Annotated in this window: 36 protein-coding genes; 10 read left to right on the top strand and 26 right to left on the bottom strand. The window is 31.5% G+C overall.

Annotation, left to right across the window (positions count from 1 at the left end; all coding sequences use genetic code 11):
- Positions 1-1,118: 1,118 nt before the first annotated feature.
- The 5 genes from B3R94_RS08695 to B3R94_RS08675 form a co-directional block, all read right to left on the bottom strand.
- Positions 1,119-1,280 (bottom strand): hypothetical protein, encoded by a 162-nt coding sequence (locus B3R94_RS08695; protein ID WP_291100140.1) that lies wholly within the window; start codon positions 1,278-1,280, stop codon positions 1,119-1,121.
- A gap of 152 nt (positions 1,281-1,432) precedes the next feature.
- Positions 1,433-1,681, bottom strand: coding sequence for a hypothetical protein (locus tag B3R94_RS08690; protein WP_038335651.1), 249 nt, complete (start codon positions 1,679-1,681; stop codon positions 1,433-1,435).
- On the bottom strand, positions 1,668-1,934 hold the full coding sequence (locus B3R94_RS08685) for a hypothetical protein (RefSeq protein WP_068599396.1): 267 nt from the start codon (positions 1,932-1,934) through the stop codon (positions 1,668-1,670). Before B3R94_RS08685 ends, B3R94_RS08690 begins: the two co-directional genes overlap by 14 nt.
- Before the next feature lie 11 nt (positions 1,935-1,945).
- Complete coding sequence (locus B3R94_RS08680; protein WP_291100137.1) at positions 1,946-2,398, bottom strand: DUF5675 family protein; 453 nt, start codon at positions 2,396-2,398, stop codon at positions 1,946-1,948.
- A gap of 71 nt (positions 2,399-2,469) precedes the next feature.
- Positions 2,470-3,273, bottom strand: coding sequence for a hypothetical protein (locus B3R94_RS08675; RefSeq protein ID WP_291100134.1), 804 nt, complete (start codon positions 3,271-3,273; stop codon positions 2,470-2,472).
- Positions 3,274-3,398: 125 nt separating this feature from the next.
- On the opposite strand from B3R94_RS08675, the gene B3R94_RS08670 reads away from it, so the two are divergent.
- Positions 3,399-3,590, top strand: coding sequence for a hypothetical protein (locus tag B3R94_RS08670; protein ID WP_291100131.1), 192 nt, complete (start codon positions 3,399-3,401; stop codon positions 3,588-3,590).
- A gap of 613 nt (positions 3,591-4,203) precedes the next feature.
- A complete protein-coding gene (locus B3R94_RS08665; RefSeq protein ID WP_291100128.1) occupies positions 4,204-6,399 on the top strand; it encodes a hypothetical protein in 2,196 nt (731 codons plus the stop codon).
- Positions 6,400-6,683: 284 nt separating this feature from the next.
- On the opposite strand, the gene B3R94_RS08660 is transcribed toward B3R94_RS08665, so the two are convergent.
- From B3R94_RS08660 to B3R94_RS08635, 6 genes are all read right to left on the bottom strand, one after another.
- The gene (locus B3R94_RS08660; RefSeq protein ID WP_185144165.1) at positions 6,684-8,099 is read right to left on the bottom strand and encodes a TolC family protein; all 1,416 of its coding nucleotides are present in this window, start codon (positions 8,097-8,099) and stop codon (positions 6,684-6,686) included.
- A complete protein-coding gene (locus B3R94_RS08655) occupies positions 8,083-9,396 on the bottom strand; it encodes an HlyD family secretion protein (RefSeq protein ID WP_291100125.1) in 1,314 nt (437 codons plus the stop codon). Before B3R94_RS08655 ends, B3R94_RS08660 begins: the two co-directional genes overlap by 17 nt.
- A gap of 12 nt (positions 9,397-9,408) precedes the next feature.
- Positions 9,409-11,076, bottom strand: coding sequence for a peptidase domain-containing ABC transporter (locus B3R94_RS08650; protein WP_125349677.1), 1,668 nt, complete (start codon positions 11,074-11,076; stop codon positions 9,409-9,411).
- Positions 11,077-11,081: 5 nt separating this feature from the next.
- Entirely contained in the window at positions 11,082-11,549 is a 468-nt protein-coding gene (locus B3R94_RS08645) for a hypothetical protein (RefSeq protein WP_280037217.1), read from the bottom strand.
- On the bottom strand, positions 11,546-11,755 hold the full coding sequence (locus tag B3R94_RS08640) for a hypothetical protein (RefSeq protein ID WP_280037216.1): 210 nt from the start codon (positions 11,753-11,755) through the stop codon (positions 11,546-11,548). The genes B3R94_RS08645 and B3R94_RS08640 overlap by 4 nt, the downstream gene beginning before the upstream one ends.
- Positions 11,756-11,919: 164 nt before the next feature.
- Positions 11,920-12,270, bottom strand: a complete 351-nt coding sequence (locus tag B3R94_RS08635; RefSeq protein ID WP_114999046.1) for a 4Fe-4S dicluster domain-containing protein — start codon at positions 12,268-12,270, stop codon at positions 11,920-11,922.
- Between the two features lie 62 nt (positions 12,271-12,332).
- Between B3R94_RS08635 and B3R94_RS08630 the strand changes: the two genes are divergently transcribed.
- Positions 12,333-13,394 carry an acyl-CoA reductase gene (locus tag B3R94_RS08630; RefSeq protein WP_291100121.1) on the top strand — a complete coding sequence of 354 codons (1,062 nt, stop codon included), beginning with the start codon at positions 12,333-12,335 and terminating at the stop codon, positions 13,392-13,394.
- A 359-nt stretch (positions 13,395-13,753) separates the two neighbouring features.
- Here B3R94_RS08630 and B3R94_RS08625 read toward each other — a convergent pair whose 3' ends face one another.
- Positions 13,754-15,844, bottom strand: coding sequence for a TonB-dependent receptor plug domain-containing protein (locus B3R94_RS08625; protein ID WP_291100118.1), 2,091 nt, complete (start codon positions 15,842-15,844; stop codon positions 13,754-13,756).
- A 121-nt stretch (positions 15,845-15,965) separates the two neighbouring features.
- On the opposite strand from B3R94_RS08625, the gene B3R94_RS08620 reads away from it, so the two are divergent.
- From B3R94_RS08620 to B3R94_RS08610, 3 genes are all read left to right on the top strand, one after another.
- Positions 15,966-16,400, top strand: coding sequence for a hypothetical protein (locus B3R94_RS08620; RefSeq protein WP_291100115.1), 435 nt, complete (start codon positions 15,966-15,968; stop codon positions 16,398-16,400).
- 10 nt (positions 16,401-16,410) lie between these two features.
- Positions 16,411-17,178: a helix-turn-helix domain-containing protein gene (locus B3R94_RS08615; protein WP_291100112.1), complete on the top strand. Its 768-nt coding sequence runs from the start codon at positions 16,411-16,413 to the stop codon at positions 17,176-17,178.
- A 73-nt stretch (positions 17,179-17,251) separates the two neighbouring features.
- A complete protein-coding gene (locus B3R94_RS08610; RefSeq protein ID WP_291100109.1) occupies positions 17,252-17,878 on the top strand; it encodes an NAD(P)-dependent oxidoreductase in 627 nt (208 codons plus the stop codon).
- Between the two features lie 66 nt (positions 17,879-17,944).
- On the opposite strand, the gene ftsY is transcribed toward B3R94_RS08610, so the two are convergent.
- The 6 genes from ftsY to B3R94_RS08580 all read right to left on the bottom strand — a co-directional run bounded on the left by ftsY (position 17,945) and on the right by B3R94_RS08580 (position 23,151).
- On the bottom strand, positions 17,945-18,907 hold the full coding sequence (ftsY, locus tag B3R94_RS08605; RefSeq protein WP_114999036.1) for a signal recognition particle-docking protein FtsY: 963 nt from the start codon (positions 18,905-18,907) through the stop codon (positions 17,945-17,947).
- Positions 18,908-19,031: 124 nt separating this feature from the next.
- Positions 19,032-19,181 (bottom strand): DUF4295 domain-containing protein, encoded by a 150-nt coding sequence (locus B3R94_RS08600; RefSeq protein WP_084106961.1) that lies wholly within the window; start codon positions 19,179-19,181, stop codon positions 19,032-19,034.
- 14 nt (positions 19,182-19,195) lie between these two features.
- On the bottom strand, positions 19,196-19,378 hold the full coding sequence (gene rpmG / locus B3R94_RS08595) for a 50S ribosomal protein L33 (protein WP_038337065.1): 183 nt from the start codon (positions 19,376-19,378) through the stop codon (positions 19,196-19,198).
- Between the two features lie 11 nt (positions 19,379-19,389).
- The gene (gene rpmB, locus B3R94_RS08590) at positions 19,390-19,626 is read right to left on the bottom strand and encodes a 50S ribosomal protein L28 (protein WP_038337064.1); all 237 of its coding nucleotides are present in this window, start codon (positions 19,624-19,626) and stop codon (positions 19,390-19,392) included.
- Between the two features lie 82 nt (positions 19,627-19,708).
- The gene (gene lnt / locus B3R94_RS08585; RefSeq protein WP_038337063.1) at positions 19,709-21,364 is read right to left on the bottom strand and encodes an apolipoprotein N-acyltransferase; all 1,656 of its coding nucleotides are present in this window, start codon (positions 21,362-21,364) and stop codon (positions 19,709-19,711) included.
- A gap of 143 nt (positions 21,365-21,507) precedes the next feature.
- Positions 21,508-23,151: a M1 family metallopeptidase gene (locus B3R94_RS08580; RefSeq protein WP_291100105.1), complete on the bottom strand. Its 1,644-nt coding sequence runs from the start codon at positions 23,149-23,151 to the stop codon at positions 21,508-21,510.
- 615 nt (positions 23,152-23,766) lie between these two features.
- Between B3R94_RS08580 and B3R94_RS08575 the strand changes: the two genes are divergently transcribed.
- Both B3R94_RS08575 and dnaK read left to right on the top strand, forming a co-directional pair.
- The gene (locus B3R94_RS08575) at positions 23,767-24,093 is read left to right on the top strand and encodes a tRNA-binding protein (protein ID WP_291100146.1); all 327 of its coding nucleotides are present in this window, start codon (positions 23,767-23,769) and stop codon (positions 24,091-24,093) included.
- A gap of 392 nt (positions 24,094-24,485) precedes the next feature.
- On the top strand, positions 24,486-26,387 hold the full coding sequence (dnaK, locus tag B3R94_RS08570; RefSeq protein ID WP_291100102.1) for a molecular chaperone DnaK: 1,902 nt from the start codon (positions 24,486-24,488) through the stop codon (positions 26,385-26,387).
- Positions 26,388-26,537: 150 nt separating this feature from the next.
- On the opposite strand, the gene B3R94_RS08565 is transcribed toward dnaK, so the two are convergent.
- On the bottom strand, positions 26,538-28,802 hold the full coding sequence (locus tag B3R94_RS08565; protein WP_291100099.1) for an NADP-dependent malic enzyme: 2,265 nt from the start codon (positions 28,800-28,802) through the stop codon (positions 26,538-26,540).
- Positions 28,803-29,008: 206 nt separating this feature from the next.
- Here B3R94_RS08565 and B3R94_RS08560 point away from each other — a divergent pair, with 206 nt between their 5' ends.
- Positions 29,009-29,653, top strand: coding sequence for a hypothetical protein (locus B3R94_RS08560; RefSeq protein WP_114999028.1), 645 nt, complete (start codon positions 29,009-29,011; stop codon positions 29,651-29,653).
- A gap of 96 nt (positions 29,654-29,749) precedes the next feature.
- Here B3R94_RS08560 and B3R94_RS08555 read toward each other — a convergent pair whose 3' ends face one another.
- The 5 genes from B3R94_RS08555 to B3R94_RS08535 all read right to left on the bottom strand — a co-directional run bounded on the left by B3R94_RS08555 (position 29,750) and on the right by B3R94_RS08535 (position 38,444).
- Positions 29,750-33,103, bottom strand: coding sequence for a T9SS type B sorting domain-containing protein (locus B3R94_RS08555; RefSeq protein ID WP_291100094.1), 3,354 nt, complete (start codon positions 33,101-33,103; stop codon positions 29,750-29,752).
- Positions 33,104-33,176: 73 nt separating this feature from the next.
- A complete protein-coding gene (locus B3R94_RS08550; protein ID WP_291100091.1) occupies positions 33,177-34,472 on the bottom strand; it encodes a glycosyl transferase family 1 in 1,296 nt (431 codons plus the stop codon).
- A 7-nt stretch (positions 34,473-34,479) separates the two neighbouring features.
- The gene (locus B3R94_RS08545; RefSeq protein ID WP_291100088.1) at positions 34,480-37,125 is read right to left on the bottom strand and encodes a YfhO family protein; all 2,646 of its coding nucleotides are present in this window, start codon (positions 37,123-37,125) and stop codon (positions 34,480-34,482) included.
- Complete coding sequence (locus B3R94_RS08540; protein WP_125349691.1) at positions 37,115-37,372, bottom strand: hypothetical protein; 258 nt, start codon at positions 37,370-37,372, stop codon at positions 37,115-37,117. The genes B3R94_RS08545 and B3R94_RS08540 overlap by 11 nt, the downstream gene beginning before the upstream one ends.
- 1 nt (position 37,373) lies before the next feature.
- Positions 37,374-38,444 (bottom strand): DUF6263 family protein, encoded by a 1,071-nt coding sequence (locus B3R94_RS08535; RefSeq protein WP_291100085.1) that lies wholly within the window; start codon positions 38,442-38,444, stop codon positions 37,374-37,376.
- Positions 38,445-38,805: 361 nt separating this feature from the next.
- Between B3R94_RS08535 and B3R94_RS08530 the strand changes: the two genes are divergently transcribed.
- Positions 38,806-41,199, top strand: a complete 2,394-nt coding sequence (locus tag B3R94_RS08530) for a TonB-dependent receptor (protein ID WP_291100082.1) — start codon at positions 38,806-38,808, stop codon at positions 41,197-41,199.
- Between the two features lie 250 nt (positions 41,200-41,449).
- Here the strand turns inward: B3R94_RS08530 and rplQ are convergent, their stop codons facing one another.
- Together rplQ and rpoA are read right to left on the bottom strand one after the other, a co-directional pair.
- A complete protein-coding gene (gene rplQ, locus B3R94_RS08525; protein WP_291100079.1) occupies positions 41,450-41,923 on the bottom strand; it encodes a 50S ribosomal protein L17 in 474 nt (157 codons plus the stop codon).
- Between the two features lie 12 nt (positions 41,924-41,935).
- The coding region (gene rpoA / locus B3R94_RS08520; RefSeq protein WP_291100076.1) for a DNA-directed RNA polymerase subunit alpha at positions 41,936-42,587 on the bottom strand (652 nt) is incomplete at its 5' end.

The raw sequence follows: 42,587 nt of genomic DNA, 5'->3' as shown, positions 1-42,587 counted from the left end.
ATAAAATTCCGTTCATTATAGTCGCCTAGCGGGCTTCGGGGACAAGCCCACTATAATCATATTATGTAAAATAGCCCCTTCCTTTACCTGTCCGAAGCAGAGAGTATCTCATGTCGTTTTTTGCCCTTGTTGAAGTAGCAGTATTGCCTCAATCATTTTTGCGCAACGATTTACTCCGTTAGGCTCATTTCACTATCCATACGTTTTTCAAGCCCAGTAATAACTAATTACGATTTACTAATCACCAATTACTAAGCGAAGCGTTCCATTCACCCAACTCCGCAAAATCAAGCCTAAAATAAGCTTTCCTTTCAGTCAAGCCCATTTTTTAGCGGCTTTTCGTTACACACAAAAATGCTCGTTAGGCATTTGAGATTAAGAGGAGAAGCTTCGTGTATAATTTACTCCAATAATCCGCAACTTCACCTCCTTACAATAACCATCATTCAAACCCACCAAAAAAACAAGGCTAAATAAATGGCATTTCGATTACCAGACGAGTGTCAATCCATTGAACACAGCGTAAAAATGATCGCTGAGCGATAGCGAATGATCGAGCATTTTAGTGGCGAGAGATGATGATTGACCGACGAAAATCTAAGTCTTGATTTTTTTGATTACTTTTTTGATCAAGCAAAAAAGTGATAATGAATAGATGTGTATCATAAGTGCCGAACGCTATTCCATTTACCACAACGCATTTCCAATAATTCATCATTCATAATTTCTAATTATTCCACGCACCCCGCCACCCAAGAAAGCGGTTACAGGTTCAGAAAAAGCAAAAGTTTTTTAGTAAGGTACATTGGTGTATTGCGCTAAACCGCTAGTCGCATCACATCGTTCGGTACTCCACACTAACGTGTTCCGTAACCCCTCACTTTTGTGCTGCTTGATAGCTCATTAGCCCACACCAATTGGCTCGGTGTAGCAAAACACCCTAAAGGGATGTTCAGCTACATTCCCTCGCCACCTTATTTTGATTATGGTTTGCTTTTCTTCACCTGCGCGTGTTGCCCCCGTGCGTTCATTCCGGAATAGACACACCAAAATTCACAAAAAAGATAGCAAAGTTAGTTAGTGGTCGTTTTACGTCAAGGTCAAGCCCTTCGGGTTTCTCACAAAATCTCCACCCATTCGGGTAGTATTTTGCTTGAAAACCTTGCCTTTAAAACGCCCATTCCTGAAAGAATGGCTTTCTTTTTTTTCTCTTTTTTTCTTTTCAAAAAACATTGAATTTGAACCAAAACCACTTCCTCGATTTTATAATTTTGATTCATCTTTTTCGACAACATTCCGACTTCGTTTCGGAGATAAAGCGTACATATTCCACCTCTATAGATAATTGGGTGCAGTTATCACGCATAAAAAAATCTCACCATTACGATGAGATTTCAAAAAGTCCTGAAAGTCCTGATAAGGTCTTTTTAGACTATTTTTTATTTGGATCATTATCTGCTTCATCAATCTTTACAGCAGTTTGAGCAACAGCACTGGCGATTGCACCACCTAAAGCCAAATATCCTGCAACTGTAATAACCGTTGCCGGAAGAACAACCGGAGCAGCTAAGATAGTACCGCTAATCGCAGTTAAAGCTAATCCAACATTACGAACGATTTTAAACCATTTTGGTGTTTCATTGGTTACACGCTCAACTAAATTTAAACTATCCTTTTTCATCACGTTTATTTTTAAGATTTAACATTTCAAGAGTTGTAATTCTTGATTCTAAATATTCGACACGTTGGCTGAGTAAATCATAACTGTTTTTAAATTCAGTTTTGATCAATAAAGCCATCGTTTTTACTTCTGTAATATCCTTTTCCATTTTTTTAAAATCAGAGTGTAATTGCTTAATGAAGTAAGCAACCACTGCCAATAATAAACTTGAAACTGAACCGAAAAGGACATTTAAAACCAATTCATTTTCCATAGCTTCTGATTTTAGAATTGAAAATTATTCTCGATTACAATTGCGGTTTGTTTGTCCTTGATTAGTTTTACTAACTTTGGATAAACCATTTTGTAAGCATCACGTGATTGAACCACTTGATAATCTTCACCTACTTTCTGAAAGCCAAATCCTGTCAATGGACAACCGGAAGTCTCAGAATGAAGGTTTCCAATATGAATGTAGATGTAATCAAAATTCGGAAGCTGATCAATTTCAATCATACCTTCGTGAACCTTACCCATCAGATTTTTATACTTGGTATTCATACCGCCCCACGTATTTAAACGGAGTTGAAAATTTCCAGTTGGAATAGCCGTTTGCTTCGGTATCTTATCTGCTCGAATCTTATCTTCTAACAAGTAGCATTGAAAGATTCCATCAATATATAAATGACTCAACGTACTTTGCTTTCCTTGAGCCACACGAACAATTTTTACATGCATTATTTATTCAATTAAGGTGAAACAAAAAAGAGCCTTTTCAAATCGAAAAGACTCTTTAACCAATCAACAGCTTAAAAAGCATCTTCGATTTTCAAGCAGTTTCCAGAGGCGAAAGGATAATAATTTCCGTTAACTTCTTGGAAAAATTCAATACCGATACATTGCACAACCGTAACATTGTTTGCCAAAGTTGGCGCACCTGGTAAAGCTGCCGAAATCGTACTTCCGGCATATGGAACATTTAACGGGATATAAGCCGAGTATTCAACAACATTTAATTCGTTATTAATAGCATCGTCAGGCTCATAATTTCCAGTTGTAGGATTGAACGAGAAATCCGATAAAACAGCCAATGCATTAATTAAACGAAAGTGTGTAGTACCAGCAGGAGCAGAAATCAGTTCAGCCGGATTAAAAGCTGCAACAACGAAATCAGCTTCGTTTCTATCTACATTATGTTCAACATCATAAGGTGCATTAAAAACACCATTAATCGAAAGCTTTTTATCGAACTCAAAACCAATTAAATATTGGCGTTGAGTAGAAACTTCAACTTTACGATAACCTCTGGCTTCTGTACCATCTTCTAAGTTGATTTTCTTCATTACTGAAGTTAATCGACCTGTAACTTGACTATCTGCCATTTTACTCATGACTTGAGAAAGAGCGGTACGCAACGATTTTCCAGTTCTTGCACAACCACCAAACTCATTCATATTTTCACGAGTACGTTCAAACTCAGGTGCAGATTTCACCTGCTGAGCAGTTGGACCACCAACCATACCAGCATAAAAGCCAGGTTGTCCTTTAATTTTAAAATGACGTACATCTCCAATGGTTCCGATGTACTTCATTAGTCCTTTTTGTCTTGCCATAACTTTAAATTTATTAGTTAAACATTTGAGAATAATACTATTACAAAGTTGAATAATTAAATTTGTATAGACAACATCTAACTAATTGCAATACAATGAAATACAGTGCTAAAGAACCCTATTACGTGGAAATATTTTATAATGTATTAGAAATCAAAGAAGCAGATACTTTGGTGGTTAAACACGCTTTTTCGAAAGAAGAAAAAGATATCAGATTGTATGGAATAGACGCACCAGAAATCCGAAAGAATAGAAAATTAAAAATAGATGAAGAAAAAACGCATCTTCCTGCTAGTTTGTTGATCGAGTTAGGATGAGACGCAAGAAATTACCTAACTAACGTTTTGGGTGTTGGAGATAGAGTAACCATACTTACAGAAATAAAAAATGCCTACGATTTTTATCATAGGTAATTAGGTTATGTAATCCTGGAATCAGGCGAATGTTTGAATGAATTGTTGCTTCAAAATGGATACGTAAAAGCATCAAGGGACTATTATTGTTCCAAATTGGCAGAATATCAGTTGATGAATTGTACTGCTCAGTTAAATAAAGTCGGTTTATATGCTCGAATTTCGCATTTTTAAGCCCAGATCAAATGTTAAAGTTTCGTTTTTTATGGCTCAAAATCTAATCTCAACAAAGACTTAAAACATACTTTTCCAATTGTTGTACTTATGTTGTACTAACTGCTATAAAATGAGTAACCAACCCTCTAAAATAAAGACTTTGCAAAGAAACTTTGGATAATACTATGTTCGAGAAGCTAGAACAGGAAATGGTTCTGGAGCTAACTGGGATAATGCTATGTCTTTTGATAACCTAGCTGACTTAGTAAATTCAAGTACCAATAGATTTTTTATAGAAGTTAAACTTTACAAAGGTATTTTAAAAACTAATAAAAAGATTAATTTCAATAATTATCAAACTGTGAAAATTACAGGTGGATATTCTTATGAGATTGATCCCGAAACAGGAAATCCTATTGAAATTGTTTCTAGTGATGCTACACTAACATCTATCGATGGTCAAAACATAACAAAAATATTCAGTTTTGAGAATAATCGAACAGTTGAATTAAACACATTTACCATTCAAAATGCTAATCTAACAACAAGATCAGAGGAAGGTAGTGCTATATCTGTAATCAATACTCCTAAATTAAATTTTAAAGACATTATTGTAAAAAACACTAATATCTCTAACACAAGTGCTGTTTACGTGAATAATGTAGATGATTTTTATTTTGATTTTGTTGATTTCAAAGACAGCTACTACACTTCTACAAATGGTACTAATGCAAGTGCATTGTATGTTAATAATTCTAAAAAAGCTGTTATTGATAATTTTTCTTTTTCAGGTAATAAGTCCTATTTAAATGGTGCTGCATTATATATTAAAGATACTAATTTAGAGATGGAGCAAGTTGCAGGAAATAGTATTGGATTTGATACAAAATTAAATTTTGAAAATAATTATAGTACTAGAAATGGTGGTGGAATTTACAATGATAATAGCGATATTAATCTAACTGCCATTTATTTTATTAATAATACTGCAGAAGAAAATGGTGCTGGTATTTACGCAACACCTACTTCTAAAACTTATTTAAATAGAATTCATTTCATGAATAATACGGCAAAAATTGGAGGTGGTATTTACAATGGAAGTAATCATGAATTGAAAATTCTAAGTTCTTTATTTAGTAACAATAAAGCATCAATTAATGGTGGAGCTATTTACAATGCAAATATCTTAGCTATAACGAATGCTACATTTGTAAAAAATACAAACTCAGCTATTCTTTTTAAAGATGGTTCTAAAACAACTGTTGTAAATAGTATTTTCTATCTAAACACATCTAAATCTACTGACTTTAAAAAAGATATTGCAGCAGAAACGATTGGTTCTTCTTCTTTCACAAATGATATTACAAACAATATTATAGAAGAATATTCTGCTTCTAATAATTTAATTGGTATTGATCCTCTTTTTGTTGATAATAATAGTGATTATACTTTACAAATTCCTAGTCCTGCACTTAATGCTGGTAAAGAAGAATTGTTTCAACAGGTTGCTGGTGGGGCTACTTCTCTATTCCATGATTTAGACAAAAGAAATAGACATTACGGAAATTCTGTCGATCTAGGTGCTTACGAATTAACATTTGATCGTGAGCTATTTTTCCCCGACTGTCCGACTATTATTTCGCCATACGACACTGAGGAAAATGTAACCTTAAGACCAATAATCTCTTGGAATAAAATTGCTAATGCTAGTCAATACAGACTTAAAATTACAGATGAACTTGGAGCGAGTGTAGTTACAGCTACGGTAATAGATTCTTCTATTAGTACAATAAATTATACTGGAATAACTACAGACTTAAAACCAAATACTTGGTACAGTGTTTCAATACAACCAGAAAATACACTTATTGGTATTTTAAAGGAAAACTGTCAAATTTATAGATTTAAGACAGAAAAGATTCCAACAGCACCTACTTGTACAACTGTAAATTCTCCTGCAAACGGAGAAAAGAATGTATCATTAACTCCTACAATTAGATGGAATAAAGTTACTGATGCAACAGCGTATCTAATTACAATAGGAACAACTATTGATGGGAATGATATTTTAAATAATTACAATGTTGGTGATGTAGATAATTTTACACTTACCACTACTCTTTCTCACGCAACAACATACTATGTAAAAGTAACTGCTACGAATACTGTTGGACCAGCAGTTTCTTGTTCTACCAATACCTTTGAAACAATTCCTGCTCCAGATCCTTGTGAACCTGTAAGAATTAGTTTAAATATTACGAAGAATGATGTTTTAGTAAATGTTATAAACGGAAATAGTCCTATTCTTTACAGAATAGATGAATTAGAATGGGTAAGCACAAATATATTCAGTAATGTATCAAAAGGCTCTCATAAAATTGAAATACAAACTGTAGAGGGATGTATAAAAAGTTCTACGTTTATTATTCCTGATTTTTATACTTTTATTTCTCCAAATGGTGATGGCTTGAATGATAAAGTTGATTTCTCATTCTTAGCAACCAAAGAAAATCCTGTTTTTAGAATTTTTGACAGACAAGGAAAAAAATATTTTTGAAGGTTCTTTAAGTAATCAATTTATTTGGAATGGAAAATATTTGAATGGAACGCCATTACCGTCCGATAGTTATTGGTTCTTCGCGCAATGGAATGAATTAAATTCTAGTGTGCCAAATAAATTACAAGGATCTATATTATTAAAGAATAAATAAAAAAATTCCACTTCATTTTTGAAGTGGAATTTTTACTTTTCAAGTAATTGAAAGAATTTAATCTTATATTTTTCAATATAAATAAATTATAAATCAAACAAATACGAAAATAATAAATAGGCATTATGCCTTAATTTGTAGTTGCAACTAAAAAATTTTCTTTCAACCATTTTAGTTTATTAAAACTTTTTAGAAATTTTGTTCGAATAGAAATAAATTTCTCTTGAGCATCTATAACTTTATTTTCGCGTGAATTAATTAAGAAGAGTGAACTTTCACCAATTCCATACCTTGTTTCTTCTGCATCTAAAAGCTTTCTATAATTTTGCAGATTATTTCGAGAAAGATTTATTTGAGTATGAAAATTTAAAATTTCATTTTTATAGGTCTCTATTTTAACATCTAACTCTCTACTTTTTATCTGAGTATCTAAAGCATTCTGATTCAGCTTAATTTTAGCTATTTCATAATTTGCTCTTGCTTCTCGTAGAAATATCGGAATTTCTAACTTTAAACCATATTGAAAATTATTATCAAAGAATGGTAAATAATCGGCTGAGTACCCCTCTTTCGTAAAGAAATTATACGTAAAATCTATTTTAGGAAGAAAACTCTGAAATTTTAATCTTCGTTCACTTTCTAAGATATTTTGTTTTTGATTGTAATATAAAATAGATGAATGCGCATCTAATTCTTGAGATTCTACTTCGTCAATTAAAAACTCAAAATCAGAATAAGCTGAATGATTTTCTAATCCATCCGAAGGATAAATCATTGCTGTAAGCTCATACAGTTGTTGATTATCTTTCCATAAATATAACTGAAGCTGCTGTGTACTTTTTACAAAATTTAAAAAAGCATCTTGTCGTTGCAATTCAAAACTTTGCAACTGAGAAAGTGCTTCTATAGTATCAATAGCAGGTACTTCTCCAAAATCTAATGTTTTTCTTGTAAAATCTAAACGCTCTTTATTAATGTCAACAATTTCAGATTTTAATTTATAAATTTCAAAATTCTGAACCCATTCCCAATAGGTATTTTCTGCTTCTAAAAGAAGGTCGTTTGTTAAAACCGTTTGCTCAGCTTCTGTCATTTTCAGTGCAAATTTTGCCTGATCTAACATTGCTCTTCTTTTATCGTACAATAAGTTTTTAGCCAAAGGAATTGTTACACCAAATTGAAATAAACCTCCAACAGTTTCTGTATTACTTAATTTATCTCCTTGTATATGATTGTAACTACCATTAATATCTATTCCATACCAAGTCGGAATACCTAGTTCAATATTTTTTTGTTCATAATACCTTGTTCCATCAATATTCTTTTCTCCTAATTTTGCTGCTAAAACAGGATCAAAACCACCTCTTGCTCTTGTTATTTCTTCCAATGCTATTTTATTCTGAAGTTGATATTTTAAAGCCAGTGGATGATAATTCTTCACCACTGAAATAAATTCTGATGAAGATATTTTTAAAGAATCCTGTCCAAAACTAAAGTGAGAAATTAATAAAACTAAAACAAGGAATACCTTATTTACTTTTTTCATCTTTTGTTGTTTTTGTATTTGCAACCTCGTAGTAATCTGGTGGAAATCCATTTATATTTCGCCATAACTCGTACCAAATAGGAACATCGTTAAGAATTGCAATTCCTTGTGTTCCTGTTCCCATCTTAATTTTTGTTGGCCATTTTTTCTCATTTTTATCTTCAATAACCAATGCTTTAAAAAGACCATTTGGACTAATATTACTTTCTACAGCAACAACTTTTCCTGAAAAAACACCATAACTAGAATCTGGCCAACCAGAGAAAACAATTGCTGGAAAACCATCGAAAATACACATTACACGCTGTCCTTCTTTTACCAATGGCAAATCTACTGGTCGAACATAAATCTCTACAGCATAATCTACATTCGTAGGAACAATAGTACCAATGTTTTCTCCATCTTTTAATACTTCTCCAATACCAGCTTTGTTCAACTGAACTATTTGACCGTCTTGAGAAGCAATAATAAAGTATAAACCTTGTCTTGCTTTATAATTCGCAACTTGATTTTGAAGTTTTGCAATATCTCCATCACTTCCTTCAATTTGTCCCATACTTTGAAAACGCTCTCCTTCAATTTTACTTAATTTCTCATTGTAATCTTGTGTTACAGCATTTTGCTCAATTTGTGTATTAATGATTTCTTGTTTCGTTTGTGAAACTTTATTCTCATAAGCTGTTTTCTTCGCAATCGAATTCTGATAAGAAATACTTCTTTGTTGAAATTGTGTTAATGAAACTAAACCTTCATCATACATTTTCTTTTGTCTTGCATACTGATCTTCAGAAAGTTTTAGCTCATTTGTTGCTGCAACTAATTCAGCTTCTTCTCCAACTAATTTGTTATTTAACTGACTAATTTTAATTTTAACCTGATTTAATTTTAAATCTCTAGCTGCATTTAAAGCCTCTAATTGATTTTTTGCTGTACCAACTTTAGCTCTATAAAATTCTCTTACGCCTATTTTTGCATCCACTTGTTCTTCTGTACGCTGTACTAACAAAGGATCCATGTAATCTTCTTTTATCTCAGATAGTTGTAAAAGTGTATCTCCTTTAGAAACATAATCTCCATTTTTTACATTCCATTTAATAATTCGTCCAGGAATTGGAGAATTTAATTGTTGTGGACGCTGAGATTGATATAAAGATGAAACATTTCCTTTAACTTTTATATTCTGTGTCCAAGGAAGAAACAACGTAACAATTCCGGCTAAAAGAATGAATAAAAACCATCTTTTAACTCTCGATTTTTTACGAATTTGATATATTTTATCGAATGATTTTAGTTGCATTTTCTTTAATTTTTATGAAATAACTTTAAGTGTTCCATCTTCTAAATGAAGATGTTGATCTGCAAATCGGATAAGCTTATTATTCGACGACACAACAACAATAGTTGTATGCTTTTTTAAGCCATTTAAATACTCAATCATTTTTTCTTGAAATTGATCTGACATTCCGCTCATAGGATTCTCTAAAAGCAATAATCTCTTTTCTCCTAATAATGAACGAAGAAGAAGTACTTTCTTTTTAGAACTAAATGAAAGTTCCGAATCTGTTTCGCTAATTTCTGTTGCAAAACCTTTACTAAATAAATTAGAAATATTTTCTATTCCTAATTCATCAGAAAGTTCTATAATACTTTGTGTATTGCTTTGTGTATTTCCTAAAAGAATATTTTCTTGAACAGTTCCTTGAACAACTTTTGCACTCTCTAAATAAAGTCCAACACTACTTCTGAAATGTTTCTTATTTAAGTTTTTCAATGGAATTTTATCGTAAAGAATACTTCCTGAGCTCGATTCGTAAAAACCAGCCAACATATTTAAAAGAAGTGATTTCCCAGTACCTGTTTTTCCTGTTATTACTGTTAATGTATTTTCTTGAAGTTTAAAGTTTATATTGTCTAAAATTTTAGGACTATCATTATAGGCAAATTCTACATCTTTAAACTCAATTGTTGTTCCTTGTTTTTTGTATAAAAGTTCTATATCTCCTTCAACTTCTTCGTCTAATTCTGTTACTTTAGTAAGCTTAGCATAAGAAGTAATCATATCATAATAACTCTCTAAACTAACAATTAACTTTTCTACAGCGGCCATAATTGTTAAAACAACAATTTCTGTTGCAATAAATGCCCCAATATTTAATTGCTGATCCAACATAAGGTAAGTACCTATAGCTAACATTGTAAACGTAATTATTACTTTAAAGGCAATTACTGTTTTGTATTGGAAAACTAGTACTTTAAAGTGAGAAGTTCTATCATCTAAATAATCTGAAACACGGTCATCTGTTCCAATAAGATGCGTTCCTTTTTCTGAATGTATTTTAAATGTTTTTACAGAAGCTGCGACATCTTCTATCCAAGCTGCCGTTTCATATTTCTTATCACTTTCTTCTATACTAGATTTTATTCCACTTTCCATTGTGTAGTAAAATATCATAACAATAGATATAACTACAAGTCCTCCAAATGCTAAAAACCAAGGGTGATAAAAAGCTAATAATAAGATACCAAACAGAATTTGGATTAATGCCGTTGGTATTTCTAAAAGAACTTTTGAAACTCCTTTTTGAAAATTCTGAATATCAAAAAATCTATTCATTAACTCTGGTAAATAATACTTTCTAGTAGTTGATAAGTTTACTTTAGGTAATTTATCTGCGAAAGCCATCGAAAATTCTACATATATTTTTTGTTGAATTTTTTCGATAATTTCAATTACTTTCAATCTAAAATATCCTACAAAGAAAGTTCCGATTACAACAAAGAAAATCAGGATATAAATAGAGGTAACCATTGTTGCTCCTAACACATACCCAATAATAGATTGTATACCTAACGGAATGCTTAAAGACACAAGTCCATTTAGTATTGCATAGAAATAAATATTTGTTACATCTTTTTTCTCTTTTGTAATATAGCGAAGCAGTTTTCTACCGTGTTCGCTTGCTGATATTGATGCCATTGTGTTTATTTGATAAAGTTTGACGTAATATATTTTAAATAATCTAACACATAAACTGTGTGATTCTGTTCTTGATGATTATCTGTAAGATTAGGTAAATGTTCACTAAAAAAATGTTGATCGTGCGCAGTTTCTAATAATGTACTTGCTAAAGAAAAAGGATAAGGAAAATCTCCTTTAACTTCTTCTATGATTACCGCAATAAATTTGCAAAGACTTTCTAATGGAGCAAAAACCATTTCTTTACAAATTTTATCTACTTCTTTTACGAGATAAGATTTACTACTTTCTGATATTACAATGGTATGAAGCTTCTTTATATTATAATCTTCCACTTCTTCACAAGAATTATCATAATGTGTAATAATCTCTAATATCTTATCTAATTTTTCTAATGAGTTTTTAATCTCTTTCGTTTTTAATTCGCAAATAAATTCAATGTAAGACCAATACCAATTCAAAATATAGGTCAATAATTTATATTTTGAAGAAAAATAACGATAATTGTAGCTTCTGTAGAATTTATTTTTACCGCCAATTTTTTGAATGTAAAATGTTCAAATCCTGTTTCAAAAATCAGCTCTATTGCTTGTTTTACAATAGTTTTTCCAACTTCGCTACTTTCTGGATTTTTAAGATATAGTTTTTCGTTTACACTGAATTTCAACTGAAAATTCATCCGTTTTTATTTATTTAATCTTTCCTATCAAAAATACAAGACTATACGCTATAATAGTATTACTATCCGATTAGAATAATATTAAAATGTGATTAGAAAATTGAACATATCATAACCTCGACTTCTAAAAGTCGAGGTTATGATATGTAAAGTTGTGACGATTTTTACTCTAAGTGCATAAACGCTTTTTTACTCAAAAGGCGTTCCTCGCTTTCTACGTGGTTATCATCAGGCACACAACAATCCACCGGACAAACTGCCGCACATTGTGGTTCTTCGTGGAAACCTTTACATTCAGTACATTTATCGGGAACAATGTAATAAACCTCATCACTCACAGGATCTTGCACCGCATCAGCGTCAAAAGTTGCGCCGTCTACGTTTACAATTGTTCCGCTAAGAGAAGTTCCATCAGAATATTTCCAATCTACCGCAGCTTCATAAATCGCGTTATTTGGACATTCTGGCTCACAAGCTCCACAATTTATACATTCATCTGTAATAATTATAGCCATTGTATCTGTTTTTTTATTTCCTACATTTGCAACTACAAAATTACATTTAATTTTCAGAAAAAATGACATTTGAACAAAGGATTTCAGCATTTAACGAATTGGGGCAGTTTTTTAATTTTATTATAAATAATGATTCGATTAAAGACACAGAACTGACAGAAAAATTCGAGAATTGGAAAGAAGAAGCTGAATATGCGGTGAGCGATGCAGAAGCCTACAACAATTGGTTTACAAAAGATAATATTACGTTAGCCTTGAAAAGTTGGGCAGAAGCTTTAACGGAAGAAAATTTATTGGCTTGGACGAAAGATTATCCATTTGCTGAAATGCCAAAAAATGTTGGAATTATAATGGCAGGAAATTTACCTTTGGTTGGTTTTCATGATTTGCTTTCTGTTGTTATTTCTGGAAATAATGCGTTAATCAAAACCTCATCTAAAGATGATAAATTAATCAAATTAGCGATAAAATATTTGTATTCGATTGATGAAAATTTCAAATTGATTATTCAAACTGTTGAACGATTAGAAAATTTTGACGCTGTTATTGCAACAGGAAGTAATAATACGGCGCGTTATTTTGAACAATATTTTGGAAAATTTCCTAACATTATTCGTAAAAATAGAACTTCGGTTGCTGTATTGAATGGTTTGGAAACAGACGAAGAATTGAAAAAATTGGGTAACGACTTATTCATTTATTTTGGATTAGGTTGCCGAAATGTAACTAAACTTTATGTAAAAGATGAAGCTCAATTACCAAAAATTTTCGAAGCTATTTTTTCTTGGGGCTATATCATTAATCATCCAAAATATGCTAATAATTACGATTATAATCGAGCGATATTTCTATTAGGAAAAGATGATTTTTTAGATAATAATTTTGTCTTAATGAAGAGAGATTCGGCTTTGCATTCTCCAATCGCGGTTGTTAATTTCGAAATTTATGACGATCTAGATCATGTAAAAAATTATTTGATTGAAAATGGAAATCAAATTCAGTGTGTTGTAGGAAATGAAATGAAAGATAATCCGAATTATGTTGAATTTGGGCAAACTCAATTTCCGAAATTAAATGATTATGCAGATAATATTGATACGCTAAATTTCTTAGCTGAATTATAAAAAAGTAAAAACCNNGGTTTTTACTTTTTTATAATTATCAATTCCTTCATTCGTCGGAATGACATTTTTCGTATATCTCGTTTAACTCTTCTTATCCTTTTCTAAAATAAGAATAAAAAGGAATATAATATCTCATACAATCATAATTAGAAAGTTCTACTTTTATTCTTAAAATATCAATTGATTTTTTCAAAAAATAATATGATAAAATAGCTATAAACAACCATTTATAATCGTCAATATTATAATGATATAAAGAATAAGCAAATAAAACTATCGAAATTATAATCATTCCATAAAATATATACTTTCTATTCATAATTCATAATTTTATTAAATATACAAAAAACCAACTATAATTAAAACGTTGCAGCTCCCGCAGTTTCATTTTCTAATTTTCGTTTGACATCTGTTTTCTTTCCTGTAGCAAAATCATAGCTTAATCCTAAAACAAACATATTTTTGTTGTTCCAAATTTGTGTATGACTTGTATAATTTACTAAACTTTCATTCAACGATTTTGTTTTGTATTCCGAAGGCATTCCTACCCAATACATTCCTGAAGAAAAAGTCCAGTTATTCATTTTATAAGCAAGAGACAAATGGCTGCTATTTTCATTAGTGCTCAAAAAAGCACCATTTAAAGTATAAACAGGAATATTGAACGAATAATTAATACTAAAATTTTTATAAACAGAATTTATTGCAAAGTAATTCCAGATATAATCATTGTTGATTGTTTTTCCATTTTCAAGTTTTAGATTTTCAGATATTGGTTTTAATACAACTTTTAGTGTTAATAAATCTGTTCCGAAAGGTTTTATTAATCCTGATAATTGAATTCCGTATTCTTGTCCATTTTTCGCATTTTCATACGTCAAAGCATATCTATTTTCGTCTAAAACATATAATCGATTTACAGCATCTTTTTTGTAATTATAGAATAAAGTTGTGTTTAGATCAAAATATTTCGAATTGAATGAATGCGTTAAATTATTTGACCAAGTTTTTTGATTTCTTAAATATGGATTTCCTTTTTGAACAATATTAGGAACGATTTGAATGACATTACTACTCAATTCGTCGCTGTAACTTTTACGCGGTTTATATGAACTTGTGAATCTCAAACTTTGTTTTTTTGTTAATTCATAGCCCAAAATCAACTTTGGCGTAAAAATCCAATCTTCTACTTTTTCTTCTTTACTTTTATTATTAATATTCGTTAAACCTAATCCCAAACGATACATTAATTTTTTAGTTTTTCCAGAAAACTCAGAATAAATATATTGTTCTAAATAGTTAACCTTATAATTATCAAAACCCAATAAATTTTCTAAATCATTGTTTATCTTATTATTCGAAATTCGATAACCAGAACTTAATTTTCCTTTTCTAAAATCATGTACATGCGCTATTTCTCCAACAATTGCGGTTTGTTTTGCTTTTAAGTTTGTTATGTATTGATAAACATCAGTTTGATTATTGGTCTGCCATTCATGAGAAAAATCGTATGAATTTGTATTAAAATGCGAACCAACAAAGTTTAAATTCAATTCATCTTTTTTACCTATTTTTTTTGAATAATAAAGATCTAAAGTTGGTTTGGTATAGCTTTCGTTGCCGTGTTTGTAAACCGTGTGATTTTCGGAATCTTGATTGGTAGAAAAAACGCTATTTCCATTAACATCAGAAAAACTTGTCAGGATATCCATATAAAATTTTGCCTGAAATGTATATTTATCAGAATCTGAATTGGTATAACGAAGTAAAACGTTTTGAAATGTGTAACCAAAATGATCGAATCTTTTTTCATTTGTTCGATAATTTGTTAATTCATCTAAATCATTTCGAAGTGAATATGAATAAGAATTATTATTTTCTCTATTATCATAATCTCTTAAATTAATATAATATTCTAAGCCTAAATTATTTTTTCCTTTTGTAAAATCTGCATAAGCAGAACCATTTACAAAACCTGTAGATAAAGCCGAAGTTGCATCAAAACCGAAAACATAACCATTTTCAGGATTTCGAGTGATCAAATTCACAACCTGATCTGCACGATTGGCATAACGTGCTGCTGGAATATCAAAATATTCTACGCGAATAACATCTTGTGGTTTCACAGAACGAATTTGATTATCTGTCGCTTCAATTCCATTAATCAAAAATAATGTCGTTCCTCCTTTCGTACTTTTTAATGTATTAGAAATAGGATCAACTTGTAATTCTGGCAATGTATTCAACAAATCTTTTGCATAGCGCGCTTTTTCCAACGCAGCTTTGTCGAATGTATAAACAGCTTTATCAGCAAACATTTTTTTACGTTGCGACTGAATTAAAACTTCTTTTATTTCGATTGGATTATAATCTATAGAATCTTGCTTTTCTTCTTGAGCAAAAACAAAAATTCCTGATAATGTAGTAGCGAGTACAAAAATTTTATTCATGGTTAATTCATCTATTATTTTAATAGTTAGTGTTATTGTATAAGTCTTAGAATTAGAGAATAAGTTACATAAAATTTGAAATTATTTTTCCTTAACTTTACTCATCATTAGATTTTTGAGTTTGAAAAAATTATTTCTTTTTATCGCACTTTTTACAAGTTTTCATTTATTATATGCGCAAGAACAAGCCGAACGTTCGTTGACAGAATATCGTGTCGAAAGTTTCCAAACGTCTTTAGTTGCGAAAAAAATGCTATATGATTGGTTAGGAAAATGGGACAATGTTTTGTACACTGAAAATAATCAACCGTTGTTAGTTTGGTCGAATAAAAATATCATTAATGAAGCCAATGAAACCTTTACTTTGATTGCATCGAGCGTAGAAAATGATGAAGAAATGTACGGAACCGTTCAAGTTTTGACAAGTAAAAAACAAGATGCTTTAGCGAAAGATTCTCCTTTTAGAGAATATTTGAATGAGTTTCTAAAAACAATTTCGAAAAAAGAAAACAAAAGCAAAAAGTTTTATAAAGAATATATTAAGGTTGTTTATTAAAACTATTACAATGAATTTTCAAAGTATTCTTCCTGACAAATCAATCAATCTTTTTGTGAAAAACATTTGGGTTTTCGAGAAAAAAGAAAATACGCAAACCTCTATTCCTTTTTTTGCTGATGGATATCCTGGATTGATGTTTCAAGAATCGAATCTTACTTTGAGCGTACTTCCTCATAACAAAAAAATGCCTACTCTTTTTTTGTATGGTCAAACAATTACTCCAATAACTCTTGAAATTAATAGTCCTTATCAAATTATTATTTTTCAATTTTATCCGTTTGTATTACGCGCTTTTTGGGATATTACGCCAGAAAGTATCAACGATAATTGTTATTTTTTAGATAATTCTTCTAATCAATCTCATCATAAATTGGTTGAAAATTTAATCAATGCTAAATCAATTGAAGAACGAATTCATTTGATTTCAAATTTATTGATTGATTATTTTGAAAAAAAGAAGGTCAATCTTGATTTATCTATTCGAAATGCTATTGTAAAAATTATTACCGAAAAAGGTCAAATACAAATCAATTCTATTGCCCAAAGTGAGAGTTTAAATATTCGAACTTTTGAAAGAAGATTTTTAAAGGAAACAGGTTTATCAGCAAAACAATTTTCAAAAATCATTCAATTTCAATCTTCTTTACAACAATTAACAGCCAAAGATTACAAAAAATTAACCGATATCGTCTACGAAAACGGTTTCTCTGATCAATCGCATTTCATACGAGTTTTCAAAGCTTTTACAGGAAAAACTCCGAAAAAATTTGGATAAATATTTGTGTCGTTTTTATTCTATTTTTTGATTTAGAATTTCACAAAATTTGTTGTATCAAAATTCTAAAATTATGAAGATTATTGTATTTGGAGCTACAGGTTCTGTAGGAGAAAAAATTGTGAATCAAGCATTGGAAAAGGGTTATTCTGTAACAGCTTTTGTCCGAAATCCTGAAAAATTAACTTCTAAAAATCATCCAAATTTGAATATTTTTCAAGGTGATGTACTTAATCTTGCCGATGTGAAAGAAGCTGTTAAAAATCAAGACGTTGTTTTATGCGCTTTGGGCGATGGAAAAATTGGTAAAATAAGAGCTGAAGGAACTAAACAAATTATAACTGCATTAAAAGATTCTACAACAAATCGATTTATTTGCCAGTCAACAATTGGTGCCGGAAATAGTTATACCAATCTGAATTTTATTTGGAAATATGTTATGTTTGGTTTTCTATTGAAAAAAGTTTTACCAGATCATAACTTACAAGAAAAACACATTATGGAAAGCGATTTAGATTATACAATTGTACGTCCAAGTGCTTTAACAGACGGAGAAATTAGTACTAATTATCAGGAAAACTTTGATGAAACTATCAAAAAATTATCTTTAAAAATTAGTCGATCTGATGTTGCTAATTTTATGATTCAGCAAATAGATTCGAAAAAATATTTAAAAAAAGCAGTAAGTATTTCAAATTGAAAAATAGAAACAAAAAAATCCTTCAAGAAAACTTGAAGGATTTATATTTTATAGAAATTGAATTTCTTAATTATTGCGTTTAAAAAAAGAATCGACAAACTCCATTTTATTGAAAGCTTGCAAATCATTGATTCCTTCACCAACACCAATGTATTTAACTGGAATCTGAAATTGATCTGAAATTCCAATTACTACTCCTCCTTTTGCTGTTCCATCTAATTTTGTAACTGCTAAAGAAGAAACTTCTGTTGCTTGTGTAAATTGTTTCGCTTGCTCAAAAGCATTTTGACCTGTAGATCCATCTAACACTAACAAAACTTCGTGAGGTGCATCTGGAATTACCTTTTGCATAACACGTTTTATTTTTGTTAACTCGTTCATCAAGTTTATTTTATTGTGCAAACGTCCTGCTGTATCAATCAAAACAACATCTGCATTTTGCGCAACTGCCGACTGAATGGTATCAAATGCAACCGAAGCAGGATCAGAACCCATTGCTTGTTTTACAATTGGAACACCTGCACGCTCCGACCAAATTACCAATTGATCTACAGCCGCCGCACGAAACGTATCTGCCGCTCCAAGAACTACTTTAAGTCCTTGTGATTTGAATTGAGAAGCCAACTTACCAATCGTCGTCGTTTTCCCAACTCCATTTACTCCGACCACCATAATAACGTATGGTACATCTTTCTTCGGAATCGAAAAACCGTTTGTATCTTCTATATTATTTTCGGAAAGTAAGCCTGCAATTTCTTCGCGAAGAATTAAATCTAACTCAGAAGTCGAAACATATTTATCACGTTCTACACGTTCTTCTATTCGACGAATAATTTTGATCGTTGTTTCGACACCGACATCAGAAGAAATCAATACTTCCTCTAAATCATCTAAAACCTCATCGTCTACTTTAGATTTACCTACTACAGCACGACTGATTTTATCAAATAGAGAAGTTTTAGATTTTTCTAATCCTTCATCTAATTTTTCTTTGCTTTCTTTACCTAATATCTTTTTGAACCAACTCATTAATAAGCTAAATTTCTTAAAATTTTGTACGAAGATACATAAAATATAAGGAAATAAAAAAGCCGCCCTGAAAACGAGGCAGCTCAATTAACCTTAAATATTTTTTGTTAAGGAGATGATTTGATTATTTCGTGAAGAAAGAATCTGCTTCATCAGCGTTAACTACTTTTTCAACAAATACGTAAGCTCCAGATTTTGGAGATTTTACCATTTTGATAACTTTGGTCATTTTTTTAGACCCAGTTTGTAGGGTTGCTACCGTTTTCTTTGCCATCGTCTAAAATTTTATTATTTAATCTCCTTGTGAATTGTATACTTTTTCAATACTGCGTTGTATTTTTTCAACTCAATACGATCTGGAGTATTTTTTTTGTTTTTAGTTGTGATATAACGAGACATTCCTGGCATACCACTTTCTTTATGCTCTGTACATTCTAAAATAACCTGTACTCTGTTTCCTTTTTTTGCCATGGTGTCTTAAATTATTTGATTAAACCTTCTTTACGTGCACGTTTAACAGCCTCATCAACTCCTAATTTGTTGATTGTTTTTAAACCGTGTGCAGAAACTCTTAATGTAATCCACTCACCAGTTTCTGGCATAAAAAATCTCTTTTTGAACAAATTCACTTCAAAAGTGCGTTTTGTTTTATTATTAGCATGAGAAACATTGTTTCCCACTAATCTCTTCTTACCTGTAATTTGACAAATTTTTGACATCTTATTTTGTATTGTCCTATTTTAAACGGAGTGCAAAGTAACAAATTATATATTACTTATACAACTCTTTAGGTTATTAATTTTATATTTTTTTCTTATTTTGTTTATATAACAACTTCTGCGCAAGAGTATAAGCCAAGATAATTCCCATTACCAACAGCGCTATCCTCGCGATTACATCGCCATATTTTGTATAAAACGTTAATTCACTATTCATTAAAATTGTACCATTTAAAGCACCCTGCTCTCCATATGGTAAAGACTTCATTATATCTCCTCGCTGATTAACGAAAGCCGAAATACCTGAATTTGCAGATCTAACGATAGCGCGTCTATTTTCAATAGCTCTCAAATTACCATATAATAGTAATTGACGATGACCATCGGTAGAGCCCCACCAAGAATCGTTGGTCATTGTGAATATAACATTTGCGCCTTCTCTCACATATTCTGTTGTATAGTCTCCGTAAATAGATTCGTAACATATAACCGGAGCAACAGTAGCGTTGTTTGTTTTATTCTTGAAAACAGAACGATGAGGTTGAATCCCCAACGTTTTTGTTGTGCCGCCAAAGTTAAGCATAAATTCTCCAATAATTGGCATTAAAATGTTTCGATATGGAAAAATTTCTACTCCAGGTACTAATTTACTCTTGTGATAAACTTCTATCGAATCGTTTCCACTTATCTGCAAAGCTGAGTTATAAGCGTCGTACCACGTAATTCCATCTCTCATAACAGATGCCGTTTCCGATGCTAAAGATTGCATTGGATAAATTCGCATGATAGATGCTCCTGTTACAAAATGTAAATCTTTTTTGGTTTTTGTCCATTGTTGAATGTCTTGTATAATTAAATCATCATACATATTATCAAAAATCAAAGCAGATGATCCAGGTACGGCAGTTTCTGGTGCAACAACAAATTGAGTTTTTGGTTGAATATTTTTCAGTGCCAATTGTTTCAATTCATCATAAATCTGCAAACCATCTTTCATATACTTTTCGTTGTATGGATCAAGATCTGGCTGAAGAACCAACACATCAAGCGCTTTTCCTTTTTCTTCGTAATTCGCATAAATAATATAAGAAATACCAATTGGAACAGCGATTAATAATCCAGCATAAATACCTAATTTGTTTAGGTATCTCATTTCTTTCTTATTAATATAAGCCGTCAAATAATAGAATACCGTAATATTAACTAACCAAATCCAAAGTGCTCCTCCAAAAGTTCCTGTGTACTCGTACCATTGTACCCATTCGTAATATTTTGCAAAACCATTTCCTAGGTTAAACCAAGGCCAAGTTAGTTCCCAATTCAAGGTTAGTTTGTCAAAACTCATCCAAATCGCAGGAAGAAAAACCAATCCATACAGATTACCAGCTTTTGTTTTGACGAAATGATACAACTGAAAAACAATTGACATAAACAACGAATTCGCTACAACGGGAATCAAATAAGCGCTCCACGAATTGTGCAAATCTCCATTCGCGTCCGTTTCTTGTGCGTAATGCAACCACCAAATTACAATTGCATTCCAAATGAAAAAAGCTAAAAACGAAAGTCCAAAAATTTTACGTCCTTTTTTCTTGAATTCTGCGCGTTGCGTAATTTGATGTTCTGCTAACATCAAGGGTACAAATCCTATAAATAATAACAATGGAAAGCCGTGCGATGGCCAACCTGCTGTTAATAATAATCCTGATAAGATTGCGTATGCAATATATTTTTTCATGTCACAAATTTATAATTTCATCATTCAATAACCGATGATATTTGTTTGGAATATTTTATAAATCATTTTGGATGAGAACCTGAAAACAAGTTCAGGTTGACTTTCCTTATCATGTTGAACTTGTTTCAATATCTCATTCAGTTTTAATATATAATATGCGAATCGATATAATAATTTGGATTAATTGTTACATCAATCGCTTTTGTAATCGTTGAATTATTAATTGTTTGCCAATTAGTCGTAGGATTGATGGTTATATCAGAATCTTTCAATCGTAACGGCATTGCAAATCCATCAACAACATTCGTATAACGATATTCAACTTTATTTCCATTTTGTTTAAGTTCTAAAGTAGGTATTTTAACTGTTCTTAAATATTGATTGAAAAAAGCGTTCAAATTTAAACCAGAAAACTTCGCAATATAATTTTCAATTTGTTCTGTAGTTACAGTTTGATGATAAAATTCTTTGTTTAATCCACGCAACATTTGTCTGAATTTTTCATCATTATTCATCCAAGTTCTCAACGTGTGAATCATATTTGCACCTTTATAGTACATATCACCACTACCCTCTTGGTTTACGCCATACACGCCGATAATTGGAATATCATTTTGGATTGCCTTTCTCGTTCCACGCACATATTCGCTTGCCGCATCTTTTCCATGATAAGTTTCTGTGAACAACGTTTCCGAATAAGCCGTAAACGCTTCGTGAATCCACATATCTGCCACATCCTTTTCGGTAATATTATTCCCAAACCATTCGTGACCAGCTTCATGAACGATGATAAAATCCCATTTCAATCCCCAGCCAGAACCTGATAAATCACGACCTAAATAACCATTCTCGAATTTATTTCCGTACGCAATTCCAGATTGATGCTCCATTCCTAAATGCGGAGCTTCTACAATCTTGAAAGAATCTTCGTAGAAAGCATAAGGTCCAAACCAATATTCAAAACTTTTCAACATCAATTTTGCTTGTTCAAACTGCAATTTTGCTTTATCTATATTATAATCTAACACATAATAATCTAAATCCAATTTACCTTTTTCGCCTTCGAAAGTATCTTTGAAATTGACATAATGTCCGATATAAGGAATGATATTATAATTATTAATTGGATTAACAACTTTCCATGTAGAAGTTGTTTTACCATTTTTCTCTTTTTTAGAAACTAATCGTCCATTACCAACTCCTACCAAATCTTTTGGTGTGATAATTTCCAATTCCATTCCATTATCTGGTTCATCGCCTAAATAATCTTTGTTCGGAAACCAAGCACTTGCACCCAAACCTTGCACGGCTACAGACATCCAATCTCGACCTTTTTCATCTTTCGCAAAAATCCAACCACCATCCCAAGGCGCTCTCACCGCAACACGAGGATTTCCGTTGTATTCTAATTCTAATTGATTCGACGTATTCTTGATATTTTTTCCGACATTAATAAAATAGACATTTCCATCACGTTTGAAATCAGAAATTTTCTTTCCATTCAATTTTACAGCCGAAACCATCATTGGATCTTGTAAATCTATCTGCAATAAATCTGATTGTTGAGGAGCAATTTTATCAAACGTAATTGTCGTTTTTCCTTTTATCGATTTTGACTGATAATCTGGTTCTACACTTACTTTATATTTTTTAACATCCCACCAATTTCGGAATTCATTATTCGTTCCGCGAAGCGAATCTTGTCGCGTAAACTCTTGTTTGTTATTAAGTACTTGTGCATTTGTTGTTATCGAGATCAAGCCAAGTAATAGTACTAATTTCTTCATAGTCATTTTTAAAACATATCAAAAATAAGATTATATATTTGATAAATAAGCCAAAAAGCTATGATTACAGAAAAATTTAAGGAAAGAATAAATTATTTAAAAAATAATCACTTAATCGTTGAAGCATTGTACGAAATTTTAGATGAATTGAAATTAAAACATAGTGCTTTTACAGGTTTTACGTTTCGAGAAGAAATCGATCCGAAAGGTTTTTTGTTGACTGCAGAAGGTGAAGAAAAAACAGGAATTACAATTCGTGTTCCACGTAACATTCTGGATTTTGATTTGGTTTTACTTTCCAATGTTTTGATGCACGAAATGGTACATGTTTTTCAGCGTTCGGGCGAAAATCAAATTGAATTGCGAGAAGAACGCGAATGGCAAGCGTATACAGAAATGATTTTTCATAAACAATTTCCAAACGTTCCTCCATTGACTAATTTTTACATCAAACAATTTGGCGAAAAAGCGTTGACGTATTATAACCGAATGCCAGATAACATGAAAACGAAATATGCAGATGAAAAAACGGATTTAGAAAAAATTCTGCAAACGATTTACGACAAAGAGAATAAACCAAAAGAAGAATCAAAACCTGAAAATAAGACTGAAACAATTTCTTGGCAAGATTTCGAGAAAGTTGATATGAGAATTGGAACAATTATCAGTGCAAATGATTTTCCGAAAGCGAGAAATCCTGCTTATCAATTAGAAATTGATTTTGGTCCGTTAGGAATCAAGAAAAGTTCGGCACAAATTACGTCGCTTTATAGCAAAGAAGAATTGATTGGAAAACAAATAATGGCTGTGGTTAACTTCCCGAAAAAACAAATTGCCACTTTTATGAGCGAATGTCTCGTGATGGGTGTGTATGGAAATCAGAAAGATGTTATTCTCTTGAATCCCGAACGAAAAGTAGAAAACGGAAGTAAGATTGGGTAATATTGAGACTAAGACTAAGACTAAGACTAAGACTAAGACTGAGGTTAAGGCTGAGATAAAATTTGAGTTTGATTAAAACTGATGAGTAAACAAACTTTTAAAACAATTATTATTTTCTCACAACATAGATTGAGATTGAGACTAAGACTGAGATAAAGTTTGAGTTTAAGTATATAACTTAACGCTGACATTTTATCAACCAATAAACTGACTTTTTTATCGATAAATAATCAAATCATTCATCATAATCTGACAACCTGACATCTAAAATCTATTGGATGTCATTTTTTTTATGTTGGCACAAAGATTGACTATTCTGGTGTAGCATCATTTTTGATGATGTGTAAAAGTTTAAAATAAATCATTAATAATATAAAAAATAACTAAACAATATGAGCAAAATAATCGGAATCGACTTAGGTACAACGAACTCTTGTGTTTCTGTAATGGAAGGTAGTGAGCCAGTTGTAATTCCAAATGCAGAAGGTAAAAGAACTACTCCATCTATCGTAGCATTCGTAGAAGGAGGGGAAATTAAAGTTGGTGATTCAGCAAAACGTCAAGCTGTAACAAACCCAAAGAAAACGATTTATTCTATTAAACGTTTCATGGGAACTAAATTTAATAATGATGCAGATGAAATCGGTCGTGTTCCTTATTCAGTTGTAAAAGGAAACAATGATACGCCAGCAGTTGATATTGATGGACGTAACTATACTCCACAAGAAATCTCAGCAATGATTTTACAAAAAATAAAAAAAACTGCTGAAGATTATTTAGGACAAGAAGTATCAAGAGCGGTAATTACTGTACCAGCTTATTTTAACGATGCTCAACGTCAAGCAACTAAAGAAGCTGGTGAAATTGCAGGTCTTAAAGTAGAACGTATTATCAACGAGCCTACTGCTGCTGCATTAGCTTACGGATTAGACAAAGCAAACTCAGATAAAAAAATCGTTGTTTACGATTTAGGTGGTGGTACTTTTGACGTATCTATCCTAGAATTAGGTGACGGTGTATTCGAAGTGTTATCTACAAACGGTGATACACACTTAGGAGGTGATGATTTTGATGATGCAATCATCAACTGGTTAGCTTCTGAATTCCAAGCGAAAGAAGGTGTAGATTTGAAAAAAGACGCAATGGCTTTACAACGTTTACGTGAAGCTGCTGAAAAAGCTAAAATCGAATTATCTTCTTCTGCTCAAACAGAAATTAATTTACCATACGTTACAGCTAACGAAACAGGACCAAAACACTTAGTTGAAACTTTAACTCGTTCTAAATTTGATCAGTTAACAGAAGATTTAGTACGTCGTTCTATGGAGCCTTGTAAAAAAGCGTTATCTGATGCAGGTTTATCAATCAACGATATCGACGAAGTTATCTTAGTTGGTGGATCTACACGTATGCCAAAAATCCAAGAAGAAGTAGAAAAATTCTTCGGTAAAAAACCATCTAAAGGAGTTAATCCAGACGAGGTTGTTGCAATTGGTGCAGCTATCCAAGGAGGTGTTTTAACAGGTGATGTAAAAGACGTATTATTATTAGACGTTACACCATTATCTTTAGGTATCGAAACTTTAGGAGGAGTATTCACAAAATTAATTGAAGCGAATACAACAATTCCAACTAAAAAATCTGAAGTTTTCTCAACTGCAGTTGACAATCAACCAGCAGTAACATTAAGAATTGGTCAAGGAGAGCGTCCATTATTCAACGATAACAAAGAAATCGGACGTTTTGACTTAGTAGATATTCCACCAGCACAAAGAGGTGTTCCTCAAATCGAAGTAACATTTGATATTGATGCGAATGGTATCTTAAGTGTATCTGCAAAAGATAAAGGAACAGGAAAAGAGCAATCAATCAAAATTGAAGCTTCATCTGGATTATCTGATGCTGATATCGAAAGAATGAAAAAAGAAGCACAAGAAAATGCTGCAAAAGACGAAGAAGCAAAACAAAAAATTGAAAAAGTAAATGCTGCTGACGCATTAATTTTCCAAACGGAAAAACAATTGACAGAGTACGGAGATAAAATTCCTGCTGACAAAAAACAACCAATTGAAGAAGCTTTAGCTGAGGTTAAATCTGCTCACGCTGCTCAAGACGTTGCTGCAATTGATGCTTCTATGGAAAAATTAAACACAGCTTGGAACGCTGCTTCACAAGAAATTTATGCTGCAATGAACGAAGGTCAACAAGGTGGTGCGCAAGCTCAACCAGGTGCTGATCAAGGTCAAGCAAATAATGATGGTGTTGAAGACGTAGACTTCGAAGAAGTTAAATAATAGAATTTCATTTATCAATAGGAAAGCCTCGCATTGCGAGGCTTTTTTGTGTTTATTAATATAAATAGTTTATTTTTTAAATCATCTCGGTTTCATATAATACAAAAAATCCACTTNNAAGTGGATTTTTTGTATTATAAATTTTATATTTTACTGATGTTGTTGTGCATCAATTACAGCAATGGTAACCATATTCACAATTTCGCGAACAGTACTATCCAATTGTAACAAATGAATTGGTTTTTTCATTCCGATCAAAATTGGTCCAACCGCTTCTATATTTCCTAATTCTTGTAATAATTTGTACGAAATATTCGCTGATTCAAGATTTGGAAAAACTAACGTATTCGCATGCGTTCCTGCTAATTTAGAAAACGGAAAATTACTTTGTAATTTCTCTTTATTCACTGCAAAATTTGCTTGAATATCACCATCTACAATGATTTCTGGATGATTTTTATGTAAATAATTTACCGCATTCTGAACTTTAGAAACCGTTTCTCCTTTATTTGATCCGAAGTTTGAATAAGACAATAATGCAATTTTCGGTTCAATTTTAAACTTCTTAATTGTTTCATTAAATTGCAATGTAATGTTGACCAAATCCTCTGAAGTTGGATCTAAATTAACCGTTGTATCACCTAAGAAAACTGGTCCTTTTTCTGTCAACATCATATACATACTCGCAACTTTTTGACCTTGCTCCGCTCCGATTAATTCTAAAGCTGGACGAATCGCTTGCGAATAATTTTTCGTCATTCCCGAAATCATTGCATCTGCATAACCAAACTCAACCATACATGATCCAAAATAATTACGATCTCTCAATAATTTTTTCGCGTCAGATTTTGAGATTCCTTTTCGTTGACGTTTCGAATAAATAAAATCAACGAATTGATTGTATCTGTCCGAATCTTCTTCTGCATTTGTATCAACAATTTCAACATCTTCCAAATCCAACATATAATCTTTAATCATTTGTTGAATTTTATTTTTCTTTCCTAAAATAATTGGAATAGCGATTTTTTCTTCCTTTACAATTTGCGCTGCACGAAGAATTTCGAAACGATCTCCTTCAGCAAAAACAACACGTTTTGGATTTGATTTCGCCGTTTGTGTCAAATTACGCATAATCGTACTTTCTTTTCCGATTCGCTTAATCAAAGACAATTTATATGCTTCGAAATCTGTAATTGTATTTTTTGCAACACCAGTTTCTATCGCCGCTTTTGCAACTGCAGCCGAAACCTCTGGTAACAAACGTGGATCGTTAGGTTTTGGAATAATATAATCTTTCCCAAATTTGATCGAATGATTATTGTATGCTTGCGTCACAACTTCAGGAACTGGTTCTTTTGCTAATTCTGCAATTGCTCGAACAGCAGCAATTTTCATTTCCTCATTAATTGTCGTCGAACGAACATCTAACGCTCCTCTAAAAATATACGGAAACCCAAGTACATTATTCACCTGGTTTGGATAATCAGAACGCCCAGTTCCCATAATAATATCTTGACGCGTCGCAACTGCTAAATCGTACGCAATCTCTGGATTTGGATTTGCCATTGCTAACACAATTGGATTTTCTGCCATTGTATTCAACATATCTGCTGATAAAACATCTGCAGCCGATAAACCGATAAAAACATCTGCATCTTTAACAGCATCTGCCAATGTCGAAATATCACGATCTGTTGCCCATTCTGCTTTAGAAGGATCAAGATTATCACGGTCAGAACGGATTACGCCTTTACTGTCTAACATCACGATATTTTCTTTCGTTGCACCAACAGAAATATACATTCCTGTACACGAAATTGCCGCAGCACCAGCTCCGTTTACTACAATTTTAACTTTAGAAATATTTTTTCCTTGTAATTCACATGCATTAATCAACGCTGCACCAGAAATAATAGCTGTTCCGTGTTGATCGTCGTGCATAACTGGGATATTCATTTCAGCTTTCAAACGTTTCTCAATTTCGAAACACTCAGGCGCTTTAATATCCTCTAAATTGATTCCTCCAAAAGTTGGCTCTAAAGCTTTTACCGTATTGATAAATTCATCAACATTTTTTGTATCCAATTCGATATCGAAAACATCAATATCAGCAAAAATTTTGAATAGAAGACCTTTACCTTCCATAACCGGTTTTGAAGCTACCGCACCAATATCTCCCAAGCCTAAAACGGCTGTACCGTTACTAATAACTGCAACCAGATTTCCTTTTGCTGTGTACTTATAAGCATTTTCTGGATCTTTTTCAATCTCTAAACAAGGCTCCGCAACACCTGGTGAATAAGCAAGCGATAAATCACGTTGTGTATTCGTAGGTTTTGTAGGCACTACTGCAATCTTTCCTGGTTGACCCATTGAATGGTAATTCAATGCATCTTTCTTACGATTGTCATTCATTTCTCTGTGGTTTATATTTTTTCAAAATAAATTTAGGTAAAATATATTCAACCCACTTATGACAGATGTTAGATTTTTAAAATTTTAGAAAAATTTTTATCAACTTATACTATTTGGCGAATTTATATTGTGATATTTTTATTTTTTATAAGAATTATATATATTGTATATAAGTATTAAACGATATTTTTACAAAATTTTCAAAAATGGATAAAATCAAATTTATTCCTTTAATAGAACCTCCTATTTTGAAAGACAATCAAAATGGAAAAATTCTGCAAGAAATTTCATTCAACAATTCTATTGAATGGGATAGTTATCAAAAAAATCAAATTGATAAAATTTATACTAACTTTCCTCAACCTATTCAGTCTGGAATTTATCAATACAATCTTTTGAAAATATCATTAGCAAATATGGAGAAAATTATAAACCTACATCTTGCTGATACTAAAATAGTAGATTCCATTTCACTTTTTGGTGGATATGCAATTTCAATTAATAATAAAATTGAATTATTCCCACAATGTTGTGGATTGTTAGAAGAAATTCAGCTTTGGAAAAATATTTTAAACAAAAATTTCTCTAACTTTTATCTAACAGAATGCCATCCAAGTCCTTTAATAACAAAATCTAAAAACGAAATTGTTATAATTTGTGATGATGAAAATGAATCATTTATACCAATCAATACAAATAAAGAAATAAGAATAGATTATAATCAAACAAAAAAAGCTTTTATAGTCTTACTAAATGAGTTAGAAGCTTATTCTAATAAGCTAAACAACTTGTCTCATAAATTTGAAATAGATAATTTATCTGATATTATTATCTGGGGTGAAAAGAGCTAAAAGAGATGTTATTGGAAACATAACTTAAATTATTAATTTATAAATAATAAATCCCACTTTTCACAATGTAGAAAGTGGGATTTTACTTCAAAAAAATTATTTATTTTTAACTGTTATATAGCCTGTAATAATTTCTTTATCATTCAATTTTATTCTGTACCAATAACTATCAGAAGGAACTGTAAAACCATTCTTTTTACCATCCCAAATATATTCATCATTCACAACTTCATCTTTTATAATTGCTCCATATCGATCAAAGATTTGAACAATTGCATTTTTGTAACCTAAAAATTGTGCTCTCCAACTATCATTATAACCATCATTATTAGGTGAAATAAAATTAGGAATTAAGTTTACAAAAAAATCTTTTGTTACTGGAGTACAATTATCAGCCGAAATTACATAAACAGTATAATTTCCTTCTTTTAAAGGTTCAAAGACATTCGAACTTTGCCAATCTACACCATTTAATGAGTATTTATATGGTGGTGTTCCTCCTTCTACAATGATTTCTGCACGTCCATTGACAGTTTTTATCATTACAATATTTGGTAATTGAAAATGAGAAACATTAACATTGTGAACATATGGACATCCCTCTTTTGAAAGAAGTTCTACCCAATAATCTCCAACCCCAACCTCAATCGTCTGTGTTGTTTCACCTGTACTCCATTTATAATCTAAATAATTATCTCCTGCATCTAAAATAGTTTTGGTATTAGGACATATTTTCACATCTTTTAGCGTTGATGAGTATTCCGGAACAGATACAAAAGTATTAATAACAGCAATAGAAAAACATAAACCTGCTTTTTCAAATCTCACATAAAAAGTTTTATTTCTATTTACAACTTGATTAGAATTAATTGAATTTATGTTATTCTCAGCGTCATCGAAGGTTTCAAAAAACTTATAATCGTAATTATAATCATTAACAAAATTTACTAAAACATAATCATTCAAATTGAATGTATAAACTCCATCAAAATCGTTATCACAAACATCTACATCTAAAACTTCTTGATTAAGTTTTACTTTTTCACCGAATTTAAATTCTAAAGTAATAATTTCTGGTTGACAACCTTTCAATGTCTCAATTCTTACGTACACTTTTGTATCAGCAGTAAATATATTTTGAGATGAAATTGTATTCGTATTTCCGTCTAAAGCATCTTGCTCATTTAAATAATATTTTACTGTAAACAATTCTCGGTTAGAAAAAATTTGTCGGATAATTTCATCAAGTTTAATATTCATTTTGCTTCCACAATATGTAGTTTGATATTTAGTTAAATCAATCTGTGGAAAAGGAAAAAACTCTAATTGTATTTCGGCAATTTCTTTACATCCTGTTTTATTTTTGACAACTACATAAACTTTCTTATTTGTAGATTCATAATGCTCAAAATCTATTATTTCATTCACTTCATTTTCTGCATCTTCTTTCGTAGGATAATAATTTTTTGTCACATCTGGATCAGAAGTTACATTTGCATCAGATAGATCAAAAATACCTTTACCATTTACATTACACGCATAGACCGTTGCATTATTAACAATGAGTTCATTAATCAAAATTTTAACTGTTACAATCTCACTATCCTCAAATTTATCAGATCCATAAATTATATATTTGAATTCATCATAACCTTTTTGCCCTTTATTTGGCGTATAAGTAATAATACCTTTTACAGTGTTAATTGTAACGACTCCTTTTGAAGGATTTTCTACTATCTTGGTTTCATTGAAATTAATCGTTTGGGCAGATTTTGTAAATTTTGGAGTAATATGAATTGGAGCAACTCCACATGTTTCAAATTCTAATTCTGATTCATCAGGACAAGTTCTTAATTTATATTCGTCTTTTAATGGCGGACAAGTACCTATTGTAACTTCTACCGAATAATTTCCTAATCTTGTTGGTTTAAAAGTTACTTCGGTTGCTCCTGGAATAGCAACCCCATCCTCAAACCATTGATATGTTTCGTATATATCTGGTGTTACTGTTAATGTTACATCAGGAAAACATCCTTCTGCTACGATTTTTGGTTTTGTTGGTAATCCAGCAAAAAAACCACCATATCCAGCAGCTTCACTTCCTGCTGTGATACCTCCTGTTACAGCTTTATCAGATTTAATTGTTACATTTCCTTTTATATTAGGTATACCGTAAGTTACCCAGTTTGTTGTTCCAACTATATCAAATGGACCGTAATTGGAATTAGGAACTTTTCCATTTACAGTAAGATTAGCATTTTTTTCTGTTATTAAATTAAGTTTAGTTGGCACATTAAGAATTGAATAATAACTACCACTTCCTTCTTTAGATAAATAAATTTCATTTTCATCTATCAAACCAATTTCATCTATTGATTTTGGTAGAAAACAATTAAGTGCTGGAATAAAATTCATTCCACCTGTAGCTTCAATATTTCGTTCATTACTTCCTCCTAACAATTGATATACATATGCCTTATGAGTTGTCTGAATATATAAATTAAAATGATTTTTTCCTTGATTAATGTATTTATTTTCGTTAATAATATAGTGTTGGCCTTCATTTAAGGTGATGAGCGGAATAGGATCATTATTTACATAAACCTCAGTGCCATCCTCAGTTGCAACAACTATTGCGCCTTCCATATTACTTCCAATATCACCCAAACCTTTTACCAAAACAAATTCATTTCCAAGTTGAGAAACTGGAACGTTTTGATCCATTAAAATATCTGAACTATTTGGAAAATAACCTGCATATTGCCCATTAAAATTACCATTTGCTGTAGATATAGGTTTGTCTGATTCAATTTTAGCACCGATAAAACCTTCATAATTCACTTTATAATTTCCAATACCATCAATAATATATGACTCTCCTTTGTTTAATATAATATTAAATTCTGTTCTCTTCTCTCCATCACTAAAAATAATATTAGAATCAAAATTTGAAACCTTTATTGTGGTATTATCTTCTGTAGCTAAAACACTTGTCATAAAGTTCAAAATACCATTGTATGTCGTTATTGGAGCCATAACAGTATAAAATAAAGTTCCAGTACCTGCCCTTCCTTTAGATGTCACAATCTCAGCATGTTGAGCGACAGAAAACCTAAGGTTTGCAAAATAAGCATAATCTGCTTCTAAGTATAACCCTTTTTTTATTGGCTTAAACATATCAGCTTGGTCTCTTGTAATTATATATGATCTTGGAATATTAAAAATACCTGGATTCCCTTTACTTATTGTTACATTACCAACAACAACATTGTTATTATATATCTTAACTTCAAAAGGAATAGTTCTATTCGTAGATAAATATACTTTTTGATTAGGAAAGGGGTTTCCTGTTCTATCCATCATTGGTGCAAACCAATGTTTTGTATCAAGTTGAGCAAATGATTGGATAATATTAAGAAATAAAAATAAAATAAGTAAATACTTCTTCATTGATTATCATTTAATAATTATATAATCCTTAAACAGAAATATTTACTTTATATTGTTAAAACATAGTATTTTATTATGATAATTTCCCCACCACTTCAACCAATTTCTTCGTTAAGTTTTTACGGTTGAATTGTTGAACTTCGGCTTCGTTGGTTTCAAATTTTTGGTTTGGATTTCTCAACCATTGATTGTAAATCGAAAGAATGTATGTTTTGATTTCATTGACTTGTTGATGAGAAAAATAATCGCCCGCTTTTGTTTTTTGAAGTATTTTTTTGACATCAGCATCTGCTGGACCAACTGCTAAAATAGGATTTCCAGTCGCCATATATTCAAATAACTTTCCAGGAATAATTCCTTTAGATGCAACATTATCAAAGTTGGTCAAAATCAAAACATTTGCTGTATTAATAGCGTTCAATGACTCTTGATGTGAAACGTAACCATGTGCAACCAAGTTTTTCTCTAAACCTGCATCAATCACTGTTTGTTTGACGTCATCAGCCAAAGAACCATAAAAATTAAGTTTAAAATCTTCTCGAAACGATTGATTTTCGTTGCTAATTTCAGCTAAAGCTTTCCACAATGCAACAGGATTTCGAAGCATTTCCAAACCTCCAGAATACGTCAAATGAAAGTGATTTTGATCTTTTTCTGTTTGTTGTTTTACTTCTTCAAAACCATTTGTAATTACTTCTACATGTTTTGCACCAATCTTCTTGAAATTTTCTCCATCAGCATAACTTGTTGCTAAAACAACATCTGCTTTTTGCATTACTTCACGCTCTAAATCTTCGTGTTTTTTTGCAGCCCAAAAAGTTAATTTCAATTCTTTGTGATAACTAATTTGAGTCCATGGATCACGAAAATCTGCCAACCATTTGAGATTTGGTAATTGTTTTTTCAGCTTCAAGCCAATTAAATGAAGACTATGAGGCGGACCAGAAGTTACAATCGTATCGATATTTTCTTTTTGTAAAAAGTTTTTTAAATATTCAGCAGAAGGATTTACCCAAAACTTACGTGCATCTGGAATAAAGAAATTCCCTCTTACAAAAACCGACAACTTCGACATAAAAGATTGATTTTCTTTTTTCTCGAAATGTCCACCTTTATAAGCTTTATTCTTTGGATTCAGTTTTTCTGCTAACTGATAAGGTTCCCAAATTTTATTCTTGATGATTTTAACTTTTGGATTAATGTCCTTGGCTAAAGTTTCATCGAGAATTGGATAAGAAGGATTTTCTGGAATATAAACATAGGTTTCATATCCAAATTCAGGAAGATATTTTGTGAATTTCAACCATCTTTGAACACCAGGACCTCCCGCAGGAGGCCAGTAATAGGTGATGATTAATATTTTTTTCATTCCAAAATTAAGCCTTTTCAGCGACTAAGTTTAAATTCTCTTTTATAGAACATTTTTTATATCCCAAATAAATACCTCCAGCCACAACGATTAAAAGTAAAATATTCGAAACTATCACAATCATATTTCCAGTAGAAATAACTTGTGGTTTAAATTCCATCACGATTGTATGATTTCCCTTTTGTACAGGAACTGCACGCAATACGTAATTCGCTTTTTCGATCGGAACTTCCTTTCCATCAACTGTTGCAGTCCATCCATGTGGATAATAAACTTCTGAGAAAACAGCAATTTGATCTGTATTAGAAGAAGATTTATACGTCATCTTCATTGGTGAATAATCAACCAATTCAATTTTCGCATTAGTATCTGCCGAAACATTCATGTTTTTATTCTCAACCAAATCTTTACGTAAAATTACAGTGTTATTAATTGGTGTAGAATTTATCGCTAAGATTTCATCATTTGCATTTTCTGTCCATTTGATATTTGAAGCCAACCACGCACTTCCAAAAGCTGTAGGATTTTGCTGTACTTGGGGTTCCGTTGGACTTCCATGAATAATGTATTTCGTATTCATCATATTCAATACATTAATCAAACCTGTTTCATCTTTGATTCCGTATTTTTTCAATTGTGGATCTTGAGAAAAATAGATATCCACAACATCTTGGTATTTCCCTAATTTCGCTGCATGATAACCACCAATCGAAGGAACAAAATATGAAGTTCCAGCTTCGTTAAATGTACTCAAAACCGTATTGTAAACACGGAAATGTGATTTATCTTGTTTTGATATGTTCGATAATAAATTATTCAACGGAACTTTGTAAGCAATTTGTGCTACATTATTGTTGTTCTGAGCTTCGGTTTGTAAACGAGGCGACATTTCCGTTGGGAAAGGATTATCAACAATGTATTTAGATACAAAATTATCTTCGTTCAAATATCTTTTATTCACCGTAAATCCATCAATAAAAGCCAATGCACCAATCGCTAAAATGACGATAATTGGTTTTTTGATAAACTTGAATAAATAAGCCAACAACAAAGCCATTGTGAACAAAACAAAAATCAATGTGCGAACTGTATCCGCTTTAAACATTGCAATTCTATCTTGAATTAATTCTTCATCTAATCGTTTTATCAATCCATCCCAAAGTCCGATTGCATTTGGATTTGCTTGCTGAATTTGTCCGATTAATTGTTCAGTCATTAATTTTTCATTCTCTGATGTAAATGGAAAAATCATTCCACCGAATAAGAAGAATATAATTAAAATTCCAACTGTAGAACCACCAGCTATATAAAGTACTTTCTTTTTGAATTCATCTGATTCGTCAGAATTAAAGAAATAATATAAAGTCAAAATTGCTAAGAAAGGCATTGTAAATTCGGCAATTACCAAGATTGATGATACAGCGCGAAACTTATCATACATCGGGAAATAATCAATAAATAAGTTCGTAACGAATGGTAAATTTTTACCCCATGCCAAAATGAAACTTAGAATCGTTGCTCCAACTAACCATTTTTTATAGGTCGCGTATTTTCCACGTACCATAAACATTCCGATAATAAACAAGAAAACGACTACAGCTCCCTGATAAGCTGGACCAGAAGTTCCTGGCTGATCTCCCCAATATGCACTTCTCGGTTGACTTGCCACAGCTTGAAAAACTTGCTGATTGAACTCGTCTTCACCAAGACTATATTGAGTATTTTGTAATTCGGATGTATAATTCTTTAAATCTTCTGGATTCGTTTGCGAACCACCCCCCATCAAATTTGGAATAAAAAGATTTAATGTTTCTAATTTTCCATAACTCCATTGTGTGATATAATCGTGATCTAATCCGTTCGAATTCTTTTTCAACAAGGTCATCTCAGATTTCCCACGAGTCGTTTCTTTACTATATTCGTAAGTTGACAATAATCGATTTGCATTCAATCCTGCTGCAATAATTACAGCGACAACTACTAATGCAGATGATTTTAAGAAATCTGGTAATTCTTTTTTCTTTAAACTATCAATAAATTGAACAATTGCAAAAACCAACAACGCTAAAAACAAATAGAACGTCATTTGAATGTGATTGGCTTGTAATTGCAATCCCATAAACAAGGTTGTGAGTACAAAACCTGCAATGTATTTTTTGCGATACAATAGAAGAATTCCAGCAACCAAAGGCGCGAAATACCCAATTGTATGTAGCTTTCCGTTATGTCCGGCTGCAATTAATTCGAAATAATACGAACCAAATGCAAAGAAAATTGCACCGACTAAAGCATATTGCCACTTTTTGAAAAGCGTTAAGCCAAGAATAAAAAATCCTGTAAACAACAAGAAAATGTAATCTGCTGGACGCGGTAAAAATCTGAATGCGCCATCAATGGTTTTGATGATATCAAAACTATATTTCGCACCAGTTTGATAGGTTGGCATTCCACCAAACATCGCATCAGACCAATAGACATTTTCTCCTGTTTTGTCTTGATACGTCAACATTTCTTGCGCACTACCCTTGTAGTTGATAATATCAGGCTGAATAACAGATTTTCCCGATAAAACTGGTGAACAATACACCAATGCAATCACTGCAAAAAGCAGCAATGAGATAAGAACGTAGAGTAAATTCTTTTTATTTTTCATCCTTTTTTTCTTCGATTATTTCGTAATCCACCGTTTCGGCGTCTATATTATATTTCGGTTTGTCGAAAGATGTGTTTGGTTTCGATTCGTTGTACGAATCATTTGAGTTTTGGCTCTGATTATAAGCATTTCTTTGCTGATTAATTGCTTCTTGAAAAACCTTTTTCACTGCAAATACTTTTCTTAAAAATCTAAAAATCGTTAAGAAAATAATACTTAAAATTATAATCCAAATAATTGTTTTCATTTTAGTTAACTGTTGTGACAGTTGTAACCGACTCAGTCATCGTTTGTTTTTGACCTTGCGCTTCTACTGTACGTTTTAATGTTTCCTTTTTCGTTAAATTAACTTTGTTGATCCAACCAGATTTTGTATCCAACAAAATTTTTCCATCTACATTCGCACTACTATTCGCAGACATTGTAACACCTTGCTGCGACTCATTACCTTTCAAACTTTGCGTTCCATTTACAGTAATTGTCGTATTTGCAGGCTCAACACTTGCTAAAGTTCTCTTCATCGAAATATTTCCTTTCATTGGACCTTGATCAATTTTTTGACTATCGCTCCAAGATTCTTTAAGCGCTAAAGTTTTGTTAGGAAAAATATTCATCGTTTCTTCAAATTGAGAAGAAATTGCTTGTTTGTTTAATGAATTATCGATAATCTGTGTAAAGAATTTAAATTCTTCTGCACTTACTTGAGTTTTTACAGAATTTAAAATTGATTTTTTAATTTCATCTAATCCATCAACGCTTACAACTTTTCCTTTCTGATCAACTTTCATTGTATACGTTTTCCCTGTCATCGCTTTGTAAATCGACCAAGAAACCGCAATATCTTTGTTCGCAGGTTTCGCAGCATTTGTATCATACGAAATTGATTTTCCCGAAGGATCTGTCATTTTCTCGCTATATTGTTTAGATTTCACTTCTAATGTATACACACCATCTTTGAAATCTTTTACCGTATAATCAATTTGTTTTTTACTTTCGCTTGACATTTTCTGAGATTGTTTCCCATCCGAAGCCGTGTGAGTTGTTTTAATTCCCAACGTCATTGGATAAGTCTTTCCTATCTCTAAATTGTATTTGTATGCATATTTGTCATCTGCACCTTTTGTTATTGCTACAACTTCTGGCTCAGCAGGCTTTTCAGCGACTTTCAAAGAATCTGTTGTTTCCGTTTTGGCAACTGTATCGCCTTTTTCGTTCACAATTAATTCTTTTCCGTCTTTATCTTTTCCTACGACTTTATCATCTTTTTTACATGAAACAACTGCCATTGCGACAGCCATCATGAATAGTAATTTTTTCATATCAATTTTATGTTTGATAATTGGTTTATTGCCAAAATCAATCCAAAAATAAGGATTTTAGTTGATTTTTTAACATTAAGATTTTAAAACAATCATATCTAGAAAATTAGATAAATGAAAAGAATCTTAGTTTAAGAAAATTTAGATTTTATTAACAATTTGACAAATAATCTGACTCATTTTATCAAAAAACAAATCATTCAAACAAAAAAATAAATTTTCAAATAAATTAAAAATACATATACATTTGATTTTAAACTACTTACATACTATTGTTAATTAATCTAAATAAATTTGAATAATTCTTTCAAAAGTTTACATTTGTCGAAATTATTTTTATCTAATCTAAATAAAATATAGAATGAAAATTAAATTAAAACTACTGTTACTTTTTCTGCTAACTTCTATTTGCACATTTGCGCAAAACTACGGAATCGTAGAAGGAAAAATTGTTTCATCTGACGGATATCCAGTTGCCGGAATTACAATCAAAATTGGGAAATCCACAAATACTACAATTACAGATGAAAATGGAGAATTTCGTTTCGAGAAATTTCCAGAGGGTCAACATTCTATAACTTTAGAAGGGGAAGGACTAAAAAAACAAACAAAATCTATTGAAGTTCACACAAATGAAGTAAGCGAAATTTCATTTACATTGAACGAAAACATTACTACACTTAGCGAAGTTGTCATTAAAATAGTTGAATCTCCGAATAAAAAACAAGAAAGTATTTTATCTGGTTTGAATGTAAAAGGAATTGATTTACCGCAAAGTTTCCAGATTATTGACAATCAAGTTATAGAACAACAACAATCAATAAAACTGAGTGATGTTGTGAAAAACGTCAATGGTGTTTATGTTGGTTCTGCGCGTGGAGCGGCTCAAGAATCATTTTGGTCACGAGGTTATGATATGTCGAGCAATAACATATTCAAAAATGGATTCAGATTCAATAATGGGTCAATTCCAGAAGTTTCATCTTTAGAAAGAGTTGAAGTTTTGAAAGGAGGAGCGGCTTTACTTTATGGTAATGTTGCACCAGGTGGAATTTTAAATATGGTTACAAAAAAACCAAAGTTTAATTTTGGTGGAGAAATCAGTATGCAAGCGGGAAGTAATGCTTTTTACAAACCATCTTTAGATATTTATGGACCAATCAATAATAGTATTGCGTATCGTTTTACTGGATCTTACGAAAATTCTGAGAGTTTTAGAAATGATGTAAAAAGAGAACGTTTTTATGTTAATCCATCTTTTTTATTCAAAATGACAGATAAAACTGAACTTGTTTTGCAAGCAGATTATTTAAATGATGATTGGACGCCAGATTTTGGAACGGCAATTATTGGAAAAGAAATTGTTGATTTACCAAGAAGTATGTATTTAGGCGCAACTTGGTCTAATGGTAAAACGAAACAAGCCAGTACAAGTGCATTGGTTAAGCATAATTTCAACAAAGATTGGCAGCTTAATTTCAATAGCTCTTTTCAACAATATGATAGAGAATCAAAAGGAACGGAACGTATTCAACCAGATGCAAAAGGAAATTGGTCAAGACCATTAGGTCAAAACAAAAACCAAGAACAATTGTACGGTGAGCAACTTAATTTACAAGGAAATTTCAATACTGGAAAAATAAAACATCAATTATTAACAGGTGTTGATTTTGATTATTCTAGTAGTAAAGCTTTCACTTATGTATTTGATCAAAAGAATTATGGAAGTGGAAATATATTTGACTTTGAAAATTTTGATCAAGGAGGCGCAATTCCAATGGCAAAAAACACAAAAATAGCCTCAACTAAAACAGGACGTTTTGGAGTTTATTTTCAAGATTTAATTTCTTTGACTGATCAATTAAAAGTATTGGCTGGTTTGCGTTGGTCTTGGCAAGAAGCTCAAGTGACAACAAGAGATTTAACGAAAACTCCCGTTGATGTAAAAAAAGATGGAAAACGTGTTGATGAAGCATTTTCGCCAAAAGTTGGTATCGTTTTTCAACCAATCAAAGATATGGCGATTTTTGCTAGTTACTCAAATTCATTCACTCCAAACTCTGGTACAACAGTAGATTTAAAAGCAATCAAACCATCAATTATCGATCAATATGAAGTTGGTATCAAAAATGATTTCTTTAGAGGATTGTTATCTACAAATGTTACTTTGTATCAAATCAAAAATAATAATTTAGCTCAAACAGCAGAATTTAAAGCTGATGGAACGCCAAACACAGATTCAACAATAAAAGTGCTTAGTGGCGCTACAAAAAGTAAAGGAATCGAAGTTGATGTAACTGCACATCCAATTATTGGATTGAATATTATGGCTGGATATAGCTACAATGATATGCGCTATACAAAAACATCTGGTTTGAAAGGTAGTTTTGTAGAAGGTGATCGATTAACAAGAACTCCTGCAAATACTGCAAACTTAAGTTTTCATTACACATTGCAAAATGGAGCATTGAAAGGCTTTTCTATCGGTGCGCTCGCAAACTATATTGGTAAACGTATTGGAGGTTGGAATAACCAAATTGATCCTTCTCAACCAAATGGAATTTTGGATAGAGAAATTCCATTATCAGCTTACACAACGATTGATGTATCGGCTGGCTACAAATGGAAAAACTTCTCATTATTATGTAGATTATCTAATATTACAAATGAGTTGAATTACAATGTTCACGAAAATTATAGTGTAAACCCAATTGCTCCAAGACAATTGATGACTACATTAAGATATAAGTTTTAATCAACTTAAAACGGACAAATATCAAAGCCACTCTTCGGAGTGGCTTTTTTTTGTTCTTACTATTAATTGAAAAAACTGTATTTATGTTTTTCAAGTAAAAATAAACAACTTACTCAACACTTGTAGAATAGTAATAAATAATTTTTGTTTAATAGAAAATATTAAGCAATGATTAGAAATAATCAAGCATAAAATATATAAAAAAAAAGCCTCCCAAATTGGGAGGCTTTTTACTATATAATCGAATAGATTATGCTTCTTCTGTACTTTCAGTTTTAGCAGCTGGTGCAGCTTCTTCTGTTTTAGTACTTTTTTTACTACGACGTGTAGTTGCTTTTTTCTCTACTTTCGCGTTAGTGTAGATATCATTGAAATCTACTAACTCGATCATTGCAGTATCAGCACCGTCACCTAAACGGAATCCAGTTTTGATGATACGAGTGTATCCTCCTGGGCGATTTGCAATTTTAGGAGCTACAGTTCTGAATAATTCAGTTACAGCTTCTTTATCTTGTAAGTATGAAAATACAACGCGACGGTTGTTAGTATCGTCTGTTTTAGACTTTGTCAATAAAGGCTCAACATATGTTTGTAATGCTTTAGCCTTTGCTACTGTTGTGTTAATTCTCTTGTGAGTAATCAACGCTATAGCTAAATTAGATAATAAAGCTCTTCTATGAGAGGCAGTTCTACCTAAATGGTTAAATTTTTTTCCGTGTCTCATTTTTTAATAAAATTATTCTACGTCTAACTTATATTTTACGATGTCCATTCCAAAGTTAAGACCTTTGCTGTCCACCAATTCTTCTAACTCTGTAAGAGATTTCTTACCAAAGTTTCTGAATTTCATTAAGTCAGACTTAGCGAAAGAAACTAATTCGCCTAATGTTTCAACTTCAGCTGCTTTTAAACAATTTAATGCTCTTACTGATAAATCCATATCTACCAATTTTGTTTTCAATAATTGGCGCATATGTAATGCTTCTTCATCATAAGTTTCACCAGATGCAACTTCTTCCGCTTCTAATGTAATTCTCTCATCTGAGAATAACATAAAGTGGTGAATTAAGATTTTAGCTGCTTCAGTTAAAGCATCTTGAGGTGTTATAGAACCATCTGTTGTAATTTCAAAAACTAATTTTTCGTAGTCAGTTTTTTGTTCTACACGATAGTTTTCAATTGCGTATTTTACATTCTTAATTGGAGTGTAAATTGAGTCAATTGCTATAGTACCGATTGGCGCAGAAGCCTTTTTATTCTCATCAGCTGGTACGTATCCTCTACCTTTTTCGATTGTAAATGTAATTGTTACGTTTACTTTAGCGTCTAAGTTAGCGATAACTAATTCAGGGTTTAAAACTTGGAATCCAGAAATAAATTTCCCTAAA

Source organism: Empedobacter sp. UBA7611 (assembly GCF_002484365.1).
Lineage (GTDB): Bacteria > Bacteroidota > Bacteroidia > Flavobacteriales > Weeksellaceae > Empedobacter > Empedobacter falsenii_B.
This window is presented reverse-complemented; position numbering and strand designations above follow the sequence as displayed.

Coding starts and splice junctions, on each gene's coding strand:
- B3R94_RS08660 (WP_185144165.1), bottom strand. CDS start 8,099: ATGAAAAAAGTAAATAAGGTATTCCTTGTTTTAGTTTTATTAATTTCT.
- B3R94_RS08615 (WP_291100112.1), top strand. CDS start 16,411: ATGAATTTTCAAAGTATTCTTCCTGACAAATCAATCAATCTTTTTGTG.
- B3R94_RS08580 (WP_291100105.1), bottom strand. CDS start 23,151: ATGAAGAAATTAGTACTATTACTTGGCTTGATCTCGATAACAACAAAT.
- B3R94_RS08530 (WP_291100082.1), top strand. CDS start 38,806: ATGAAAATTAAATTAAAACTACTGTTACTTTTTCTGCTAACTTCTATT.
- B3R94_RS08540 (WP_125349691.1), bottom strand. CDS start 37,372: ATGAAAACAATTATTTGGATTATAATTTTAAGTATTATTTTCTTAACG.
- B3R94_RS08650 (WP_125349677.1), bottom strand. CDS start 11,076: ATGGCATCAATATCAGCAAGCGAACACGGTAGAAAACTGCTTCGCTAT.
- dnaK (WP_291100102.1), top strand. CDS start 24,486: ATGAGCAAAATAATCGGAATCGACTTAGGTACAACGAACTCTTGTGTT.
- B3R94_RS08565 (WP_291100099.1), bottom strand. CDS start 28,802: ATGAATGACAATCGTAAGAAAGATGCATTGAATTACCATTCAATGGGT.
- B3R94_RS08685 (WP_068599396.1), bottom strand. CDS start 1,934: ATGGAAAATGAATTGGTTTTAAATGTCCTTTTCGGTTCAGTTTCAAGT.
- B3R94_RS08695 (WP_291100140.1), bottom strand. CDS start 1,280: ATGAATCAAAATTATAAAATCGAGGAAGTGGTTTTGGTTCAAATTCAA.
- rplQ (WP_291100079.1), bottom strand. CDS start 41,923: ATGAGACACGGAAAAAAATTTAACCATTTAGGTAGAACTGCCTCTCAT.
- B3R94_RS08630 (WP_291100121.1), top strand. CDS start 12,333: ATGACATTTGAACAAAGGATTTCAGCATTTAACGAATTGGGGCAGTTT.
- B3R94_RS08625 (WP_291100118.1), bottom strand. CDS start 15,844: ATGAATAAAATTTTTGTACTCGCTACTACATTATCAGGAATTTTTGTT.
- B3R94_RS08560 (WP_114999028.1), top strand. CDS start 29,009: ATGGATAAAATCAAATTTATTCCTTTAATAGAACCTCCTATTTTGAAA.
- B3R94_RS08675 (WP_291100134.1), bottom strand. CDS start 3,273: ATGGCAAGACAAAAAGGACTAATGAAGTACATCGGAACCATTGGAGAT.
- B3R94_RS08640 (WP_280037216.1), bottom strand. CDS start 11,755: ATGAATTTTCAGTTGAAATTCAGTGTAAACGAAAAACTATATCTTAAA.
- rpmG (WP_038337065.1), bottom strand. CDS start 19,378: ATGGCAAAAAAAGGAAACAGAGTACAGGTTATTTTAGAATGTACAGAG.
- B3R94_RS08535 (WP_291100085.1), bottom strand. CDS start 38,444: ATGAAAAAATTACTATTCATGATGGCTGTCGCAATGGCAGTTGTTTCA.
- B3R94_RS08600 (WP_084106961.1), bottom strand. CDS start 19,181: ATGGCAAAGAAAACGGTAGCAACCCTACAAACTGGGTCTAAAAAAATG.
- ftsY (WP_114999036.1), bottom strand. CDS start 18,907: ATGAGTTGGTTCAAAAAGATATTAGGTAAAGAAAGCAAAGAAAAATTA.
- B3R94_RS08680 (WP_291100137.1), bottom strand. CDS start 2,398: ATGCATGTAAAAATTGTTCGTGTGGCTCAAGGAAAGCAAAGTACGTTG.
- B3R94_RS08690 (WP_038335651.1), bottom strand. CDS start 1,681: ATGAAAAAGGATAGTTTAAATTTAGTTGAGCGTGTAACCAATGAAACA.
- lnt (WP_038337063.1), bottom strand. CDS start 21,364: ATGAAAAAATATATTGCATACGCAATCTTATCAGGATTATTATTAACA.
- rpmB (WP_038337064.1), bottom strand. CDS start 19,626: ATGTCAAAAATTTGTCAAATTACAGGTAAGAAGAGATTAGTGGGAAAC.
- B3R94_RS08655 (WP_291100125.1), bottom strand. CDS start 9,396: ATGCAACTAAAATCATTCGATAAAATATATCAAATTCGTAAAAAATCG.
- B3R94_RS08635 (WP_114999046.1), bottom strand. CDS start 12,270: ATGGCTATAATTATTACAGATGAATGTATAAATTGTGGAGCTTGTGAG.
- B3R94_RS08545 (WP_291100088.1), bottom strand. CDS start 37,125: ATGAAAAATAAAAAGAATTTACTCTACGTTCTTATCTCATTGCTGCTT.
- B3R94_RS08550 (WP_291100091.1), bottom strand. CDS start 34,472: ATGAAAAAAATATTAATCATCACCTATTACTGGCCTCCTGCGGGAGGT.
- B3R94_RS08555 (WP_291100094.1), bottom strand. CDS start 33,103: ATGAAGAAGTATTTACTTATTTTATTTTTATTTCTTAATATTATCCAA.
- B3R94_RS08610 (WP_291100109.1), top strand. CDS start 17,252: ATGAAGATTATTGTATTTGGAGCTACAGGTTCTGTAGGAGAAAAAATT.